The organism is Morganella sp. EGD-HP17 (assembly GCF_000512315.2).
Taxonomy (GTDB): Bacteria; Pseudomonadota; Gammaproteobacteria; order Enterobacterales; family Enterobacteriaceae; genus Morganella; species Morganella morganii.
Window position 1 is genome coordinate 1 of sequence record NZ_AZRH01000009.1, and the last position, 57,671, is coordinate 57,671.

Consider the following 57,671-nt stretch of genomic DNA (forward strand, 5'->3'; position numbering starts at 1 on the left):
AAAAATGATTTCAAGAGAATATTGATTATATTTACCGCATTGATATCTGCTGTAAACCAGACCTCCCTGAAAGCAAAAAAAGACGAAGATCCCTCTTCGTCTTTTTACTTACAGCATCTCACAGATTAAAAGCTGAAACGGTATCCGCCGTTAATCTGGTACTGATCAAACCGGTTGCCGGTTGAGCTGTCAGCTTCTGCATACAGGGTATGTTTTTTGCTGATATTGGCGCTGATGCCCAGTCCGTTGTTCCACCAGTTTCCTTTGAAGCTGTGTGCTTCGCGGGAGCCGTTCAGTTTATAGTCGGTGTTGCCCTGAAACTCTCTGACAAAACCGGTTTTCAGGTAAACGTTGATCTGGCTGTCACCGGTGGTGGTTTCATAGCCGATCAGTGTACCGGCGCGTCCGATGGTGGAATCATAGCTGCCGAGGTCGATTTTCAGGCCGTTGCTGGCGTGAATACCGGTTGAGTCCTGATGGCTGTAGGTCAGCTGTGCCTGCGGTTCGATATAGAATCCATTACCGGTCTGGTTCAGGCTGAACTTCCGGCCTGCTTCTGCTGATAAACTGACCCCCGTTGAGCTGCCGTTGCCGCTGACATTATTGTTCTGGCTGTCCGACACGCTGAATTTATTTTTCAGGCAGGAAACCTTGGCAATACCGTCAACATAGAAACCGTTATCCGCCATATAGGTGGTGTAAAGTCCCAGATGGTATGAACGGACAGTGCCGTCCCCGCCGCGATAGTCCGGTGAGCCCTGCGTTAAGCCCGCAAAGGTACCGATATACAGCGGTGTGTCCGGTGAGATACGTTTATCAAAGCCCAGCTGTGTACCGCCGTAGGTCATGTCAAATCCGCTCATTTTGCCGCCGGCAAAGGAGTTGAATTTACCGCCGAAGCCTCTCAGCCATGCATTATTATCCCCGCCGTTCTGACGCAGATCACCCATGCGCTGCATCAGTGTCTGGGTCTCTGCGTAGTTAATCAGATAGCCCACGTTCAGGAAGTTACCGCCTGCATCCGCTGTGGTGGTGATCGGTGGTTTTGGTTTTTCCGGTTCCGGCTCTGGTTCCGGATCAGGATCCGGGACTACCGGCGGCGGAATATAGGCACCTGATGAGTACAGTTCCCAGTTATTGCCGTTCTTGCGCACGTCATACAGATAGCCGCCTAATTCGACTTCAGACGTTGAAGTAAAGCTGGCTGCGCCGTCTGCGGTTTCCACAACGGTCAGAATTTCATTCCCGGTTGTGGCCAGGCTGCCGCGGTTTAAGACTGTTAATGAATAATCACCGGCGCTGGTACCGGTTACCACCAGTTTGTCACCGGCGTTGTTGACACCATCACCGTCACCGACAATATCAGTCCGCAGCGTGAATGCGCCGTTGCCGCTGAGGTTGGCGATACTCAGCGTTGAGTAACCGGTGTCGGATAATCTGTGCGATAAATCGACGGTGGTATTATTCAGTACCAGATTATCGAGGTTGGAATCATCCGTGACATTCCAGCGGCTGTTGTCCATGGTGACATTCAGCAGGCCGCCGTTGACGTTATCGCTGTAAGCGTTCCCGGTCCACTGTGAGCCGGAAGCCATATCCACATTGATCAGGCCGCCCCGTGACTGAATACCGCCGTTGATCAGCATTTTGCCCGTTGCATTAATCCGGCTGGCGGCATAGCCGTCATTGTGCTGGGTGGCAATGGCTATCTGATCTGCGGTTGCCATATTAATGGTCAGGTCGCCGGTCAGATCAATCTGGCTGTTGGTCATGGCATAGACACCACGGGTGCCTGCGGCACCTGTTACCGAGATATTATCACCGGTCATGACACCGCCGCCCAGCGCCCACAGTCCCAGACCCAGGCTTCCGTTGCGGTCAATCGTAATATCGGTGTTTGCCAGGTTGATTTTAGCACCGGAAAACTGAGCAGACGCACCGTAAGAACCACCGGAGAAAATAGTATTACGGTTATCCGCCGTACCGGTAAAGTTAATGGTCGTACCTGAGCCGTTGGTGACCAGACCACCGCCCAGTTCAGAATACATATGGCTGCCGGCACCGATATTGGCGGTTCCGCCGCGAACTTCCAGCGCGTTGGCATTGCTTCCGCGGGCGATAATTGTCAGGGCATCTGCTTTGATGTCACCAAAGCTCCAGATACCGTGGGCGTTATCGCCGTTGGTCATAATTTTGCTGTCAGTACCCAGATCAACAATGGAGTTTCTCTGGATATTCATGCCGTATGCACTTGAACCCTGTGCATCGATAGTCAGATTAGTGGCAGTAAAATAGGCGGGGCCATTGGATGCGGTGCCGTTCAGGCCGTCGATACGGATACCATAGCTTCCGGTACCGTTGGTTTTAATCGTACTGCCGGTTCCCAGATTGGCCTCTGCTTTTTTACCGGACAGGTCAACACCGATAGCACTTTTACCGGTTACGTTCACGGATAAGCCATTGGCGTTTAATACACTGTTATTTCCCTGAATAACCACGCCTTTGGCGTATTTGTCCGTATCTGTCACATTCACAGTCACGTTATTGCCGAGATTGATGGTTCCGGCACCGTTGTTATAGGAGTTCAGGACACCATAGCGGTTTCCGGATGCATCGCCGGTATCGCCGGTGATCCGGTCACCGTCGTTAACCGTAATATTGGTACCGCTCTGGCTGCCGATATCCGCAGCTTGTGCTGTCTGTAAACAGACCGCAGTACTCAGGCTGAGAAGCCCGGCCGCTGCTAACGAGCCACGCAGTGAGAGGGCGGTATAGCCAGAATTAGGGGATCGCTGATATCCCCTGATAAACAGGTTAATATTCATAACATTCCTTTTCATAATTTTTATTTTCCAAAAGCACATAAAAATTATGTAAATAAGATATTTTTATTATCATTATTATTGATGTGAGGCAGGAAACAGGATGTATCTTCCTGATGCATAACAACAATAATTAACGGACTAATTGGCTGGTATTTACCAGTTCCCGGTGGTGTATTTGCTGAAAAAATCATGTTTCGTATCAGAGATACGGGTAAAAAATTCAGCGGGTGTTATATTAAATACAGCAAGTATATTAATGAGTGTTGAGACTGATATTTCACTCGTGGCATTTTCATAGCGGGAGATCTGTTGCTGGCTGATTCCCAGTTCCGCGCCAAGATCAACGCCGCTCATTCTTTTTTCTTTACGTAACTTTCGGATCAGTGCGCCTACATCATGCAGTAATATCTGATTATTTTTCATAATAGATTCCACTCCCCGGGCCATAACAGGATTCAGGTGTGATGTGTTTACTTATATGACAGCGGTGCTGATTCAGCAGGGAGAAATATTAATTAACGCAAAAACAAAAATCGTAATATCCTGTAATAAATTATTACAAATCCGGATGTAATAATATTAATTGCAGTTACCCGTCTGCTGCGTATAAATAATTACCATCTGGTAATGAAATATACAAGACATGTGAAAACATAAAAAATTGTTATTAACGATCGATATTTCACTTATGATAGGTAAAAACTATCATCAATTGATTATTGATCGGTTTTAGCGATCTTTTACATATTGGCTGAGTAAGTAAAAATCCTTGTATTGCGTTTATTGTTTTCTATCTTTTGCATATTATTCAATTTGTTATATTGTAACCCGTCATTTTGGCTGAAATGAAAAGAAGGGAAAATCATGGCTCGGGTTTTCCGGATCGCGCTCGTAAAAGTGTGATACTTTTCACACAAATACTTACACTTTTCTTTTCAGATTTGGCAGATCATTTGTCTGATGTTTACCGTATGACGTGTTTTTCCCGGCGTTATTGGCTTTTTATATAGCGTTCAGCAACATTCCTTACTGTGGCGGAGCGGAATCCGGTTTCTTATGCTTTTCAGGGCCTGAAGTCCGTATTTATCGCTGTATTTATTCCCCGGGGAAATTTTGTTTTTACCGGCAGATTAATAACAATGAAATGCGGGTTTTATTGTATTTTTTGACGTGGTTTAAAATACGTATTTTTGAAGGGAATAATGAAGTGGTGATGTGATAGCAGTAAGCATTGCAATGCATCTGTTTAACGATTTTTTATCTTTACTGCTATTTTTATTTATTTAACGGGGATGCAGCGCATCTGTCACAGTTACATCCTGAAAGGATATTTACCGGTATATTTATTTTTCTGTCAGCCAGTGGTTACGGGTATTCTCCGTTTGTGGTAACGCATTATTCTGAGTTTGGTTTTCGTCAGGTGAAATATTGCGTGTATTTTCCGGTAATGGTGTCAGTGTGGCTGTAACATAAGTAACCCAGCCGACTCTGGCGCTGGTTATCTGATATCCGCTACCGGCTTTTTCTGCCTGGCGGGCTATTTTGGCTTCTGCGTCAGATAATGTATCCCCCCAGGCAGTAACTGTTTGTGCAAAACCGGAAGCCGAAATAAAAAGCAGAACCGGGAATGCAATTATTTTCAGGGTATTCATTATCATTATTTCCTCTGCCGGTGAGTTACCGTAAAGATATTAATAAGGAAACTGTACTGCGGATAAATGGTAAAAGAAAGTGCATAAATGGCGGATGCTGTATTTTTGCATCCGCCTTATGGCAGGGAGGGTTGCTGTTATTCTCCGGAGAAGGCCGCGGCAAATGCCGGGTTTAACGTCAGGCTGTCTAAATACGCTTTCATGGCCGGAGAGATAGCAATTAAGTCATGTTTGGCCAGGAACATCAGGAAATAGCCGATGTAAACATCAACGGCGGTCATGGTTTTACCGCATAAATACGGTGCTGCATCAGCTAATCCGGTTTCCAGGCAGGCCATTACGCGGTCAAAGGAGCCGAACCCTGACATTTTCTGTTCTTCTTCTGTCAGAACCAGACCCATTTCTTTGGCGGTGAAAGCGGCTTCAACCGGACCGGCGGTGAACAGGAACCAGCGGTAATAGGTGCCGCGTTCCGGAGCATCAACCGCCGGTGCAAAGCCTTTTTCAATGAATTTATCGGCAAGATACATGCAGATGGCGGCTGTTTCAGTGATAACACGGTCGCCGTCGGTTAATGCCGGCACTTTACCCATCGGGTTGATAGCCAGATATTCCGGGGTATGCATATCCGCACCATAATCCAGTTCCACGCGCTGATACGGTACATCCAGAATTTTCAGAAATAAATCAACGGTATTCCCGCGTGACATTGCATTGGTATAAAGTGTCAGTCCGCTCATGATGCTCTCCTGTTTAGTGTGTTGAGGCACCATCATAGGTGAGGGGAGTGTCAGAATCTGTCAGGAGGGATGCAGAGGACTTCTTTACGCCAGCGGTCGAGCAGGTATTTTTTCGGGTACGGCAGTTTATCGGTTAATATTTTACAGGATTGAATTCTGTCGAGCCGGAAGTGCCGGTAGCTCTGACGTAATTCACACCAGGCGGCCAGCACCTGCACCTCTTTCATATAACCGATGGCAATCGGCCAGATAATCCGGTTGCTGGTCTGGGCCTCTTTATCCTGATAACACAGTTTGATTTTCAGCTCTTCCCGCAGACTGCGGCGCAATTCCCCGGCAATGATATTATCGACCTGTGTCAGCTGTGAGGCGGGCACAAATAATGTGCTGTCACTGAATACGGCGCGGGATTCATGTTCCACCACAGCGTTGATTTTATTTGCCGCGCGGGCAGCGGAGGCTTTCAGCTCATCATCCGCATTACTCTGTACCCAGCGTAACCCGAGAATTAAGGCTTCCAGTTCATTGACATCAAATATCATCGGCGGCAGCAGTAATCCGGATTTCATCTGATAACCGAGACCGGCTTCACCGGTAATTTCAGCACCCTGGCAGCGCAGGGTTTCAATATCCCGGTAAACGGAACGCACACTGATTTGTAATTGCGAGGCGAGGGAATCCGCCGTGACCGGATAACGGTTCTCTTTCAGGATCTGTAATAAGGTGAGTAAGCGCTGGGTGCGTGTCATAAGGTATCAGCCTGGCGTGATAGTTAATCCGGAGTCCGTAATACTGCCTGAAACAGCACTGCTTATCAGCCAGGTTTTTATTAATGTCAGCAGCATCGGGTCAGATAATTTTGTTTTCCCGGTCAGGGCACATTCCCAGATGATTAATGTGCGTAACCCCATGCGGTGCAGTTCTGCGATATATTTTTCATCGCGGATTTTATTCTCTGATAATTTTTTTTGCCAGAATGCGGTCCGTGTGGCGGGAAGCCGGAATTTGTCACAATCGTGCATGTGCCAGAAACAGCCGTGAATAAAGATAGCCGTCCGCCATTTTGCCATCCATATATCGGGTTTGCCGGGCAAATCTGCCGGATATAACCGGAAACGGAAGCCGTTATGATGCAACAGCTTTCTGACATGATGCTCCGGTCTGGTGTCCCGGTTGCGGATGGCGCGCATATTCCGGGAGCGGGTTTCTTTGTCATGTACATCCATCGGATTTTCAGCCGCTGATTTCAGGAATAAGCCCAGATTACCCTATTTCGCCGGGAAAATATGCGCCGCGCCGCCGGAAGATTATTTTACCGGCGGTATTGCACCGGCCCGGACTAATGCCGCCGTGAGTTGTTCAGCTATGGCTTCGACAACAGTCATACAGACGGAGTTGCCGAATTGTTTATAAATCTGCCCCTGGGAAACAGAATCGGTAATATAGTTTTCCGGAAATCCCTGGAGGTTCGCACATTCACGCGGGGTGAGTTTGCGCGGGTTTTTACCGTCCCGCGACTGGTCAATCAGGATCTCAGAACCGTCTTTATAATAGCGGGCGCTCAGGGTATTGGTATATTCGCTGTTTTTATTAAACAGGCAATATCCGAAGCCGTTACCTCTGGCTTTATGTTCTCTTTTGCGTTTCTGATGGCCGGCCCATAATTTATCGGAGATGGTAAAACGATCTTTTTTATAGCGCACCGCATCTTCCGCCAGCGCTTTTTTGCTCTGGAGAATATCACCGAGACAGGTAGGCTGATGAGTCGGTTCCGGCCAGGAAAATAAGGTGTCAAAGTCCGCATCCGGAAACTGGTCGCGGTCAAAACCGATAATAAAAATACGCTCGCGGTTCTGCGGAATACCAAAATCGGCAGCACGCAGCACGCGGAAATCAACCCAATAGTTCAGTTTTTGCGACAGCGCGCTGCGGGTCTCTTCACTCAGCGGAATATTATCCGGCACAGTCTGTTCATACTGTCCGCGCAGAATATCGAGGATAGTCTGTAATGTCCGGCCGCCGTCGTGGCCACGCAGCTGTTTGACGTTCTCCAGCAGAAACGCCTTCGGCCGTTTCTCTGTCATGATGCGCTGGACTTCAAAGAACATGGTACCGCGGGTGTCGTTAAACCCCTGACGCGCACCCGCCTGTGAAAATGCCTGGCACGGAAAACCGCCGAGAAGAATATCGTGATCCGGAATATCTTTTGCCGCGATCCTGGTGATGTCGCCGTCAGGCATCTCACCGAAATTGGCAAAATAGGTGCGCTGGGCGAATTTATCCCACTCAGAGGTAAACACACAACGACCGCCCTGTTGCTGAAAGGGCAGGCGGATCCCGCCGATGCCGGCAAAAAGATCGATAAAAGTGAATCTGCAATTATCCTCGGGTGACTGCCGGAAAGGGGCGTCCTCTGGGTGTTTTTTCAAAATCATCTCCGGTTCGGGAAACAGCCGCCGGGCAGTGCGCCGGTTTTATCCCGGCACTATATCACTGCCCGGGGCTCCGGGAAACAGGAAGGCCGGAAAAACAGGTATGTCCGGCGGGCGCGGAAACTGGTATATGTTGTCTCTCTGTATTAATTTGTTCTTAGCGTAACTATTTCAGGGGGAATGAAAATGCCTGTAACCAATCCGGATGTTCTGAAGCTCCGTTTATTAGGCGATATGTATGATGACAGCTATTTCCCGGACCATCTGGTGAAGCAGGGAGAGGAGATTCTTCTGCGTCTGTGTGAGGTGCTGGAAAACAATCCGCCGGACGACCTGGCGGCGCTGTATGTGCTGACACAGCAGGCGACAGAGGAATTTAATGATTTGCAGGATGCGTTTGATGAAGCAGGCAGTGAGATTGAAACCGTTGCCCGGGATTCTATCGGCGAATCCTTTTACCTGATTGCCCGTGCATACGGCTTTGAGGATGCGGACCCGGAGGAGCTTATCGCAACGCGGGACTGGTAATTCAATAACAATAATGAGGTGATCATGAATCACAAATCCGGTGGGCTGAAGATAGACGGAAAGACCTTACTGAATCATTTGCAGGAACTGGGAAATGCCGGGGCGGATCCGGTAAAAGGCGGGCGGACGCGGACAGCGCTGACCGATGCGGAAAAGCAGGGGCGTGACCTGGTGGTCAGCTGGATGAAAGCGCTGGATCTGGTGATCCGTATTGATCAGATCGGAAACATTTTCGGCACACTGCCGTCAGTTTCCGGAAACAGCGATACCGCGCCGCTGATGATAGGGTCACATATCGATACGGTGATTAACGCCGGGGCACTGGATGGCTGCTACGGCGTGCTCAGCGGCCTGGCGGTAGTCCGGGCCTTCCGGGAAGCCGGTGTGCTGCCGTCCCGTCCGATCACGGTGGCGGCATTCACTAACGAAGAAGGTGTGCGTTTTCATCCGGATATGATGGGCTCGCTGGTGTATGCGGGCGGTTATCCGCTGGAAGATGCTCTGAATGCGGTGGCCACTGACGGTGCAGTGCTGCGTGATGAGCTGGAACGCGCCGGTTATGCGGGCAGTATGGTGCCGGGCAGCATTGTGCCGCACGAGTATCTGGAACTGCATATTGAGCAGGGACCGGTGCTGGAGGCGGAAGGATTACAGATCGGGGTGGTGGAGAGCTTACAGGGTATCTCGTGGCAGAAAATCACCATCACCGGCACGGCAAACCATGCCGGAACCACGCCGACACGGCTGCGTCATGATGCCGGATATGCGGCAGCGAAGCTGATCACCTTTCTGCGCGAAGGCATTTCTCAGAAAAACGGGGCCACATTAACCACGGTGGGGACGATTGCTTTTGAGCCGAATGCGGTTAACGTGATCCCGGGCTCGGCAACGTTCACCATTGATATGCGGGACCCGGACGAAGAGCGCCTGCAATGGGCGGAAGGGCAGATCCGCGATTATCTGGCGGTGTTATCAGAGCAGGAAGGGGTTACGGTCTCAGCCCGTCAGTTGGCGCGTTTTCAGCCGGTGGTGTTTGATAAAACCCTGGTCAGCTGTGTGGAGAATGCGGCCAGAGCCGCCGGGAGTGCATACCGTCGTATGCCGTCTGGTGCCGGACATGATGCGCAGATGATTGCGCGGATAGCGCCGGCAGCGATGATTTTTGTGCCGAGTAAGAACGGAATCAGCCATAACCCGGCTGAATATACCGAAGATGCTGATCTGATACGCGGCGCACAGGTACTGCTGGATACGGTGATACTGAGACTGGCAGAGCCGGTGTAAGTTATCCCGGCAAAACGGCGGCATCCGGGCGGATGCCGCCCGGTGAATTATTTTACCGCTGCGGGCTGTTTGCCCCGGCTGACCAGCAGCCAGACTGCCACACAGACAATCAGCGCACCGAGGAAGAAATTCGGGCTGAGTGTCTCATCAAGCACAAGATAACCCCACAAAATACCGAACGGCGGGATCAGAAAGGTCACTGTCAGTGAGCGCATCGGGCCGATATCCGCAATCAGGCGGAAATAGAGAATATACGCCACTGCCGTACAGAGCAGCCCCACCGCAATCACACTGCCCCAGACCATCGGCTGTGCCCAGTTAACCGCCGGGCCGGTCGTGACACTGAAACCGAAAAACGGCAGCAGGAACAGCGTGGCACCGAGCTGGCTGCCGAACGCAACCAGACGGGCATCCAGACCGCCTTTTTCACTGATCCAGCGCCGCGTCAGGAATCCCGCCAGCCCGTAACAGGCGGTGGCAAGCAGACAGGCGGCCACGCCCCATAATAAATGGGCGGAAGACTGACTTTCCCCGACCGTGGTGATCACCACAATCCCGGCCAGTCCCATCATCACCCCCAGCCATTTGCGGGCGGTCAGGGTTTCGGCAAAGAAAGCAAAGCCGATCAGCGCCCCCATCAGCGGCGTGGTGGCGTTGAGAATGGCGGAGTAACCGGCCGGCAGCCACTGCGCGGCCAGACAGTACATAAAAAAGGGAATGCCGGAGTTAATCACGCCCAGTAATAATGCCGGTTTTAATTTTCCGTCAAACCGGAAGGTGCGGCGCATGATAAGGAGGATCACCAGAAGTCCGGCACAGCCGAAAAAGACACGCAGAAAGGCCGTGTTAACCGCGCCGAACTGCGGGGAGGCCACCCGCATAAAAAGAAAGCTGGCACCCCAGATGGCCGCCAGCAGGGTAAGCCGCAGATAGTCCGCAGGTCGCATGGGATTCCTTATCTGAAAATCAGTGAGTTAAGAGGGAAGTATCCGGTTCCGATTATACCACAGTGAATAGTCACCCCCTGAAAATCAAATATAAAAAGCAAGCGGGGAATATTTCTTCTTGTGATAATCATTCTCAGTCAATATTATCAGCAGCCTGATAATGAACTTTTTTGATCTCCACAGGAAAGATACCAATGCGCATCCGCTCTCTCTGTCTTCTGACACCCTGCCTGACCCTGTTAATCACACCGGATGTCCTGGCGGCAACTTCTGCCGATTCCGGCGAACCGATTGTGGTCTCTGCTTCGCGCAGCTACCGGACAGTTTCTGAAATGGCCCAGACCACCTGGGTCATTGATAATGCGGATATCGCGCAGCAGGCGGAAGGCGGCAAAGAGCTGAAAGATATCCTGGCGCAGCTGATCCCGGGGATGAGTGTCAGCGGCCAGGGGCGGACAAACTACGGCATGAATATGCGCGGGCGCTCTATGATTGTGATGGTGGACGGTGTGCGCCTGAATTCATCACGCAGTGACAGCCGTCAGCTGGATTCGATTGATCCGTTCAATATCAATCATATTGAAGTGATTTCCGGTGCGACCTCCCTGTACGGTGGCGGCAGCAGCGGTGGTCTGATTAATATCGTGACCAAAAAAGGTCAGGAAGAAAAACAGGTTGAGGTTCAGATCGGCGGCAAAAGCGGGTTCCGCAACGGTTCGGATCATGATGAAAACGTGGCTGCCGCAGTCAGCGGTGGTAATGATCAGGCTTACGGACGCTTATCTGTGGCTTATCAGCGTTACGGCGGCTGGTATGACGGCAAAGGCCGCGAAATCCTGATCGATAACACCCAGACCGGGCTTCAGTATTCTGACCGCCTGGATGTGATGGGCTCCGGAACTCTGACGATTGATGACCATCAGTCACTGGAACTGATGGCGCAGTATTACAACAGTGAATCTGACGGCAAACACGGGATCGATCTGGGCAAAGATTTTGCGGCGGTACTGGGAAAAGACACTGCGCATAACAGCGACAAACTGGATTCTGACCGGATCCCCGGCACCAAACGCCATATGGTGAACCTGCAGTACAGCAACAGTGACCTGCTGGGACAGGATCTGGTGGCGCAGGCGTATTACCGTGATGAAACCCAGACCTTCTATCCGTTCCCGGCGCTGGGCGGTAAAAAGCCGGATTATGTGGTCAGCAGCATCAGCGCATCAGAGCAGAAAACTGATTTCTACGGCGGTAAAGTCACCTTTAACAGCAAGCCGCTGGATAACCTGACACTGACGTACGGCGCGGATGCCGAGCATGAAAAATTCAGTGCCAACCAGAAGTTCTTTAATCTGCAGAAAGCGAAGGAAAGTAACGGACTGACCCTGGATTCCGCCTACAATACCGGGCGTTATCCGGGCTATACCACCACCACGATGGCGGCGTTTCTGCAAAGCAGTTATGACATCAACCCGCTGGTGACCCTGAGCGGCGGTATGCGTTATCAGTACACGAAAAACAAAGTGGATGATTTCACCGGGTATCAGCAGCAACAGCTGATTGCGGAAGGTAAAGCCACTTCAGCGGATGCGGTACCGGGCGGGGAAACGGATTACAACAACCTGTTATTTAATGCCGGGGTGCTGCTCAACCTGACCGACACACAACAGACCTGGTTTAATTTCTCCCAGGGCTTTGAAATCCCGGATATCGCCAAATTCTACGGCACCGGCACTTACGGTTCGCCGGTCAGTGGTCATTATCCGCTGCTCAACAGTGTGAACATCAATGATACGCGGGTCAAAGGTATCAAAGTCAACTCCTTCGAACTGGGCTGGCGTTACACCGGGGACAGCCTGCAAACCCAGCTGGCGGCGTACTATTCACTGTCTGACAGCAGTTACGACATCAATAAGAAAGATATGACTATCTTCCTGAAAGATGACAAACGCCGGATCTACGGTGTGGAAGGGGCGGCGGATTACGCGATCGCAGATACTGACTGGCGTGTCGGGACTAATTTCAACCTGATCAAATCCGAGACCAAAGCGGGCGATCAGTGGGAAAAATGGAGCGTGAAGTTTGCCAGTCCGTCAAAAGTCACCGCGTATGTGGCCTGGGAGCCGTCAGACTGGACACTGCGTCTGCAAAGCCAGCAATCCTTCAGCCTGACCGATGCGGACGGGGAGAAACTGGACGGATATAACACCGTCGATTTCCTCGGCAGCTATCAGTTACCGGTCGGTAAAGTCAGCTTTGCGGTCGAAAATCTGCTGGATAAAGATTACACCACCGTGTGGGGACAGCGCGCACCTATCCTGTACAGCCCGGCGTACGGCGCACCGGACTTATACAGCTATAAAGGTCGCGGCCGCACATTTGCACTGAATTACCTGGTGACATTCTGAGACCCGTTTTATGCGTATATTCATAGTAATGATGACGCTGCTGCTGAGCATGGGAGCCCGTGCTCAGACGCAAATTGTCACCGATTTACAGGGACGGTCCGTAGCGGTGAATACGCCGGTCAAGCGGCTGTTTCTTGCGGATGCCCGTGACATTCTGGCGGTGGATATTGCGGCGGGGAAAACCCATTTTTCCTCTCTCAGCGGATGGAGTGATACCCTGGCGCATTATGCGCCGGATCTGGAAGCAGCATATCTGGAGGCCGCGCCGGAACTGGCGCGGTTACCGGTTTTGCCGAAAAGCAAAGACGGTACTTTTACAACGGAAAACCTGTTGGCACTGTCGCCGGATGCGGTACTGATGCACAAATCCTCCTACGGGCTGATGAAAAGTACGAACCTGCTGCCGCAACTGGAAGCGGCGGGTATTCCGGTGATTTTTATCGATTTCCGCAGTGACATGACAGAAAACACCCCGAAAAGTATTCAGCTTATCGGCACACTGTTTGAAACCGAAGGGCGCGCCGCGGAGTTCTCGGAATACTACCGGCTTAAACTGGCCGCACTGCGTCAGCGTCTGCCGGAGCAAAAACCGTCCGTGCTGATTGAAAGCAATGCCGGGTTATTCGGCAATGACTGCTGCCGTTTATACGGACGTACCGGATTCGGCGAACTGGCGGAGATTGCGGGTGGTGATAACCTGGTGCGCGACACGATGCCGGCAAACGGCGCGGAAAGCAGCATTGAAAATATTCTGCATCTCAACCCGCAGTTCTATGTGCTGACCGGTGCGGACTGGAAACAGTATAACCGCCGTTCAGAGGCGGTCACGCTCGGGTACGGCGCACCGGCAGAACCGGCGCAAAAAGTGATGAATGCGCTGATGAACCGCCAGGGATTAGCCTCACTGGAGGCGGTGAAATCACAGCACGTGATGGCGGTTTACCATAATTTCTACAACAGCCCGCTGAATATTTTTGCCGCCGAAGCACTGGCTGCATTTTTCCATCCGCAGGCATTCAGTGACCTGAATCCGCAGGCGGAAATGGTGTCATTCCATCAGCGGTTTACGGCGATCAGCGGTGCCGGGACGTTCTGGGTGACGATGCAGTAATTATCCGTTTATCAGCAAAAACAGCACAAAAGCCCGGCACAGAAAACAGTGTTGCCGGGCTTCTTTTTTTATCACCGGTTAAAAATAAATCAATTTTGCCCCTCAATTTGATCCGCCCCGCAAAGTGACGACTCAACACCCTCAAAAATGTGATGAACATCTTATTTTCACCAGTGAAAATATGACTCAGGCCACATATTCAGCCCGGAAAATAAAAACAGCGAAATTATCAGTAAAAAGTAATTATATGAATTAACTGGATTATTTTTTGCTTTACACGATAAAGCGTTATTTCAGGCAAACGAGATCGGCTTCACATTCTTAAAACCGGAATGTGATCTTCGTCGCTATTTATTTAGGCGTAAATAAGCCATCTTTAAAATAAGAAAAAATCACATCAGGAGTTCGGTTTTGGATATTCATTTTGAGAGCGGGCTGTTATCCCTGAATCAGAATTTTGCATCTCCGGAAGAGGGCATCCGCTATGCCGGTGAGTTGCTGCAAAAATCAGGCGCATGTACCCCTGATTATATTGAGGAAATGATCCGCGTATATCATGAGTTCGGCCCGGTGATTGTGCTGGATACCGGGGTGGCGATGCCCCATGCGAGACCGGAAAAAGGGGCATTAAAAACCGCGTTCTCCGTGGTGGTGACCGGCACACCGCTGGTATTTCATCATGAGGAGTTTGATCCGGTCAATGTCATTATTGCTATCAGCGCGACAGATTCAGATACCCATATTCATCTGATTCAGACCGTGGCTGATCTGATTGAAAATAATATTACTGAGTTTGTAAAAGAGAATAACAAAGAACAGATTTTACAGTTTATCCGGACGTCGATAGAGAGGACAGCATGATTAAAATAAGAACAGTGTGCGGCAATGGTATCGGCAGCTCATTAATGGCCGCCAATAACGTGAAGAAAATTTGTGAGGAGATGGGCATAAAAGCCGATGTGGCTTCAGTGGATTTTGCGAATGCCGTGGGTGAGAAAGCGGATCTGTATGTCACGATTAAAGAGCTGGCATCACAATTTCCGCCGCAGTGTGAAGTTGCCGTGATCCGCAGTTATGTGCATAAAGCCAAAATTGCGGAAGATATTAAAGACGCTTTACTGAAACTGAGTCAATCCTGATAGTTCATTCTTTTTACAGGAATTAAATTATGGCTTATATTCTCTCATTCCTGACTGAGATATTCAGTCAGCCTGCCTTTCTTATGGGGATTATCTCCCTGGTGGGGTTACTGGCATTACGGTCACCGGTCAATAAATTATTAACCGGGACATTAAAACCGATCCTCGGTTATTTAATGCTGAGTGCAGGTGCCGGTGTTATCGTGGCAAACCTGAATCCGCTTGGTGGTATTATTGAAGCCGGTTTTAATATCCGGGGGGTTATTCCGAATAACGAAGCGATTGTTTCTGTTGCCCAGAAATTACTGGGTGTGGAGACAATGAGTATTTTATTACTCGGCTTTATTTTCAACCTGGCGATTGCCCGTTTCACCAAATATAAATATATCTTTTTAACCGGCCACCACTCTTTCTTTTTAGCCTGTTTATTCTCGGCAGTATTACAGGCCGCGAATTTCAAAGGCTGGGAAATGGTTATTATCGGCGGTTTCCTGCTGGGTGCCTGGTCAGCTATTTCACCGGCAATCGGACAGCGTTATACCAAGCGCGTTACTGAAGACGGCGGTATTGCCATGGGGCACTTTGGTTCCCTCGGTTATTACCTGTCTGCCTGGATTGCGGCGAAAGTCGGTAAAGCAGAAAACTCATTTGCGGATACTGAGATCTCCGAAAAATGGGGCTTCCTGCGCGATACCACAGTAACAACCGGTATTGTGATGGTCGTGATTTATCTGGTGTGCAGCATCGTTGCCGGTTCCGCTTATATCAGCACCATCACTGAGCAGAATATGGTGATCTTCTCCATCCTGACCGGTCTGCAGTTCGCGGTGGGTGTGGCGATTGTCTACAGCGGTGTGCGTTTAATCCTGGGTGACCTGGTACCTGCGTTCCAGGGTATCAGCCAGAAACTGATCCCGAACTCGATTCCGGCGGTTGACTGTGCTGTCTTCTTTACCTTCAGCCCGACTGCGGTGGTAATCGGTTTTATCAGCTCCTTTATCGGCGGCCTTGTCGGCATGCTGATGCTGGGTGGTCTGGGTATGGCGCTGATTATCCCGGGCATGGTGCCGCACTTCTTCTGCGGCGGTACATCCGGTGTATTTGCGGACAAACTGGGCGGCAAAAAGGGCTGTATTATCGCCTCCTTTATCGGCGGTATTTTCCTCGCATTCTTACCGGCCATGCTGTTACCGGCGCTGGGCAACCTGGGCTTTGAAAACAGTACCTTTGCAGACTTTGACTTCGCGGTGTGGGGCATTGTTATCGGTGAAGCCTTTACCCACTTCGGTCAGATTGCGATTTACCTGATTTGTTTTGTTCTGGTTCTGGCATTACTGGCGCCGTTTGCCTTTAAATCAGTCAAAGTGGTGGGGGATACCCTGAGCTATGACGAATTAATGGAAAAAGACCGCGCACATAAGTAAATATGATACTGACGAAAGGTTTTAAGGAGTTGTTATGGCAGTAATTTCTGTCGGTTTATCCTGCTTCGACCAGTTCTTCTTTCTTAACCGCTGGCCGGAGGAGAATACCAAAAATTTCTCCGGTGATTTTATTGAAAGCGGCGGCGGACCCTGTGCCAATGCGGCATGGTTACTGGGATTGTGGGGAGAGGATATTTATTTTACCGGACACCTCAACCACGATATCTACGGTCAGAAAATTATTGATGAGTTTCATGATGTGGGTGTGAATACCGATTACGTTATTTTTAACGATGAAATGATCACACCGCTGGCATCTGTATTAGTTAATCAGTTAAATGGTTCCCGGACAATTATTACGCGCAAGCTGGTCTCTCCGCCGCGTATGACATTTGAAGAGAAACTGAAAATTGATGAGCTGATTACCCGCCTGACACAGGAGGATAAAGGGGAAGTCATCACGGTATTAATTGATGGTCATGAACCGGAGCTGAGTGAATATATTCTGACCCGTCTGCCTGATGCCCGCGTCGTGATGGACGCGGGGTCACTGCGGGAAAGCAATTTAAATCTGGCGAAATATACCGATTATCTGGTCGCCAGTGAAAACTTTGCCCGTGATCTGATTGAGATTGATAAATTCACCACCGATATTCAGTTAAAAACGGCATTAACGGAACTGAATAAACTGGCCCGGGGTGAGGCATTTATTACGCTGGGTGAGAAAGGCTGTGCGTATCTGCAAAACGGAATGCTGACAATATCACCGGCATTTATCTGTAATGCGATTGATACAACAGGAGCCGGTGATATATTCCACGGCGCATTTACGTACGGAGTTCATTATAACTGGCATATTGAGAATATTATTTTATTTGCCAGTCTGTCAGCAGCCATCTCAATTGAGAAAAAAGGGGTGCGCGAATCAATGCCGGATTTGGCGGATGTCCATAATGCGGTGAATAAATACGAAAGAAATCTGAAACACTATTTTGATTAAATTCTGATTTTGATTAATTCTGGTTTTTGATTAAATTACAGTTATACGCCAACAAGGGGAAATCCGATGTTAGTTTCGATGGAGAATATGCTCAATCGTGCATTTGCACGCCAGTACGCCGTCGGCCAGTTTAATATTAATAACCTGGAGTGGACCGGAACGGTATTAAAAGTTGCACAGCAACTGCGTTCCCCGGTTATTTTAGGTGTCTCCGGCGGAACCATAAAACATATGCTCGGGCTGAAATGTATTCACGATATTGTGGTGAATGCGATGGAGTTTCTGGAAATAGATGTGCCGGTGGCACTGCATCTGGATCACGGCCAGTCTTATGAAGCCTGTGAAGCGGCAATTAAAGCCGGTTTCAGTTCTGTGATGTTCGACGGTTCACAGATGCCGTTTGCCGAAAACCTGGCAATCACCAAACGCCTGGTGACTTACGCGCACCGCCGTGGTGTGTCTGTGGAAGCCGAGCTGGGCACCATCGCGGGCAGCGAGGACGGTATTGTGAATTCTCACGTCATTTATGCGGACCCGGCAGAGTGTCAGAAGCTGGTGGAAGAAACCGGGGTGGATTGCCTGGCGGCGGCGCTCGGCTCGACTCACGGGCTGTATAAAGGCAAGGCGAAGCTCGGTTTTGCGGAAATGCAGCATATCGCGCAGCTGGTGAAAGTACCGCTGGTACTGCACGGCGGAACCGGTATTTCAGACGAGGACATGAAGAAAGCCATTTCACTCGGTACGGCGAAGATCAACGTTAATACGGAAAATATGTATGCGTGGTGCCTGTCCGTGAAAGAGCAGTTTGAACAGCAGGGCGCGCATGATATCAACGATCCGCGCAAAGTGATTATGAAAGGATTGCAGCCGGTCGCGGAGCGGGTGGAAGAACGGATGCGTCTGTTCGGCTCAGCCGGGCAGTCTCTGTAACCCCGTCAGATCCTGTGGTGGCCGCCGCTCAGGCGGTCACCGGGGATTGGGTCAGATAATCTTTGGCATTATTAATAATCGCCTCTGAAATCCGCTGTAATGTGCCGGATTCCGGCTGGTAACGATGCCAGTAAAGCTGTTTTTGCTGCACCAGTTCCGGTACCAGATTGATCATCCGTCCGGATTCAAGCTCATGTTTAATCTGATGTTCCGCAATCATACAGCAGGCGGAGTTTTGCAGTACCAGCTGAATATAGGCCTCTGATGACGGCACTATATGGCTGTTCAGGCTTCCCGGCGTTAAACGGAAATACTCCTGTAAAAAGATATGGTGCATATCTGACGAATGGTTAAATGACACCACCGGCGCCCGCAGCAGGGTCTCTTTGGTCACTCCTTTGCTGAAATATTTTTCCGCAAAGGCCGGGCTCGAGACAAAAATATAATCCATCGCCCCCAGATAATCACAGGTTCCGCCGACAGCAGGCAGCGGCTGCATACTGATTGCCCCGACCGCTTCCCCTTTGAGCAGATAGTCGAGTGTCCGGCTCTCATCATCCACCTTAATATCCAGACGAATGGCGCGGTCATCCAGGATCGGCTTGATAGCGGATAAAAACCAGGTCGCGAGGGAGTCGGCGTTAATGGAGATAGGGATGGTGACCACATGGTTGCCGCTTTCATTATCAAAGGCATCATGCTCAATTAAATCAACATGATAAAGCAGACCCAGCAGCTTTTGCCCGAGTTCGGTCGGTTTCGGCGGCACGGTGCGTGTCAGCAGCAGGGAACCGACCTGATTTTCCAGCTGTTTTACCCGCTGGGAAACTGCCGATTGTGTAATAAAGAGTTTCGCTGAGGCTTTCTCGAATCCCTGTTCTTTGATAATAAGATCGAGCAATCTCAGTGATTTATAATCGACATTCTTCATGGAAGCCCTGCGGTGGTGGTGAAAAGTACGGCTATTCTACACGAAAAGGGCGGCAGGAGGAAAAGCGCCGGTACGGGAATACCGGCGTGTAAAGACGATCAGTCAATGGTCATAACAATGGATATATTACCGATAAAAGGCCCGGCTTCCACCGGCCCGGTGGTTTCCAGTGTGCTTTTCAGCAGTGCGTTTGCTTCATAATCCCCGCGTACATAAACCGGTACACCACCGCCGGATGAGTTCAGCGGATAGCCGTTCAGTGTCAGTCTGCTGTAGAGATTGTTTTTTAGTCTCAGCCGGGATTCCGTATCACTCACGGAGTAGATCCGGACAGTGGCATCTTTGCTGCATTTCATTCTCAGATACTGACTGGCCTGATTGCCGTTAATTTCATTATCCGGTATCCGGCCATGATCGAGAATGGCGCTCGGATAGTCAGCCGTAAAACTGCAAATTCCGCCCGGCGGGGGAGCTACGCCACAGACAGAATCCGGATACATATAACCGTTACCACCGGTCGGGCTGCTGGTTAAAAAGAGGGTCACACATTCGTTACGGATAGCGTCACCTTTGTGATTGGTCTGCCCCTCAAACGGCAGTCCGCCGAAACAGTTATTATAAATATAGTTATAAACAGCTGTGGCATCCGGCAGTGTCATCAGGTTCATATTCCGGCAGCGCCCCTCAAATTCGCTGTTATTACGGGAGGATACCCCACCCCGGTCTGCGTTTGTGTGGCGGTGATTAATATTGGCGTAGCATTTTTTTGTCAGACCGACTTTCACACAAGGATGCACGCTGCCCGCCGGCGGCGGAGTCCAGGCAGTAATCCGGTAGTAATAATCGATATCTGCCGGTTTACCTTCAGAGCGGGTAATATAGCTGTACAGTGTTGCCTGTGCAGGCAGCACAAATAAAAGGAGAGTGGTCAGCACAGTGAGATAACGGAGGATCTTGGTCATACCGACCTCAGAAATAGTCGATAGTCAGAAACGCGGTGGAATTAAACGCGCCGTACTTAATGGTTTTACCGGTTTTTGCTTTCGGATCAACCTGCAAAAAAGCGGTAAAACGGATGTTGTTCTCACCGTTTCCGGCAATGGTAATGGTGTTGGAAAACTGATTCAGCGGGATCAGCGGAATATTATCTATCCGCACGCCGATGGCAAACCCGCCTGCGTCACTGGACGGATCCAGCGCCAGATAGGACGGCATATCCGGGGTCCCGGTGAATTTAATCTTAAACCGGTTCATATCCGTGATATCGCAGTCAGACAGGATCAGGGAGAATGATTTGCGGACCTCAACCCCCTCATACAAATCCGGCAGTGAAACATCACTGAAATCCACCACCAGATCTTTATTTTCCGGTAACAGCGTGCAGGGGTCATTGTACAGCTCGCCGATCACTCGCAGGTTATCGGCGGCGTGCCCCGCCGGAATAAAGACGGCAGAGAATGTCAGTGCGGCGCTGAATAACAGACTGAGAGCAGCAGGGCGGTTCATCAGAAATACTCCATCGTTACAGTGCCGGTGCCGCTGAAGGAGCCGGGCGTGACGTCCCCGTTAGGGTTTTTGGTCAGCACAATGGTTAATGTCAGATGGCGGCTGCTCACCAGCTGCGCTTTGCCCAAATCCAGTTTCACCCCGGCGAGTTCAATATTAAAGCCCACGTTATTCTGGTTGGTTTTCACCAGTTTGTTATTGAACTGTGCCCGCGGCCCGTCAACGGTGAGGAAATATTTGAAATTCTCTGAGTCCTGCTCACAGACAAAGGGGATATCCACATCTTTGCGGATATCTGACTTTTCCAGCATTTTTATCTGGATGCGCTGAAAATCGACCAGGATTTCCTCGTTGTTATTCACTTTACAGGGCGGCGGCGGCTGAAGACTTCCGGTGATCCGGATATTGGCGGAACTGTGTGCTACTCCTGTACCGGCATACACCGGCAGAGCAAGACAGGACAGCATCAGAGCTGTGATTAAATGTCGCATCACAATTCCTTATTCATAATCGATATGGATGGTGGCCGTGGCATTGAATTCACCGGCAGGCAGTTTTACCGCCGGTTTTTTTGCCAGAATCACCATGATTTCGGGTTGTACCGGATACTGAATGGTCATCTTTTCATTCAGCGGCATCAGTTTGTTATCCGCCAGGAATTTCACCGCAAGGTCACTGACGCTGGTGGAAAGATAACGCGAATCGACGGAGGAAGGGGTGCCGGTAATATACAGCTTCATGGCACGGGCGCGGTTATCCTGACACTCGATCCGGTAATCCAGTTTTTCACGGTAATTATCATTGTCTATCCGGGTGGTGGTGACATCTTTGAAATCAATCAGGATATTATTGCCCTGATTAATTTTGCAGGGCGCGATAAATATCTCCCCCCGGACATACACATCGATATAGGTGTAAGAACCGCCGGAGACCATCAGCGGCAGGCACAACAGTGCCGCGCAGCCGGTACGGAAAAGCATGGTCAGTGTCATCGGCGGTTCCTCCTGTTAATTATTTACTGTCTGACTGCACGGTACAGCTGCTGCCGGCACAGCTGAATTTCAGTGGTTTGGTATCACCGTAGTCATTGACGTAATAAACAACCGGCGCATTACCCAGCGCCGGAGCACTGAAGGACGCGGAGGCTTTTGGTGATACCATCACCGGCTCAAATTTCACTTCTTTTCCGCCGGTGGCATCCAGACGAGTGACTGAAAGATGGTACGGCGTGGTGTTTTCAATGGTGTACTGCCCGCCATTCTGTGACAGACGGATGCCATCCGCACCGGCGATTTTTTCCATCCGCTCCTGAACCTGAATCGCTTTCGGGCGGTAGAACAGTTTGATCTTGGTTTGCAGGGCAATTTGCAGCACGTTGCTTTTCTCAACGGCCGGCGGAATTTCACGGACGTTCAGATAAAAGACCGATTCGCGGTCAGCCGGTAATGAGGCGGCTTCCGGAGAGAGCTGCACTTTAATCTGGCTTTTGCGGTCAGGCTCAATCCGCTGCACCGGCGGAGTGACAAATACCGGTGATGTAATTTTCTGTCCGGTGCTGTTCTCAATCCAGGACTGCGCCAGATACGGTTTGCTGAGGTGCTCATTGGTGACCGTCAGCGGCACAGCTTTATCACCTTCGTTATAAATAACACGGGTTCTGTCGAGTGCGATGGCGGCTCCCGCGGTTACCGGAATGGCGGCCAGGGTGGTCAGTGCGGCGCAGAATAAGGTGGTCACTTTTCTCATGTTAAGGTTCCTTACGGATTCATCTGTTAATTCTGTAAAATACATACCGGTGCCGCCGGATTTACCGGCATGGCAGCAGCATATTAAACTGAACGTTATCATCCTTTATTTCCGGGATCCGGACAGTACATTGTGTCTGTCCGTTCCAGGCTACAGTCAGCTTCTGGCCCGGTTGTATCCCGGTCAGATAAGCCGATCCGTTATCGGCCACAATGCCGATCTCCGCATTTTTGTCATTCATGACAGAGGCGCCGAATGGCGGATGAGTATTATCATTCATAGCAATAATACCCATGATTTTATAGCCTTCGACAACATTAAATTTCCGGTAACCGATCGCACCGGAGGTCAGTGTTGCCTGCTGCACGGATGTCAGGGCTTCGGCATTATCCGGCATGGCATCGAGATCAAGAGACAGCTGGCCGCGTGAGTAGGCCGTCGCGGTCGGGATAATCGCTTTCCCGAAGGCGTTGGTCCGTACTGCTTTGCCGGTACCGCGCACATCAATATCTGATGTTCCGCTGGTATCCACCAGAATGCGCGGTGCCATACTGTTGCCGCTGCGGTGGAATGCCGCACCTTCACGGGTCAGGGTAAAGCCGCCGTGTGACTGACCGGATACCGTAAGAACGTTGTCCTGAATATAGGTTCCGCTCAGTGAAAGGTAGTTATTCCCCCCTTCATTGGTATAGAAACCGGCGAGGTTGACTTTGCCGTCGCCTTCACCGGCAGACAGTGAATAGTTACTCGAATTATCAATATCAGTGTAATAGTTAACGTTATTACTGTGAGAGTTCTTATTGTAACTGCCGCTGTAGCTGAACATGCCTTTATTATCATCAAGCGGAACAGAGAGGCTGGCGTAGACGCCGTTATCTTTTGTTGAATCCGATTCTGTCCGGTAGGCTGACATACTCATGCTGAGGTTCTTTTTCTCTCCCCGGTCAAAGTTGCGGGAGAGGGTCATGCTGTAGTTATTGATGCTCGCTTTATTCCAGAATGTCTGATGACTGTAGTTCAGATAGACGTTCATGCGCAGAGACGGGAACACCTTGTTAAAGATGATGTTATACATCTCTTTGCTGTTGTCGGTATTACCGCCGCGGTAACGCAGATCGACAAACTGGTTCATGGTCATGTAATCCCGCTCCGAGAAGCGGTAACCGGCGAAGGTCAGCTGACTGTTAATGGCATCGAATTCTTTGGAATAGGTGATGCTGTAAGAGCCGCCGGTTTTATTTTGTTTATCTGCAAAATCACCCATGTTTGCCCGGGAATAGGAGACTTTCGCGGAAAATACCCCGAATGGTGCGATATCTCGGCCTATCCCGAAAGACACGTTCTGGTAATCCGTCGCCGCCAGTACGCCGCCGAACAGCGTGGTGTTGTTGCTCATCCCCCGGGAAAAACTCCCTGTACCGAATTCCGGGCCTTCGGTTTTGTGATCGTCTGACAGCGGTTTACCGGCCGCCAGTTTAAACAGGAACTGGCCGGGACGGGTCAGCATCGACAGGCGGGATGTTTCGATGGTGAAATGCTGTTCGCTGCCATCCTGCTCTTTAATGGTGACATTCAGTGTACCGTCACCGATGTAGTTCATATCACGGATACGGAACGGTCCTTTACTGACCTGCTCCTGATAAATGATACGTTCACCCCGGCGGATGATTACGGTGGCGTTGGTGCGGGCAACCCCGGCAACTTCCGGCGCATAACCGCGCAGCAGCGGCGGGAACATATTTTCATCGGTTTCCATGCTCATGCCGATGTAGCGGAAGCTTTCAAACAGTTCTGAGGTCAGATACTGTTCACCGAATATCAGACGGGCGCTGAGATCCCGGAGTGCCCGGTAAGCGTAGATCTGGTTCCAGCGCCAGCGTTTTGAGTGCTCCACTCTGTCGCCGCCGGTCGCCTGCCATTCCGCATGCACACGCCATGCACCGAGGTTGACGCCGGTATCACCGTAGCTGACTACATCCGTCTTGCTGCTTTTATCGTTATCACTGCCCGGCTGGTATTTGCTGTGCGTGGCGGTGGCGTTATAGTCGAATAAAAATCCGGCGATACCGTCATCCCAGCGCTCCGGCGGATCCCATGACGGATCGCTGTAGGCCATATAGGCCTGGGGGATCCGGATATTGAGTTTATTATCCGCGATATCACCCGTTGCCTGCATATCAGGAATGGTACGGATATCAAGGCACTGCAATTTATCCTGCGCTGTCCAGCTGACTTTATTCTGCCACTCTTCTTTCATGGCAAGTTGTGCAAATAATTCAGGGGTAATACAGGGGACTGTTATTTCAGGATCATATTCCGGGATATAAAAAAGGATATTCTCATCACTGGTAATAACATTATTATTGAGTTTAGTTGCCAGAAGATAAGTACCCGGCATAACATAATTAGCCAGGCTGAATTTTGAAAAATCAATTTCCTGACTGTCTGAGTCTAAAAATGATGTATTAAAGTTAATGGCTTCTTCAGCAAATGCGGTATTTATCTGAATAGCTGCAACCACAGAAGCTGTAAATATTTTAATTGTTGTTCTGAGCTTCATGAGATATGCCAGCCACCGCTAATCTATTATGCAGTGGCGGGAGCTGTCCTTGCAGACCACTGCATATATTAAAAAGAACTATTCAGTAACTATCCTGTTATTGATAGAAAATCTGGAAGTTAACCGGGGTATCGAAGTGACCGGTAGTAGCCTGTTCACCGGCAACTGCAGACTGGTTACCTTTTACATACGCTGCAAAGTTCAGCGGAGTGATTTGATCACGGCCACCGTTTAGGGTGTATTTTTCAGCAGGGAAACGTGAACCCAGTTCGATAGCTTTACCGCCGCTGTCTGTCAGTGCGATACCGGCATTCTGGATTGAACCCAGACCAACATATTTAGATGTTGCAGTACCGTCTTTCAGTTCAACTGTTGGTACAGTGAATTGAATCTGCGCAGTTTTATACGTGGTGGTATCACAGTTTTTCAGTTCGATATTGAATGTTTTGCTATCTGTACGGTAAGTACCGGTAGTCAGTTCGTTACGGCTGATTTCACCGAAATCCACTGTCTGATCCAGGAATTTACTGTCGATAGAGCAAGGCACGTTATTAATGAAGCCTTTAAAATGCACGGTACCGAGACCGCTTTTTACTTCTGGTGGTTGCACAGGATCTTCTGCCATAGCAGTACCCGCAGCAAATAAAGATCCCAGAACTACTGAGAGTAATACTTTCTGAAGTTTCATGTTATTTCCTTTATCAGGGATATTCGTCAATATTTAATAATAATCTGTTTTATTTATATTATTAAATAAATAATCCCGTGAGGCTCAAGCTGGGATAATTTAATAATAATTCTGAGCAATATTCTTTGAATACCGCAGTATTATCATAATTGTTTATTAGAGTGTCAATTGTCATGCAAATACTGCTATTTTTTATATTGCGATAACATTTAAATTTAAATATTATTACCCGGGTAAGAAATGAAATTATATATTGCATATGAACAAAACTCTTTCACGGAAACTGACTAAAAAATAGCGGATTGTTTGGTGTCATTTCCTGTTTGCTTTTTTCATATGTCACATTAAGTCATATTTATAGTGATTAAATGTAATTAGTTAACTAATGGTCATGCATTTAACCACTAATCCCAATCTTAATATGCTCATCACAGGACATAATCACTATTTACAAAAAGTGTTTGATTTTAATCATATACAAAAGTGATTAGTTTTATTGTTTAGTTTTATCGCAATAATTAATCAGGGAGAAAAATGGATTACAGCCGAAAATAAATAATGCAATTTTATTTATAATTATAGCAACGGTGATGTCAGTCACACGGCATACTCATCTTAAGATGTAAGGCGTTATCCGTGATTTAGGATATTGCAGCCTGCATCACAGTTAAGAAAAATTTATTTATTATCCGTGGTGTTTACATGAGGGTATACTCTGATACCGATGTGTTTTTTAAGTAATTATGCGTGAGCAAATGCAAAATATTTCTGAGACCTGATGAAACAGATTTACGGACAGAAAAAGAAACCCACAATCCGGTAACAATTAAGCAACGCAATTAGGCACTCAGCGATCAATTCTGCTGTGTTTACCCGGGTTTTCTGCGTTTGTGTGAAAAACAGCCTGCCGGAGGAATACCAGCGGATGAAACCCGTTCAGTACAACGCGGTTTTCCGGATTTCTGTGCTGAGGGCCGGGTTAATAGTCAATATTGTGACCTGTGTCCATATTGATAAAATAATGTGATCTACATCTGATTTATTCATGTTATCCGTTACAATGGTGATTTTTTACTGCCAGTCAAATATTTTGCCATAACGGTGATTGGAAGGTGTAATAAGATGTTCATCCCGGTACCTCCTGAATAAATTCAGTATTAAAACGGGGTTTTCATCATTATATAAAATCATTCTCATTAAAATCAGCGGACCGGAAAATTAAAAAAACAGGAGCCGCTTCACATTATTGTCTTATTTGAATATTTCTCTTTTTATTTTAATCAAAACCAATATCACTTATCGAATAATGTTTTTCACAAAATTATAGCATTTTATATCACATTGAAATTTAACGAATTATCTATTAATTAGTAACCCGAAATAAGTAGTCAGGACAGGGTTAATCAATAAATATTAATTTATTAATTTATGGCATGCCCAAAAGGCATGGCTGAGGAATTTTCGGAATATTGTCAGGAAAACAGTCCCGCGGGTAGTATGAATATGGAAAGGGTACGTTTTTTATATAAATACACACGAGTAATTCTCAATAACAATTCCTATAAAGGTAACACTATGGATATATTAAAAGATAGTAAGTTGCTTTTGGTTAGCTTATTTATCATTCTTCTTGCGGAAGCGATAGGGCAAATTAAAATCAGTCTGGTGATGGTTTTTCCGATGCTCTACTCCATGCTGATGGGTGGTATTATCAGCTTTCCGAAATTTAAAATCCTCAACGAAAAGAACATGGCGCATGCGACCTCTATCATGAGTGTGGCACTGGTGATCCTGATCGCCAAGCTGAGTACTTCCGTCGGGGCCTCCTGGGAAAAAATCATTCAGGCCGGTGGTGCGCTGGTTCTGCAGGAAGTGGGCCACTTTATCGGTACCATTATGCTGGGTCTGCCGCTGGCGATTATGTTAGGTATGGGCCGTGAAGCGGTCGGTGCCACCTATTCTGTCGGCCGTGAGCCGAACATCGCCATCATCGAAGCCAAATACGGCTTAAGTTCGCCGGAAGGCCGCGGTGTCATGGCAATGTATATCTGCGGTACGCTGTACGGTGCTGTCTGGATGGGGATCCTCGCGAGTGTGATCGCCGGTCTGGACATTCTCAGTCCGCTTGCTCTGGCAATGGGTGCGGGTGTCGGCAGCGGCTCGATGCTGGCGGCGGCGGTTGCCCCTCTGCTGGAACTCTATCCTGACCAGGCTGCGGATATTCAGGCGTTCTCGTCTTCCGCGAACCTGATGTCTTCTGTGTTAGGTCTGTACATCTATATTTTCTTCTCCTTACCGTTTGCGTCTTATCTGTACAACAAACTGAAAAGAAAACGTGCAACGGCGTCTGCGGATACTGAATAAGGATAACTAATCATGAAAAAGATGACAGAAATAGCCATAATCCTGGTTCTGGTGGTGTTCTTTACCGCGCTCGGCGATGCAGTCGGCGGGTCAATGTACGGCCGTGGTGAGTTCGGGCAGGTGTTCAGCGATACACTGCTGGCGATGACACTGCTGGGCGGTATGTCCTTCGCGGCATACCTGATCGCGATGATCCCGCCGTTAGGCAAACTGCCGGTGATCTTCTGGGTTTCCCTGATCGCCGCCGGTCTGTGTTCACCGCTGTTCCCGTATGACAAAGAAATGATTGCCATGACCGGTAAAGTCTCTATCGCGGTTATCAGTACCACAGTACTGGCCTTCGCGGGTCTTTCACTGGGTAAAGATATCGATAAATTCAAAGCGATTTCATGGCGCATTATCCCGGTGTCACTGGCGGTATTCTCCGGGACATTCTTATTTGCCGCACTTATCGGCCAACTGACGCTCACATGGAGTGGCGTTATCTGATCAGAGGGGAATATTCAGCATGACAATGACCAAAGAACAACTGAAAGCCAAAGTCTGCGAAGCGATTGCCGCCCGCAAGGGTGACATTAAAAAACTGGCAGAGAATATCTGGGCAGAGCCGGAGCTGGGTTATAAAGAGACCCGCACAGCGAAGAAGGTCGAAGCGGCATTTGATTCTCTGGGTGTCAGCTACCGTAATCAGCTGGCGCTCACCGGGGTCAAAGCCCGCCTGAAAGGCGGAAAAGGCAGTAAACGCAGTGTCGCGGTGATCGGTGAGCTGGATGCCATTATCTGTGCTGAACACCCTGATGCGGATGACCAGACCGGCGCGGCACACTGCTGTGGTCACAATGCGCAGATCGCCAATATGATGGCGGTCACTATGGGGCTGGTGGATTCCGGGGCGATGGAATATCTGGCGGGGGATGTAGTGCCCTTCGCCGTTCCGGCTGAGGAATATGTGGAACTCGCGTACCGCAACAAGCTTATCGAACAGGGCAAAATAAGTTATATCGGCGGTAAGCCGGAGCTGATTTCCCTCGGTGAGTTTGATGATGTGGATATGGCGATGCAGATCCACCTGACCAGCGTCAAACCTGAGCGTGACAACGGATTTATTGAAATCTCCACCACCACCAACGGCTTTATCGGCAAGCTGATTAATTACAAAGGCAAACCGGCACATGCTGCGGCGGCACCGCATATGGGGATTAACGCCCTGAATGCGGCAATGATGGGTATCATGGGTGTGAATGCTATCCGTGAAACCTTTCAGGAGAAGGATTATATCCGTTTCCACCCGATCATCACCCAGGGCGGTGATCTGGTGAACGTGACCCCGAGTGATGTGCGCATGGAAAGTTATGTCCGTGCCTCAAACGTGCCGGCAATGATCGATGCCAACGAGCGTATTACCCGTGCGCTGGTGGCTGGTGCCATGTCTGTCGGTGCCGAAGTGGAAGTGAAAGATTTACCGGGCTATCTGCCGCTGTACAACAATGACGTACTGAATGATCTGTTACAGCAGAATGCGGAAGGTCTGATTGGTGATGAAAATGTCTGGGTTGCCGAGCATATGACCGGCAGTACTGACACCGGGGATCTGTCCCATATCATGCCGGTCAGTCATCCGTGGATTGGTTCAGTGCGCGGCGGGCTGCACGGCAAAGATTATGTCGTTTTTGATGACGATATGGCCTATATCCGTCCGGCTCAGATGATGGCAATGACAATTATTGATTTGCTGTTTGATGATGCCGCCGGTGCGGAAGCCCTGATGGCGGAATATAAGCCGCTGATGAGTAAAGAAGAGTACCTCTCGTTTATCAGTTCCTTTAAGAACTGATCATCCCCCTGAAGGCCCGGAAACGGGCCTTTTTTATAGGATATTACTGCCATTACTTCAGCGGCATAATATATTCGATAGCACCGGATTTATTTGCCACCCAGTCATACAGACGCTGGCCACGGGTATTATCTTTATGGGTGTGCCAGTAGAGACGGCCGCACGGACGTGCCAGCGCCTGCTGCTGTACAAACTCAATCAGCTGTTTGCCGATATGCTGGCCGCGCACAGACGGATCCACATACAGGTCTTCCAGGTAACAAAACTCTTTTTCCGCCCAGGTGGAGCGGTGATAGAGATAATGCACGAACCCTATGACTTTGCCGTTCATCCGCGCCACGGCGCAGAACATCGGTTCTTTTTCATCAAAGAAACGTGACCAGCTGGTCAGTGTGACTTCTTCCGGAAAGCTGACTTTATAAAATTCCTGATAGGCCAGCCAATGCGACAGCCAGCCCGCATAATCATTCTGTGTGGCAGGCGCCACTGTCACCAGATCCGGTACGGATGATGTCATTGTATTATTCATGGTGTTTCCCTCATTATTCTGCATTCTGCTGTTGTGAAGAAAACGCGCGTTTTCCGTGATGTGAAGAGTACGTGTTATTTTGGTTCTTTATAAGATACACTTTTTATATTTTTAACAGATCCACTTCAGGTCACTATGCGAAAATCCGGCGCGGCAGCGTTCCCCGAATTACTGACAGGTAACGGGATCATCAAAGATCAGGTGTATCACGCTCTGCGTGAGGCGATCCTCAGCGGCCGCCTGCATGCGGGCAGCAAAGTGCCGTCCGGGCGGGCGCTGGCGGAGATGATGGGTATCTCCCGTAACTCGGTGATTGCCGGGTTTGAGCGGTTGCAGGATGAGGGTTATCTCATCACCCGGCGCGGCGCGGGTACCTTTGTGGCGGATAATCTGCCGGATCACGCCATCAGCGGACCGGTGGCATCCCCGGCGGATGAAACCGGGGAACTGGTAACCGCCAATATCAGCCCGCTGGCAGAAACATTGCTGTCGCAGCGTGTTGCATCCGGTGCGCCGTCCGATGCACTGTTTATGGTCGGTACCGGATGTGTGGATCTGTTTCCGCATGATGTCTGGGGGCGGCTGCTCGGCCGTGTCTGGCGTCAGTCCCGCTATGCGCTGCATACGCACAGTGAGCCGCACGGCTACCCGCCGCTGCGCCGGGCAATCTGTCATTATGTCCGTGCCACCCGCGGATTGCAGTGCGATGAGGACCAGATCCTGATTGTCAACGGCACCCAGCAGGCGATTAACCTGACAGTGCAGACGCTGTTACAGCCCGGGGATGAAGTCTGGCTGGATGACCCCGGCTATGATGGTGCGCGCGGGGCGTTTTTATCACAGCGGCTGACAGTACGTCCGGTACGCGCGGATGAAGAGGGCATGGATGTGTATGACGGCCTGCGCCGCTGGCCGGACGCGAAACTGGTGTTCACCGCACCGTCACATCAGTTTCCCGGCGGCGGCACACTCAGCCTGGCCCGGCGATCGGCGCTGCTCTCCTGGGCGGCAAAACACCATGTCTGGATCCTGGAGGATGATTATAACGGTGAGTTCCGTTATGCCGATCGTCCGCTTCAGGCATTGCAGGGGCTGGACAGGCATCAGCGGGTGATTTATGCGGGAACGTTTTCCAAAATGCTCTATCCCGCCTTCCGGCTGGGATTTCTCGTCGTACCGAAAGCGCTGATCCCGGCCTTTGAGGTGACAAAATATTATGCCGATACCGGCTGCGGCTATCTGGAGCAGGCCACGCTGACCCGGTTTATTAATGAAGGTCACTATGCACGGCATGTCCGCCGGGTGCGCAAAGCCTGTTATGAGCGGCGGCAGGCGGTGACGGATGCCATTAATCAATACCTTCCTGAACTGCTGGATATTGTGCCGAGTGACTCGGGGATCCACCTGTTATGCAGGATGAAAAACGGTGTTCCGGCACAGACGGTGATTCAGGCAGGACGGCAGTGCGGCATGGGCATGCAGCCGCTGGCCCGTTACTGCCGTCCGGATGCACCGCAGGAAGGGGTATTATTCGGGTTTGCCGCCTATCCGGCGGAGAAACTCACCGATGGCATCCGCCGTCTGGCGGAGGCGTTACAGGCTCAGGGTGTGGTGACGGTTTAGAACAGATTCAGTGTCATCATCACTGCGCTGCACAGGATAAGGATCAGCGTGGCGTACTGAAAAGCGCGATCCGGCATCCGCGTGAGCAGAATTTTGGTCAGCGGCATACTGAGCAGGGACCCGGCAAACAGCCACAACGCGAGACGGACATCCGTGTGTCCGTCCTGCATATAGGCAATAGCAGAAGAGCCGGAGAGCAGGGTGGTGACAAAAATAGAGGTGCCGATAGCCTGACGGATATCCATCTTTGCATAGCGCAGCAGCATCGGCAGCACCACAATCCCGCCGCCGACCCCCGTTGCCCCCAGTACCACACCGGCGGTGATCCCCGGCAGCAAAAGCTCCCGTACTGACATGGGGGTTTCAGCCGTATTCGCCGGTAACGGAGGCGGGAAAAACATCCGCTGAATAAACAGCCACAGTGAAAACAGGATCGCCGCCACGACCAGCAGATTAATACTCTTTTCTGTGATCGCCTGCCAGGCCGGTACCGAGGCAAGCCATGTCACCAGCAGACTGGCACCGAAGGTGGCGGGCAGCATAATCCCCAGCACAATCATGGCGCGCCGGAGCGGAATATTGCCGAGTTTGTAGTGCAGCCAGGAGGAGGCGACCTTCATCAGCATGGAGAGAAGATTGGCGGTGGCGACGGCCATCAGGGCATTCATGCCGTAGAGATACGTCAGGATTGGCAGCACTATCACTCCGCCGCCGACACCGGTGGTGCTGATAATCAGCCCGGTTAAGGCGCCTGTGATCAGTGTTGTGATAATGGCCATTGTCCTTTCCCCGGGCCGGAACAAACAGGGGAGTTATCATACCCCATGGCGGACAGATAAATACACTTAAGGATAATTCCGGTCAGGATTTCTCATTCTTTGCGCTATGATCACAACGGGTTTCCGGTGATTAAATAAAGGATGAGTCATGAAAAGGGGCGTATTTTTATCTGTGGTGATTGCATTGCTGGCCGGATGTAAGGAAACCCCGCCGCCTGCACCGGACGGATATTATGTGATTGATGATATTACCGTCACGTATGATAACCCGGCGGATAATGCGCCGGAGAACAGTGATCCGGAAAAAAATGTCAAAGCCGCAATCCGCGACACCATGGTCAGCCTGAAAGACTCCACATTCTTCTGGTTTGAGCCGGGCAGAGTCACGGTGGATAACAGCGGTAACCGTTTTGACAGTGATATTCATGGCGATACCTTTGATCTGAATAATATACAGACGACCTGGACATCACCGGACAGCGGACAAACCGTCTATCTGACCACGGAAAAAGAGGGCGCGTGCGGCTTCTTTAACTGTACCCTGAAAATGACCCTTTCCCGTGCCGATCATACCTCCGAAAAACTGGCCGGAATGAAAGCGGTATCTGATGTCAGAGCCGCCTCCTATGAAGCTTATCTGGAAACGCAGCGTCAGTATTACAAAGAGAACGGCTTCCCGCCGGTTCCCGGTGACACCATCAGAATGACAGAAAATATCTCAGTCACGCTGCCGGAAACAATGGCCATCGACCTGAAAAAACAGGAGGGCGGCGATTATGTCCGCGATATCGGCGGCCTTCATATTGAAAGCGATGATGATAATACGGAGATTTACCGCTTCCGTGATCCGCTCAGTGACGCGGAAGGTATTATTCATCTGGTGAAAGTCCCGAAATACCGCTGGCGTTTTGATGAATGGCTGAATCAGCAGAAAGGCATTATCTATCAGGAAGAGAACGGCGCGATCTATTACAACCGCTGGGGTAAGCCGGAATGCACCTATTTCCGCTATGACCAGAAAGAGCGGCGCTATGTGATTATTGTGGCGGAAACTGCGGATCAGATGATGATGCAGCAGATGTACAGTATTGCGCGATCTGCCGGGAAAAACCCGCCACCTGAAGCGAAAAGCAATAAATAAGTAAAAAAATGCCCGGCGTCGCCGGGCATTTACGTTAATTATGACTCTTTGGTGCTGATATAGATGTTTTTCACTTCGGTATAGGCATCCAGCATCATTTTATGGGTTTCCCGTCCCAGCCCGGAGTTTTTATAACCGCCGAACGGGGCATGAGCCGGCAGCTCATGATAGGTATTCACCCACATACGGCCGGTTCTGACCGCTTTCGCCACACGCAGTGCGCGGTTGATATCCTGTGTCCAGACCGCACCACCCAGCCCGTACTCGGAATCATTTGCCATCGCGACAACTTCATCTTCATCACTGAACGGGATCACCACCAGTACTGGTCCGAAAATTTCTTCGCGGGCAACCCGCATCTGATTGGGGACATTGGTGATAATCGTCGGCTTCATAAAGAACCCGGCATCCAGCCCGTCACTGGTCAGGCGTTCGCCGCCGGTGAGGATGGTGGCACCCTCTTTTTTCGCCAGTTCCACATAGCTGAGGATGGTATCAAGCTGTCCCTGACTGACCTGGCTGCCCATCTGAGTGTCTTTCGCCATCGGATCGCCGACTTTGACAGATTCAAAACGGGCTTTCAGTTTTTTCAGGAACTCATCGTGAATATCTTTGTGCAGGAACAGGCGTGAACCGGATTCACAGGCCTGACCCTGGTTCATCAGGATCGCGATAGCTGCATATTTGACGGCTTTTTCCATATTGGCATCCGGGAACACGATATTCGCCGATTTACCGCCCAGTTCCAGAGTGGCCGGGATCAGTTTTTTCGCGGCGGCAGCAGCAACAGTGTAACCAACACTGGTGGAGCCGGTGAACGCCACTTTGTCCACATCCGGATGGTCAAGAATCGCCTGGCCGACCACAGAGCCGCGACCGGTAACAATATTAATCACCCCGGCAGGCAGCACATCATTCAGGATGCGGCCCAGTTCCAGCAGGGTCAGCGGGGTCAGGCTGGCCGGGTTTATCACCACGGTATCTCCGGCGGCAATGACCGGCGCCAGTTTCCAGGCAGCCATCAGCAGCGGGAAGTTCCACGGGATAATCTGACCGACAACGCCGAGCGGTTCGCGGATCACCAGACTCAGGGTGTTTTCATCCAGCACATCGGCCTGGTCGGAATGGGCGCGGATAGCTCCTGCAAAGTAGCGGAAATGGTCAATCGCGGCCGGTAAATCGATGGAAATAGCCTCATTATACGGCTTACCGTTGTCGAGGGATTCCAGGGTGGCGAAGCGCTCTTTTTCGGCTTCCAGGCGGTCGGCAATTTTCAGTAACAGCTGCTGACGTTCCGCAGGAGAGGTATGGCGCCAGGTTTCAAAGGTCTTTTTGGCGGCGGCAACCGCTGTGTTGACATCCTGCGCGGTACCGGCCGGATAATCTGCCAGTAATTCACCGGTTGCGGGATTAAATGTCTGGCTTTTGGCGTGATCACTGCTTTCGACCCACTGGCCGTTAATCAGCATTTTGTAGGATGGCTGAGGACGCAAAGCCTGTTCTATATCTTTCAGTTTAATCATTATTTTCTCCGTTCTGTCCGGGTGACTGATGAGCGCCGGAACGGCCTCATCGGGACAACAAGGCGTAAATACATGAGAACGTAACTGCACGTATTTATTAACGTCCTTAAACATTACCATATCAAACTATTAACGTGGCAATGAATTTGGCTATAACTGCAAAAGGCAGCATTAATTACCAAATTTATTTTTTTGCCATATTGAATAGAGTTATGGTATACAGTAATCATATTTGATTACATTTGGTGCGGACGATAAACTGAAAAGAAAACATTGGGATGAAGGATGTTTGAACTTTCAGTGATTAAAGCAGCAGAAAAAGAGATCATGAAGCTACCCGCAGGACTTAAAGCTGAGATGCTGACCGGGCTTGAAACCCTGCGTAAATACGGTGCATTTCTAAAAGAACCGGTTGTCCGTGACCTTCATCGTGACGGGCTGAAGGAGCTGAGGATCCGTTCTCATGAAGGGTGTGCCAGAGGGGTTTTCTTTTTTTACCGGGGAAACCATATAATTATTGTGCATGTCTTTCAGAAAAAAACGCAGAAAACACCAAAGCAGGTGCTAGAGTTAGCACATGAGAGAATGAAAGAAGTGATAAGGAGGCTGAAATGAGTCGTAATGATGATTATGATTTAGTCCCTTTTGAAGAGCTGAAAAATACATTACTTAAAGATCCTGAAGTCATTGATGCACTGGATGAAATTCAGGCACGAAAAGTATTGCTGGATACATTAAAAGCAGCGAGAAAAGCCCGGAAAATTACCCAGGCTGAAGTGGCTGAAAAAATGGCGACGCAAAAACAGAATATTTCCCGCCTGGAAAAAGGGGACTATGACCCGCAACTGGGAACATTGATTCGTTATGCAGACGCCATTGGCGGACGATTATCTTTTGATTTTCTGCCTGTAATTTCGGAGTCTGTCTGATAATACCGGCGGTTACCTTGCCGTTATACAGCCAGCAAAAGCCGCCCGGCAAACAGCAGCAGGACAGTGCCGATGACATTGTCGAACAACCGGCTGTGTGCGAGGAACCGCTCACGGATACGCTGGTGTGAGAACAGAACGGAGACGGCCATAAACCAGGCCGCATTTACGCCGCACATCCACACGCCGTAGAACAGTTTCACCGTCACCGGCGTGGACGGACTGACCAGCGTGGTAAACATGGCCAGGAAAAACAGCATCGCTTTCGGGTTGGTGGCGTTGGTCAGAAATCCCATCCAAAATGCCTTGCCGGCCGTTTGTACCGGGGCGCTATCCGGGCTCTCCGGGGCGATAGCGGCACTTGCGCCTTTACTGCGCAGAAACTGAATGCCCAGCCAGATAAGATAAGCCGCACCAATGTATTTCGCGGTATCCATCAGCCACGGTGTGGCCTGCATCAGGGCTGTCACACCAGCCAGTGTGTACACCACATGCACGGAAATCCCGGCACCGATGCCGAGTGCTGTCATCAGCCCGGCTTTGCGTCCGTGATAAATACTCTGGCGCAGCGTCACGGCAAAGTCCGGCCCCGGCGAGACAACAATGAAAAAATGGACGAGCGCAAGCGCCAGAAATTCACTCTGGTTGAACAGATTCATCATAACCTCAGCAGATTAACAGGGGCGGCGGGAGTGCCGCCGCAGAGAGACAGGCTCCGTCAGATGACGTCGTACTGAACGGACAGAACGCCCTTTTTGGTTTTCACGGATTTCAGCACCAGTGTGCCGATCTCGCCGAGTGACTGCACATGCGTGCCGCCGCAGGAGTAAGGTTCAAAATCCGCAAAACGGATCTGAAACATGCCGTCCTCATCCTGATAGTGATGACAGGAGTGATCCGCGTCGATCAGCGCCTGACAGTGGCGGCGGACATCTTCCGGATCCACGATCACCGGGGAACCGGCAGGAATATATTGGATCCGTCCTTCATCCGGCCAGTGATGTCCTTTGGTCGGTTTCCAGCCGAAAGTTTCCATCACATGAGAGAGCAGGTGCCCGCCGGTATGCAGCCTCGAGTGCAGCTGACGTTTCTCCGCATCGACATTCATCTGAACTTCACCGGGGGCGACCGGTATATCGGTGTAATGAATGATACCTTCCGGCATAAAAGCGGTGTGAAGAACAGTGGCGTCACCGAGTGTGCCGGTGTCTCCCGGTTGCCCGCCACCCTGCGGATGGAACAGGGTTTTATCGAGGATAACCGCATAGCGCCCGTCCTCTGCCGGACGGCATTCCAGGACAGTGGCGGTGCCCTGTAAGGCGCGGCTGGTCAGATAGCATTTTTCTGTCATGGTGATGTGTGCCTCATTATTATTGTGTCGTGTTGTCTGACATTGTATTGCAGGCACTGTCATATGATAATACGGCAAAAATGCAAAGGATTTATTCCCTGTGATCACAAATGAAACCCTCGCATTACTCGAGGAAATGGCGGTATTTGCCAAAGTGGTGGAAACCGGCAGTTTCTCGGAAGCTGCCCGGCAGCTCGGCGCGACACCGTCTGCGATCAGCCGTGCGGTCTCGCGGCTGGAGCGCGCACTCAATACCCGGTTATTGCAGCGCACGACCCGCAAGCTGCGTCTGAATGAGAGTGGCAAGGCGGTATATCAGCACTGTCAGGCGCTGGTGAATTCTGCGGGAGCGGTGATGAGTGCCTGCGGGCAGTTCAGTGAAACACCTTCCGGGCTGGTGCGTCTGGGCGCCCCGAAAGCACTGGGCTATTTTATGGTGCATCCGCTTATCAATGAATTCCTCGCAACGAATTCCGGTGTGAATGTGATGCTGCGTCTGGAAGATCGCTATATGGATCTGATTGATGAGGAAATCGATCTTGCCATCCGTATTACCAATGAACCGCCGCCGGGGCTTATCGGCAAGCGGCTGTTTACGGTCAGTCATATTTTATGTGCCACGCCGCAGTATCTGGCGGAATATGGCACTCCGTCTCATCCGCAGGAGCTGAAGGATCACAGCTGCCTGTTCCTCAGTGAGGAAGCGGCAGATACCCGCTGGCGTTTTCAGCAGGGGAATAAAGTGGTGTCTGTGAATGTGCACGGGCGTTATTCATCAAACCACAGCGGGGTGCGGCTCGGCGGGGTGAAATCACATCTCGGGATCGGCGGGCTGCCGGTATTTACGGCGCGTAAATCGCTGGAGAGCGGGGAGATTGTGCAGGTTCTGCCGGACTGGACGTTTAAAACCCGTTACAGCGGGGATGCCTGGCTGCTTTATCCGCCGTCGCGTTATCAGCCGCCGCATATGATGGTGTTTATTGATTATCTGGTGAAAAAACTGCGGACATAAAAAAAGCGCCTTAAAGGCGCTTTTTTTGTATCTGTCTGATTAATCAGAATGCTTTGCTGTATTTTGCAATGATAGCAGCAGCACGGGTCAGATTAGAGAAGAAAGTTTTGATACTTTTCATAATGAACTCCTGCTTTGAATTAGTTGAGTAAGCGTGTTTTGCTTCGATGGGGGTATGATACCAGTTTTGTGATGTGGGTCAACATTAAATTCAACTATTTTTTAATGATTACAAAATCATTTTAATAACAAAAAAGCAGTGAAAAATAGCAAAAGTGAATATCATAACCGGGATAAAACAGTGTGTTTCTGCTGGCTATGATTTACTGAATTGATTTAGCAGGATTTTTTAATCAGTAACAAGATGTTGAAGATGTTAGCGGCACGTTACTGCAGCAGGAAAAGCGGAGAGTGCGTCGTTGTGCCGGTCAGTCGCTTCAACTTTTGTTGCAGGCCGGATCGCAGGCAATAAAAAAGCGCCCTGAGGGCGCTTTTCTTATATCTGTCTGATTTAATCAGAATGCTTTGCTGTATTTTGCAATGATAGCAGCAGCACGGGTCAGATTAGAGAAGAAAGTTTTGATACTTTTCATAATGAACTCCTGCTTTGAATTAGTTGAGTAAGCGTGTTTTGCTTCGATGGAGGTATCATACCAGTTTTGTGACGTGGGTCAACATTAAATTCAACTATTTTTTAATGATTACAAAATCATTTTAATAACAAAAAAGCAGTGAAAAATAGCAGAAGTGAACATCAGAACCGAGATAAAACAGTGTGTTTCTGCTGGTTGTGATTTACTGAATTGATTTAGCAGGTTTTTTTAATCAGCGGAAAGATATTGAAAATGTTAGTGATACGTTACAGCGGCAGAGAAACCGGTTGTTTTGCCTCTGAAGCGGTTATCTGTTTCAACTTTTTTTGAAAGAATAACACGGTGATAAAAAAAGAGGTGGCCGGAGCCACCCAAAACTGTGCATTTAAAGGATGAGACTGTTGTTGTTAATTAATGGCGGTTGCGCACTAACTGGTAGCGGCGCGTAATGTATTCAACCGGCGCACTCCAGATATGCACCAGACGGCAGAACGGGAAGATCAGGAACAGTGTCATACCCAGCACCAGGTGCATGCGGAAGATAAAGGCAACCCCTTCCAGATGCTCTGATGCACCCCCCTGAAATGTCACGACAGACTGTGCCCAGCCGACCAGCTTCATCATCTCGCTGCCGTCAGTGTGCTGTGCGGAGAACGGAATGGTGCCCAGTCCCAGAATTACCTGGATCACCAGCAGGGTGATGATCAGGATATCGCCCGCAGATGATGTCGCACGGACGCGCGGGTTGGTCAGACGGCGTTTGAGCAGCAGACCGCCGCCGATCAGCGTCATCACCCCGCAGGTGCCGCCCGCCACCATCGCCAGCATCTGTTTCTGCGCCACAGTGATAAACGGCTCATACATCCAGTGCGGCGTCAGCATGCCGACGAAATGCCCGAAGAAGATACCGAGGATCCCGACGTGGAACAGGTTGGAAGCCAGACGCATCCCTTTTTTATCCAGCATCTGACTGGAACCGGCACGCCAGGTGTATTGTCCGTAGTCATAACGCAGCCAGCTGCCGATGATAAACACCGCGCCCGCGATATACGGATAGATATCAAAGAAAAACGTATTCAGGAAATTCATGGAGTTACTCCTTTCGCCGCAGGGGGAACCGGCGCGTCACCCACCTGAATGTAATTCGGGGCGACACTCTGTGAAAAACGACGCTCATGCTGTGTCAGAACAGAATTGTCACAGCCTTTATCGGCCAGGAATGTCACCTGTTCTTCTTCCCAGACCGCATCCAGTGCAGCCGGGGTGTCATCACGGGCTTCACCGTCCACCTGACGGGTCAGTGAGCTGAGTGTCAGGTCGCTGTCCGCCATGGCCAGCAGCAGGCTGAACAGTTCATGGTAATGACTTTCGCGCTGACGCAGCCGCTCACCGAGCAGGGCGAGGATCGGCGCGATGTCTTTCAGCCCCTGACAGGCCTGTTCCGGCGGCATAACAGAGAGATATTCCAGATAAACCGGCAGGTAATCCGGCAGTTCGCGGCTGCTGAGGGTGATCCCGGCCTGCTCATACTGCTCCAGCAGGGACACCATTGCCTGGCCGCGATCGCGTGACTCACCGTAAACGTGTTCAAACAGCAGCAGAGAGGTGGCCCTGCCGCGATCAAACAGTTCACTGTAGCGTGCCTGGCTGTCGAGCAGCGGCTCAGCGGTCAGTTCAGCGACGAAGTACATCAGTGCGGCGGCCTGAGTCAGGCGCAGCTCGTGCGCCTGTTCAATCTCTGCAATCAGTTCGTCGCGGTGTCCCCAGAGCTCCTCATTCGGGTAATCCAGCAGGCAGCCGATAATTTTTAAGCTGATCATGATGAATGCCTCTCTGAGATTGGTGCATCTGCCGGTGTTTTCTGCGTGATATCAATGGCATCGATACGGCGGCTGTTAAACAGGTTAAATTTGGTATCGCTGCCGTGGCAGCCGTCACCGAAGCTGAATCCGCAGCCGTTGCGCTCAGGGAATGCCTCGCGGGCCAGTTCACGGTGTGATGACGGGATCACAAAGCGATCTTCATAGTTGGCGATAGCCAGATAGCGGTACATTTCCTGTGCCTGGGCTTCTGTCAGACCCACTTCTTCCAGCGCACTGATATCGCGGGTTTTATCCACGGTTTCCGCGCGTTTGTAGTGACGCATGGCCAGCATCCGTTTCAGGGCACGCAGTACCGGCGCGGTATCCCCGGCGGTCAGCAGGTTGGCGAGGTACTGAACCGGGATGCGCAGACTTTCCACATCCGGCAGTACGCCGCTGTGCGGCAGCATACCCGCATCGCTGACAGACTGAATCGGTGACAGAGGCGGCACATACCAGACCATAGGCAGGGTGCGGTATTCCGGGTGCAGCGGCAGAGCAAGTTTCCACTCCATTGCCATTTTGTAGACCGGCGATTTCTGTGCCGCGTCAATCACACTCAGCGGAATGCCGTCTTTCTGCGCCTGGCGGATCACTTCAGGGTCGTTCGGGTCGAGGAAGATCCCGAGCTGACGCTCATACAGATCTTTTTCGTTATCCGCACTGGCCGCTTCTTCAATGCGATCCGCATCATAGAGCAGCACACCGAGGTAACGGATACGGCCCACACAGGTTTCCGAACAGACGGTCGGCTGACCGGCTTCGATACGCGGATAGCAGAAAATACATTTCTCGGATTTGCCACTTTTCCAGTTGAAGTAGATTTTTTTGTACGGACAGCCGGTCAGGCACATACGCCAGCCGCGGCATTTGTCCTGATCGATAAGGACGATGCCGTCTTCCGCACGTTTGTAGATAGCGCCGCTCGGACAGGTCGCGACACAGGCCGGGTTCAGACAGTGTTCACACAGACGCGGCAGATACATCATAAAAGTCTGCTCAAACTGGCCGTACATCTCTTTCTGCATGTCGGCGAAGTTTTTGTCCGCGCTGCGGCGGCTGAACTCACCGCCGAGGTCATCTTCCCAGTTCGGGCCGTTTTCGATTTTTGTCATGCGCTGACCGGTGATCAGTGAGCGCGGACGGGCGGTCGGCAGATTGCCTTCCGGGGCGTTTTTCAGATGATCATAGTCGTAAGTGAACGGCTCATAATAATCATCCAGCTCCGGCTGGTCGGGGTTGGCGAAGATTTTTGACAGCAGGCCGATTTTGTTACCCATACGCGGCACCAGTTTGCCGCGGATGTTTTTGATCCAGCCGCCTTTCCATTTTTCCTGGTCTTCCCAGTTATGCGGGTAGCCCAGGCCGGGTTTGGTTTCGACGTTGTTGAACCACGCGTATTCCACACCTTCGCGGCTGGTCCAGACGTTTTTACAGGTGACAGAGCAGGTATGGCAACCGATACATTTATCCAGGTTCAATACCATGCCGACTTGGGAACGTATCTTCATTATGCTTTCTCCTGCCCGCTCAGGGTCTGTTGATAACCATCCTGCTCACCGTCGAGCCAGTCCACATTTTTCATTTTGCGGACTACCACAAACTCGTCGCGGTTGGAGCCGACAGTGCCGTAATAGTTAAAGCTGTATGCCAGGTGGCTGTAGCCGCCGATCATATGAGTCGGTTTCGGGCAGACACGGGTGACGGAGTTATGAATACCGCCGCGCATACCGGTCACTTCCGATCCCGGCAGGTTAATCTGACGCTCCTGGGCGTGATACATAAAGATCATGCCGTCCGGGATACGCTGGCTGACAATCGCACGGGCAGTCAGTGCGCCGTTGCTGTTGAAAGCTTCGATCCAGTCGTTATCCTCAATGCCCAGCGAGCGGGCATCGTCCTCACTCAGCCATACCACCGGGCCACCACGGCCGAGGGTCAGCATCAGCTGGTTGTCGCTGTAGGTGGAGTGAATACCCCATTTCTGGTGCGGGGTCAGGAAGTTCAGGGCTTTCTCCGGATAACCGTTCGGTTTTGCGCCTAGCAGCGGTTGTGCCGCACGGGTATCCACCGGCGGACGGTACACCACCAGAGACTCACCAAATGCACGCATCCATTCATGATCCTGATACAACTGCTGACGGCCGCTCAGGGTACGCCACGGGATCATCTCGTGAACGTTGGTGTAACCCGCATTATAAGAGACATGCTCATCTTCGAGGCCGGACCAGGTCGGGCTGGAGATGATTTTGCGCGGCTGCGCCACGATGTCGCGGAAGCGGATTTTTTCATCTTCTTTATGGATGGCAAGATGCGTATGGTCGCGGCCGGTCACTTTACCGAGCGCATCCCAGGCTTTCACCGCCACATGGCCGTTGGTTTCCGGTGCCAGTGACAGCACGACTTCTGCCGCATCAATCGCGGTTTCAATTGCCGGGCGACCTTCCGCTGCGCCCTCAGTGCGGGTGCGGTTGAGTTTTTTCAGGAAATCGACTTCTTCCTGAGTATTCCAGCTGATACCTTTCCCGCCGTTGCCGAGTTTATCCATCAGCGGCCCCAGCGAGGTAAAGCGGGCATAGGTGTTCGGATAATCGCGCTCCACCACCATCAGGTGCGGTGCGGTTTTCCCCGGGATCAGGTCACATTCGCCTTTTTTCCAGTCCTTCACATCAAACGGCTGCGCCATTTCGGCAGCGGAGTCATGCTGGATTGGCAGCGTAACAATATCCGTCTCTTTACCCAGGTGGCCCGGGCAGAGTTCAGAGAAGGATTTGGCGATCCCTTTGTAGATTTCCCAGTCGGTTTTGGATTCCCAGGCCGGATCGACCGCAGCGGTCAGCGGATGAATGAACGGATGCATATCCGAGGTGTTCATATCATCTTTTTCATACCAGGTGGCGGTCGGCAGCACGATATCGGAGAACAGACAGGTGCTGGACATGCGGAAATCGAGTGTCACCACCAGATCCACTTTTCCTTCCGGGGCATTATCCACCCATTCCGCTTCTTCCGGTTTCACGCTGCCCTGTTCGCCGAGATCTTTACCCAGCAGACCGTTTTCGGTGCCGAGCAGGTATTTCAGCAGATACTCATGGCCTTTACCGGCGGAACCGAGCAGGTTGGAGCGCCAGATAAACAGGTTACGCGGGAAGTTCTGCGGATTATCCGGCTGTTCCGCCGCAAAGCGGATAGTGCCGCTCTTCAGTGCTTCTGCGGTGTAAGCCTGCGGATCCTGACCGGCTTCTTTTGCTCTCGCCGCGATAGTCAGCGGGTTCACGTTCAGCTGCGGTGCGGACGGCAGCCAGCCCATGCGCTCAGCGCGGATGTTGAAGTCCAGCAGGCTGCCGCTGAAGCGGGATTTATCCGCCAGCGGGGAGAGAAGCTCCTGCGGCTGAACAGTTTCATAACGCCACTGGCTTGAGTGGTTATAGAAGAAAGAGGTGCTGTTCATATGACGCGGTGGGCGTGACCAGTCCAGCCCGAACGCCAGCGGTAACCAGCCGGTCTGCGGACGCAGTTTTTCCTGACCCACATAGTGTGACCAGCCGCCGCCGCTCTGGCCGACGCAGCCGCAGAACACCAGCATATTGATGATGCCGCGGTAGGTCATATCCATGTGATACCAGTGGTTGATACCGGCACCGACGATCACCATTGAACGGCCGTGGGTTTTCTCGGCGTTATCGGCAAACTCACGGGCAATGCGGGAGATGTGATGCTGGCTGACGCCGGTCACTTTCTCTGCCCAGGCTGGGGTATAGGCCTTGATTTCACTGTAATCCGCCGCGCAGTTCACATCGTCCAGGCCGCGATCGATACCGTAGTTGGCGAGGGTTAAATCGAAAACACTCGCCACACGGACTTCACTGCCGTCTGCCAGACGTACCACTTTCACCGGCAGTTTGTGCATCAGCACTTCATCCAGTGCCACACCTTCAAAGAACTCATTTTCAATGCCGCCGAAATACGGAAAAGCGACATCAGCAACTTCATCGTGCTTATCCAGCAGGCTCAGCTGCATGGTGATCTCATCACCGCTCTTGCCGTCACGCGGCTCCAGGTTCCATTTACGGGATTTGTCCCAGCGGAACCCGATAGAGCCCTGTGGTGCCACCAGTTGCTGACTGTTCTCATCAATGGCAATAGTTTTCCACTCAGCATTTTCTTTCTCGCCGAGAGAATCCACCAGATCAGATGCCCGCAGCATACGGCCCGGCACATAGCCGCCTTCCGCACGCGGATCCAGCATCACCAGCATCGGCATATCGCTGTAAGTGCGGACATAACTGGTGAAGTATTCCGCCTGACGCTTCGCGTGGAACTCATTGAGGATCACATGACCCATCGCCAGTGCAACGGCACTGTCTGTACCCTGTTTCGGGTTCAGCCACTGGTCACACAGTTTGGCGATTTCAGCATAATCGGGCGTGATCGCGACAGTTTTGGTACCTTTATAACGAACTTCGGTGAAGAAGTGCGCATCCGGGGTACGGGTCTGCGGGACGTTGGAACCCCAGGCAATCAGATAAGAGGAGTTATACCAGTCTGCTGATTCCGGCACGTCAGTCTGCTCACCCCAGGTTTGCGGGGAGGCCGGCGGTAAGTCGCAGTACCAGTCATAGAAACTCAGGCAGGCACCGCCGATCAGGGATAAATAACGGGCACCGGAAGCATAGGAGACCATCGACATCGCCGGGATCGGCGAGAAGCCGATAATACGGTCAGGGCCGAACTGTTTGGCAGTCACAATATTGGCTGCCGCAATCATTTCATTCACTTCCTGCCAGTCGGAGCGGACAAAACCGCCGCGGCCGCGTGCCTGTTTGTAGCTTTTGGCTTTTGCCTCATCATTAATAATGGATGCCCACGCATCGACCGGATCCGCGTGCTGTGCTTTGGCCTCACGCCACAGTTTGATCAGGCGTTTGCGCACCATCGGATACTTCACGCGGTTTGCGCTGTACAGATACCAGGAATAGCTGGCACCGCGCGGACAGCCGCGCGGCTCATGATCCGGCAGATCAGGACGGGTACGCGGGTAGTCCGTCTGCTGTGTCTCCCAGGTTACCAGCCCGTTTTTCACGTAGATTTTCCAGCTGCATGAACCGGTACAGTTCACGCCGTGGGTGGAACGGACAACTTTGTCATGCTGCCAGCGGCTGCGGTAACCATCTTCCCAGTCGCGGTTGACATTCAGCTCTTGTCCGTGGTCGCCGGAGAAGGTTTCCCCGCGCTGCTTAAAATAACGGAATCTGTCTAAAAACTTGCTCATTCGGTAATCCCCCGATAAGCGCCGGGCGCTCACATTGCTCTGATTATCAGAATTGAATTAATTATTTTTTACGGCCGTATACCAGCCATGTGGTCAGAATGCAGACCACATAAAAGACAACGAACACTTTCATTGCACCGGCAGGTGAGCCGGTCAGTGTCAGTGAAATACCAAAGGCATTCGGGATAAAGAACCCGCCGATAGCGCCGATGGCAGAGATAAAACCGAGTGCGGCAGCACTTTCGGTGATGGCTTCATGCTGGGCTTCTTTTTCGGTACCGCCCTGTGCCAGTACGCGCTCAGTGGTGATTTTGCGGAACACCACCGCAATCATCTGGAAAGTAGAGCCGCTGCCGAGACCGGCAGTGAAAAACAGCACCATAAAGACGCCGAAGAAGGCGGCAAATGAACCGGCATCATTTTTGCCCGGCAGTGTGAAGAACAGCAGGAAGGCAAATACCGCCATCACCACGAAGTTAATAAAGGTTACGCGGATACCGCCGAATTTATCGGAGAGGAAGCCGCCCAGCGGACGGGCCAGCGCACCCAGTAACGGGCCGAAGAAGGCGAATTTCAGGATAACGATATCCGGGAACTGGGTTTTCGACAGCATGGCAAACCCGGCGGAAAATCCGATAAATGAGCCGAACGTGGAGAGATAGAGGAAGCTCAGGATCCACAGATGTTTGCGTTTCAGAACCGGTAGCTGCTCTTTTAACGAGGCTTTGTTGGCAGAGAGGTCGTTCATCCCCAGCCAGGCTGCGGTGGTAAACAGCAGCAGGAACGGCACCCAGATCCACGCGGCATTCTGTAACCACAGCTCAGAGCCGTCCGGCTGGGTCACGCCGGTGCCGCCCATAAAGCTGAACACACCGAATGTCACAATAAATGGTGCGACCAGCTGCATCACACTCACGCCGAGGTTACCCAGCCCGCCGTTGATACCCAGAGCTCCGCCCTGTTTCGCTTTCGGGAAGAAGAAGCTGATATTCCCCATACTGGAGGCAAAGTTTGCCCCGGCGAAGCCGCACAGCAGGGCGATAATCACAAACACCGCATACGGCGTTGACGGGTTCTGCACCGCGAATCCGAGCCACACACACGGCACAATCAGGATCAGGGTACTGAATGCAGTCCAGCGGCGGCCGCCGAAAATCGGAATCACAAAGGAGTAAGGAACGCGCAGGAGTGCCCCGGAAACAGACGGCAGCGCGGTCAGCATAAACAGCTGATCGGTGGTAAAGTTAAAGCCGACTTTCGGGAGATTGACGGCAACGGCGCTGAACAGCATCCACACACAGAATGCCAGTAACAGGCAGGGAACGGAGATCCACAGGTTGCGTGATGCAACCCGGTGCCCGCTCTCTGTCCAGAATTTTTCATCTTCCGGGCGCCAGTCGGTAATGACGCCCGCTGATGCCTTGCCTTCGGAGATCTGAGCCATAATACACCTCAAAATTATGCTGAAATTAAAGGCGTTTTACGTGGGTTATAAGGTGCTGATACTGATCTTAATCAAAGGGTGAACCGATTGATTTTTAAGCGCAAAACCGTCATTCTACTTTAGGGGTACGGTTGTTAATCTGATGAAAATACGTAAAATCAAACGGTTAGTATCATTATGATTAGTGTGGGTTATAACAGCTAATCCCTCAAGGTTTTAAGGGGTACTACTTTGGTGGTAAGTGTTTTTTCGGAGAAATCGGAGAGAATAACCGGTCAGTTCAGAGGAGCATCAGTGCATGCTGAAACACACATCTATTCTTACCCAAATCACCGGTTTTATGGTGCTGCTTACCGTCTTTGCTGTGATTGGCATGGGGCTGACCAATCAGATCACGGAAAGTGTGCAGGGCAATGCGCACGCGATTAATAAATCCGGCACATTGCGGATGCAGAGTTACCGTTTCCTGTCTGAAATCCCCCTGACCGCGCATTCACAGCAGTATCTTGATGATTTCGAATCCGATTTAACCCTGCTGGCCGGAATGAAAGCAGTGAGTCCGGCCAAAATACAGCAGCAGTTTCTCTCTGTGGAACAGACCTGGCGGCAAAAGCTGCGTCCGGCACTGGAAGCGGCGAAACAGCCGGAAGACGCCCGTGCGCTGGTGGCCGCGTTTGTCAGTCAGATTGACAGCCTGGTGTCTGCCATTGACCACCAGACTGAATCCACCATCCGGCTGGTGGCGGCTATCCAGCTGGTCTTTATCGCGCTGATGATTTTACTGCTGCTGTTATCGGCGCGGCATTTCCGCCGCCGGATCCTCCATCCGTGGCAGCGGCTGCTGGCGCAGGCAGATGCGATGGGGCAGGGGAATTTTCAGCCGCGCTTTGCGGATTATGACCACCGCGATGAAATCACCATGATCGGCAATACCCTCAACCGTACGGCAGAGGAACTGTCTGCGCTCTACGGGGAGCTGGAATCTCGGGTGGCGGTCAAAACACAGGATTTACAGGAAAAAAACCAGATGCTGGCCTTCTTATATAAGAGCGGGCAGCGGCTGAATAACACCAATGACCTGACCACTCAGCTGACGGATATTCTGCGTGATCTGCATCAAATCATGCCGGAAGGCGCACTGTGCCTGCGGATTTTTGAGGATAATAACGCCACCCGTTTTACAGAAATCGGTGACTGCGGCTGCGTGCCGTCACAGACACAGGAACAGCTGACCTGGAATCTGAGCGGGCCGATTAACCGTTACGGGGTATTGACGCTTCTGTTACCGGCCGGACAGCAGCTGAACAGTGAGCAGCAGAATATGATGCAGATGCTGAGCAAACAAATTATTTCAGCCTTTGCACTGGCTTATCAGCATGAGCAGCAGCAACAGCTGATTCTGATGGATGAGCGCTCAGTGATTGCCCGCGAACTTCACGATTCTATCGCGCAGTCGTTATCCTGTCTGAAAATTCAGATAAGCTATCTACAGATGCATTCCGCGCAGATCCCGGAAAATTGTGAGACACTGCTGATCGAAATGCGCCAGGAAGTAAACGGTGCTTATCATCAGCTGCGTGAGCTTCTGACCACTTTCCGCCTGAAACTGACTGAGCCCGGGCTGCTTGCCGCGCTACAGAGCACGCTGGAGGAGTTTGAGCAGCGGATGGGTTACCGCATCGGTTTTGATTTTCAGCTCTCCGGGCGCCAGGTCTCCGCGCACCAGACCATTCATGTGGTGCAGATTGTCCGCGAGGCGCTGAGCAACATCCTCCAGCATGCCAATGCGTCGAGGGCGCAGGTAATATGCCGGTCAGAAGACCAGATGATTTATATCAGCGTGGAAGATAACGGGGAAGGGATCCCGGAACATCCGGAAAAAAATAACCATTACGGGTTATCCATCATGCGGGAACGGGCAGCCACACTGCACGGAACCTGCCGGATAACCACACGGGAACAGGGCGGCACTCAGGTGCTGATAAGCTTTCCCGCCAATACAACTATAAGAATAAATGAAGACGATTCAGGAGCAAGGTAAACAATGACGAACAGAATACTTTCGGCCGGAGAGATTATACTCAGTGATCCGGATGAAGCCGCTGACCCGGCCTCTCCCTCCACGATCCTGCTGATAGACGATCACCCGATGCTGCGTAACGGCGTCAGGCAATTAATCAGCATGGAGCCGTCACTGACTGTGGCCGGTGAAGCCGGGAATGGCCGCGACGGCATTGCGCTGGCGGAATCACTCGATCCGGATCTGATTCTGCTGGATCTGAATATGCCGGAAATGAACGGCTTTGAAACCCTGGATATTCTGCGGCGCAAACCGCTCTCCGGCCGGGTGGTGGTGTTCAGTGTGTCCAACTACCGGGAAGATCTGATTACGGCACTGCGCCGCGGGGCGGACGGCTATCTGCTCAAGGATATGGAGCCGGAAGAGCTGCTGGTGGCACTGCGTCAGGCGGCCGCCGGTAAAATGGTGGTCTCCCCGGCACTGACCGAAGTGCTGGCAGGCGCGCTGCGTGAGGTGCGCAGTGATGATGAGCCGGATATCAACAGCCTTACCCCGCGTGAGCGCGATATACTGAAACTGATTGCTCAGGGGCAGCCGAATAAAATGATCGCCCGTAAACTGGATATCACGGAAAGCACGGTAAAAGTGCATGTAAAAAACCTGATGAAAAAAATGAAGGTAAAATCACGGGTGGAAGCAGCGGTATGGGTGTTGCAGAACAAATAGTACCGGTATCTATCCGGCCTCTCTGTATAAAGGAACAGATTATGATTATTGCAGCACACCGCGGCTTTGCCGCCCGTGCACCGGAAAACACGATGGCGGCATTCCGGCAGGCTGCGGAGTTTGGCTGTCTGTGGATTGAAACCGATGTTCAGCTCAGCGCTGACGGCGTTCCGGTGCTGATCCACGATGAAACTGTGAACCGCACCACCAACGGCAGCGGGAAAGTGACGGATCTGACCTTACGCGAACTGCGGGCACTGGATGCCGGGTTATGGGCGGGGGAGGTATACCGGGGGGAAAAAATTCCGCTGCTGACCGACCTGCTGGTGCTGGCGGAAGAATCCGGATTGCATCTGAACCTGGAACTGAAAACCGAGCTGACAGACAGCGACCACGCAATTGCCCGGTTGTGTGAAGCCACCGCAGCAGTACTTGAAATGCAGAATTTCCCGGCAGAGCGGATTCTGTTTTCCGGCTTTGATACCCGCACACTGCGCCATATGCACAAACGGATGCCGCACATCCGGCGCGGACAGCTCTGGGAAAAAATTCCGCCGCAGCCTCTGGCACTGCTTCAGGAGATTGACGCGTTCAGTGTGCATTGCGACTGGCTGTTTCTGCGGGAAGAAACGGCGAAATCGCTGAGAAAGGCCGGTTATCAGATCTTTTGCTATACACCGAATTATCCGGAGCTGGTCGCGCATTATGCGGACTGGGGAGTGGGAATGCTGATAACGGATAACCCTGCAATATACAGGGACGAAAATCGTTTTTCTTAATGCTATATTGCATCAGTATTACACCGGCCTCTTCCGACAGGCCGGTGTTTTTATTTTGACTGGCGAAAATACAAGTTATTGGAGTTATATTTAATAAATCATAATAAAATTCTTTTTATTATTATCAGATGAACAAAAAGAGGATAAAAACTGTAACAAAGTGATACAGGTTTAATCATACAGGGAGTTATCTCAAATATCCTTTTTCTGACACCATCATTACCCATCCTGTTTGTTTTTATATAATGAACTGAAATTACATGACTATTTTCCCTGTTATTACTATTTGTGGTTACTCACAGATAGATTTCACCAATTGTTCTTAAGGCAACGAAAGAGGAATGATTATTTGCATGACTGCTCCGGATTCACTTATTCTTTACCCGATCTGATAGTGATGATTTATCGGTATTATTTTGTTATCAGTGATTTTATTGCTGCTGAATAACCGGGATTAAACTCACTTAATTTGTATTTGGCTGAATAATATCAACTGAAAATAAAAGGCAGTGGCTGGCTTCTTTTCCGATAAAGGATGCAGTAATTAACAGGGATCGTTACCTTTCCGGTCTGATTCTCCGGTGGATATAGTGTGTAATAACGGGATTTTTATGTTTATTACTATCGTTAATTATTCCGGATAAACCTAAAAGGAGTTAAATATCCCGGGTAAATCAGGTTTTGCTATGTGTGATAATAATATATCTCTATTGAAAGAAGTTGGTTTTTTCTTAAAAAGAAGGCGAAAAAGTCAGGGATTAACAGGTTCGGAAGTGGCTGAGAAACTGAATATCAGTCAGCAGCAGATATCCCGCTATGAACGCGGGCTGTCGGTGCTCAGTCCGGATGTCATGCTCAGGTATTGTGCGGCGCTGGGAATGACGGAGCGTGAGATCAGCGAACTTTTCTCCATTATCAGCACCCATTATCAGTCTGTTATTTCCGGACCGGAAGATACAGATGACACTGATAACCCGTAATGCTGACTATCCAACTGTTATGACTCTCCCTTTACGCGTGTATTTAATATCACCAACCTTTTTCTGTCTGATGACATCTGAATGCTGTTAATAATATGTTGCATTAACTTCATATCATCAGCAGGCAGGTGTTTTTATTAAACCTGTAATTTCTCTCTGTAAGAGTTAATTTTATAAATAGGAATGAATGAAAATGATGATTAACAAAAAAGCACTCGTTGTAGCCGGGCTTTCACTGGTTATTTCTGCCTGCTCAACATCACCGGTAAAGAAAAACACGGCAGCAGTTAAAAACCCGCCGGTAAAACAGCAAACCCGTTCCGCGACACCTAATGTGACCGGTAATAACGCGGCACAGGCGTATGTGGGAAGTAAACAAATGGCATCTCAGGGGATTGTTATTGCATCCACCAATAACGCCTGTGTGGACGGATTTAATTTTCTTAAAGGCGTAAATCAGGCTGAATTTAATGATTTCTCATCAAGCTACGGACGTATTAATCAGAACTATACCTTCTTAAACGTCAATAAAGAGATTATGGATAAAGACTCCCGTGAAGTGTTATCCATGACACTGAATAAAAAACTGGACACCTTATGTACCAAAGTTCAGTACGCAGGTTTCATTGGTGTGAAGGATAAAATAAAAGCACTTTCTGATATTTAATTTTTTTTTGGATTTTTAATCTTATTTCGGGGATGTATTCATGCCTGTGACTTCGTATTACTCAAAAACAAAGAGGGTAACAGCCTATCTGTTACTCTTTTTGCAGTTATTTTTTCCGGTGTCGACGGCAACATTATCTGTTGCCTACGCGGCAGAACATGACAATGAATTAATCATGTCAGAAACATTTGACGGACTTAATGCATTGATGGATACATCTCCGAGTCCGGCTCCGCCTCCGAAACCACAGGGCGGAAAAACCGCTTCCGGCAGCACTCTGAGCGGTGAGGGATTTACCGTTGAGATGCCGTCCGGCAGTGAATACGGCGTGATGCCGGCTGGTTCGGACAGTGGCTTTATCTCCGGACAGAACGGCATGCCGTTCCCGATGAGTGTCAGCACGCTGCCTGACCCGGCGAACCCGGCACCGCGCGATAATACCGTGCGGACCGATGATATCTTCAGTGCCTTGCCGACCCTCGGTCTGCCGGATATTTCTCCGGAAGATGAAGCGGCACAGAATGAAGCCCGTCTGGCGGGTAACGCCTCACAGGCCGGGCAGATCCTCTCCAGTGAGGATGCGGTGGATGCATCTCTCGGCTATGTGCGCGGTATCGGTGAAAACCTGCTTAACCAGCAGGTGAATGACTGGCTGAACCAGGTGGGCCACGCCCGTATTCAGTTCGGCAGCAATAAAACCGGTGATGCGGATGTACTGGTCCCGTTAGTTGATAATCCGAACAGCCTGTTCTTCTCACAGATCGGGCTTCGCGCTAATGAAGAACGTACTACCACCAACCTCGGTCTGGGTTACCGTCAGTATGAAGACGGCTGGATGTGGGGGGTTAACAGCTTTTATGACTACGATATCACCGGCAGTAACTCGCGGGTTGGTGTCGGCGGTGAGTTATGGGCCAATTACCTGAAGTTTGCGGCTAACGGCTACTTCAGGGTAACAGACTGGCACCAGTCAAAACTGCACGAAATGCGCGATTACGATGAACGCCCGGCTAACGGGTTTGATATCCGTGCGGAGGGCTATCTGCCTGATTATCCGCAGTTAGGTGCATTTGCAAAATATGAACAGTACTTCGGTGACGGCGTCAGCCTGGCCAGTACCACCTCTTCCGGTGAGCTGAAAAGTAACCCGTCGGTCTCCACTATCGGGCTCAGTTACACCCCGTTCCCGCTGATCACGTTTAAAGGTCAGACATCCCGTGGTGATTCCAACGACAGCCAGATTGGTATGGAGCTTTCCTACCGTTTCGGCGTACCTCTGTCACAGCAGCTGGATACCGACAATGTTGATCTGATGCGTAACCTGGCGGGTAACCGTTACGACTTCGTCGACAGAAACTACAACATCGTGATGCAGTACCGTAAGCAGGAACTGCTGCGGATTGCCCTGCCGCCGACACTCAACGGTGAAGCGGCACAGACACTGCCGGTGACGGTCAGTGTGCTGAAAGCCAAATACGGTCTGAAATCTCTGCGCTGGTCAGCGCCTGAACTGCTGGCAAACGGCGGTGAAATCAAACAGACCGGGCTGACCACAGCAGATATTACGCTGCCGGAATATATTTTTATGGATCGTAACGGCGGGCCGCAGGGCTACCGTGTGACCGCTGTCGGTGAAGATAACGAGGGTAACCCGTCCAACACCGCAGAAATGTGGGTGAATGTTATTCCGTCAGTGGAAACCATCACCAAACTGACCGTCACGCCGAACCAATCCTTAATCGCCAACAACAGTGACCAGTTTACCGCTGTGGCGCTGTTACAGAATGACAAGGGCGAAGTGCTGCCGAATAAAGCAGTGACTTTCAGCGTTTCCGGTCTGAAAAATCCGGAAGGCGTGACCATTTATGATGCGGACGGCAACAGCGGCCAGACACTGACCGTGATCTCCGGGCCGGACGGCACGGCAACCGTGAAAATTATCAGTAAATCCGCCGGTAAAGGATTGCTGAAAGCCAAAATGCGTAACGGTAACAGCCGTACCGAAGCAATCACCTATATTGCTGATATCAATACAGCAAAAATTAAAACCCTTGAATTAACCAATAACAAAGCAGTGGCTGACGGCCAGGCGAAAAACATCGCTGTGGCAACGGTGACTGACCAGTTCGATAACCTGGTGGAAAACTTCCCGTTAACGTCCAGAGCGGATAACGGTGCGACAGTCGCGGATCCGAACCAGCAGACTGACAGCAACGGCCAGGTCACTATCCGGTTCAGCAGTGAAACGGCCGGGGATTCCAAACTGGTGGTTGAGGGAACAGGTACCTCGAAGAGTGTGACAGCACAGTTTATCGCGGATATCAGTACCGCGAAGATTCAGAGTGTTGTGGTAACTCAGGATAATTCGGCGGCGGATGGTAAAGCGAAGAACAGTGTTCTGGTAACCGTCACTGATAACCGCAACAACCCGATCGCCGGTGCACCGGTGACAATCAAAGTACCGGGAACTGCCGGTTATCTGACTCAGCCTGCCGGTGGTCTGACAGACAGTAATGGTCAGTTGCGGGTGAATATCACCAATACCAAAGCGGGTCAGGATAACTATACCTTCAGTATCAATGACAGCCGTGAAACTGCGGTTCTGACCTTTGTTCCGGATCTGTCCACCGCAACCATCACGTCCCTGATCAGTGACAAGAAAGCCATTATTGCTGACGGTACTGAGCAGGCGATGCTGACCGTGACGGTGAAAGATGCCTTTAATAACGTGATCCCGGGTAATACCGTTAACCTGACAACCACACTCGGCCAGCTTAGTGATCAGAATGTCGTTACCGGCAGCAACGGTGAGGCAACCTTTACACTGACCGGTACCCGTGTGGGTGATGCGACTGTCCGTGCGATCAACGCCACAGACGCAGCCGGTAAAACCACCGTTGTCCGTATCACACCTGATAACAGCTCGATGGCTGTCCGCAGTGTGCTGTTAAACGGTGATCAGACAACCAAAGTTGCCAACGGTACAGATAACTTCACCTATACCGTCCTGGTTCAGGATAATAATGGTAACCCGATCCAGGGTGTCCCGGTTACTGCATCCGCAGATAATCCGGCAGCAGTTGTACTGGTAACAGGCACTACCAATGCGGAAGGTAAAATCACCATTACCTTAGCCGGTACCAATAAAGCGATGGACAATGTTCTTGTCAGCGCGGCGCTGGACGGCGGGGTAAGTGTGGATGCGGATAAGAGTGTTAACTTTATCTATAACATCGACACCGCGAAGGTCAGTAAAGTCACGCTGAACGGCGATGTCACTCAGAAAGTGGCTGATGGTCTCAGCAGCTTTACCTATACCGCGCAGTTGGTGGATGGTAATGGTAACCCGATCCGTCAGGCAGATCTGGATGTGAAGTGGACGCAGAACAAAGGCAGCGATGTGGTGCTGTCGGCGGAAACCAGCAAAACCAACGCAGACGGTGTGGCGACTATCACTCTGATCTCCACCACCAAAGTGGCGGATAACATCCGTGTCAGTGCGCAGTATGCCGGTACGCCGGTTATTCAGGCGGATAAAGCCGTCAGCTTTATTTATAACGTTGCCTCAGCCAGAGTCAGCAAGGTGGAACTGAACGGCAGTGTGACTGAAAAAGTCGCCGATGGCCTCAGCAGCTTTACCTACACGGCACAACTGGTGGATGAGAACAACAACCCGATCCGTCAGGCGGATCTGGATGTGAAATGGACGCAGGACAAAGGCAGTGATGTGGTGCTGTCAGCCGCAACCAGTAAAACGGATGCGGACGGTAAAGCCGTGATTACTCTGACGTCGACCAAAAAAGCAGCGGAGAATATCCGTGTCAGTGCACAGTACGCAGAAACGGCTGTGGTACCGGCAAACAAAACTGTCAGCTTTATCTTCAACATTAATATGGCCAAAGTCGGCACTGTGGAGCTGAATGGCGCTGTCACGGAGAAAGTGGCAGACGGCACCAGCAGCTTTACCTATACCGCACAGTTGGTGGACAGCAACGGTAACCCTGTCCGCAAAGCAAACCTGGATGTGAAATGGACCCAGGATAAAGGTGCGGCGGTAAAACTGTCCTCCGTTGTCAGTAAAACTGATGCCGATGGTAAAGCGACTATCACGCTGATTTCGACCACCACGGCGGTGGACGATGTCCGTGTCAGCGCGCAGTACCAGGAAACGGCAGTCGTGCCGGCGGATAAAACCGTCAGCTTTATCTATAACATTGCCTCAGCCAAAGTCGGTTCCGTGACTCTGGAAGGCGATGTGGTACAGAAAGTGGCGGATGGTGTCAGCTTCTTTACCTATACCGCGCAACTGGTGGACGGCAACGGGAACCCGGTTCGTCAGGCCGATCTGGTGGTGAACTGGAGCCAGGATAAAGGGACGGATGTTGCTCTGTC

49 protein-coding genes (1 of these 49 running past the window's edge) are annotated in these 57,671 nt (G+C 50.8%); 23 read left to right on the forward strand and 26 right to left on the reverse strand.

The window, feature by feature from the left end:
* Nucleotides 1–125: 125 nt before the first annotated feature.
* From X965_RS10720 to X965_RS10755, 7 genes are all read right to left on the reverse strand, one after another.
* Nucleotides 126–2,825: an autotransporter outer membrane beta-barrel domain-containing protein gene (locus X965_RS10720; protein WP_036418054.1), complete on the reverse strand. Its 2,700-nt coding sequence runs from the start codon at nt 2,823–2,825 to the stop codon at nt 126–128.
* A gap of 153 nt (nt 2,826–2,978) precedes the next feature.
* On the reverse strand, nt 2,979–3,248 hold the full coding sequence (locus tag X965_RS10725) for a helix-turn-helix domain-containing protein (RefSeq protein WP_004234664.1): 270 nt from the start codon (nt 3,246–3,248) through the stop codon (nt 2,979–2,981).
* Nucleotides 3,249–4,168: 920 nt separating this feature from the next.
* Nucleotides 4,169–4,477 (reverse strand): DUF1471 domain-containing protein, encoded by a 309-nt coding sequence (locus X965_RS10735; protein ID WP_036418057.1) that lies wholly within the window; start codon nt 4,475–4,477, stop codon nt 4,169–4,171.
* 137 nt (nt 4,478–4,614) lie between these two features.
* Complete coding sequence (locus X965_RS10740) at nt 4,615–5,217, reverse strand: glutathione S-transferase family protein (RefSeq protein WP_032098165.1); 603 nt, start codon at nt 5,215–5,217, stop codon at nt 4,615–4,617.
* 50 nt (nt 5,218–5,267) lie between these two features.
* Nucleotides 5,268–5,966 carry a YafY family protein gene (locus X965_RS10745; protein ID WP_036418059.1) on the reverse strand — a complete coding sequence of 233 codons (699 nt, stop codon included), beginning with the start codon at nt 5,964–5,966 and terminating at the stop codon, nt 5,268–5,270.
* 6 nt (nt 5,967–5,972) lie between these two features.
* Entirely contained in the window at nt 5,973–6,443 is a 471-nt protein-coding gene (locus X965_RS10750; protein ID WP_004234669.1) for a very short patch repair endonuclease, read from the reverse strand.
* Nucleotides 6,444–6,524: 81 nt separating this feature from the next.
* A complete protein-coding gene (locus tag X965_RS10755) occupies nt 6,525–7,646 on the reverse strand; it encodes a DNA cytosine methyltransferase (protein WP_036418061.1) in 1,122 nt (373 codons plus the stop codon).
* Nucleotides 7,647–7,835: 189 nt separating this feature from the next.
* Here X965_RS10755 and X965_RS10760 point away from each other — a divergent pair, with 189 nt between their 5' ends.
* Both X965_RS10760 and X965_RS10765 read left to right on the forward strand, forming a co-directional pair.
* The gene (locus X965_RS10760; protein WP_015422291.1) at nt 7,836–8,177 is read left to right on the forward strand and encodes a DUF5713 family protein; all 342 of its coding nucleotides are present in this window, start codon (nt 7,836–7,838) and stop codon (nt 8,175–8,177) included.
* A 24-nt stretch (nt 8,178–8,201) separates the two neighbouring features.
* Nucleotides 8,202–9,461: a Zn-dependent hydrolase gene (locus tag X965_RS10765; protein WP_004234678.1), complete on the forward strand. Its 1,260-nt coding sequence runs from the start codon at nt 8,202–8,204 to the stop codon at nt 9,459–9,461.
* Nucleotides 9,462–9,508: 47 nt separating this feature from the next.
* Here the strand turns inward: X965_RS10765 and X965_RS10770 are convergent, their stop codons facing one another.
* Nucleotides 9,509–10,408, reverse strand: a complete 900-nt coding sequence (locus X965_RS10770; protein WP_004234679.1) for a DMT family transporter — start codon at nt 10,406–10,408, stop codon at nt 9,509–9,511.
* Nucleotides 10,409–10,602: 194 nt separating this feature from the next.
* Here X965_RS10770 and X965_RS10775 point away from each other — a divergent pair, with 194 nt between their 5' ends.
* The 7 genes from X965_RS10775 to fba all read left to right on the forward strand — a co-directional run bounded on the left by X965_RS10775 (nt 10,603) and on the right by fba (nt 18,420).
* Complete coding sequence (locus tag X965_RS10775) at nt 10,603–12,816, forward strand: TonB-dependent siderophore receptor (RefSeq protein WP_036418063.1); 2,214 nt, start codon at nt 10,603–10,605, stop codon at nt 12,814–12,816.
* Between the two features lie 10 nt (nt 12,817–12,826).
* Nucleotides 12,827–13,927: an ABC transporter substrate-binding protein gene (locus tag X965_RS10780; protein ID WP_015422290.1), complete on the forward strand. Its 1,101-nt coding sequence runs from the start codon at nt 12,827–12,829 to the stop codon at nt 13,925–13,927.
* A gap of 411 nt (nt 13,928–14,338) precedes the next feature.
* Complete coding sequence (locus X965_RS10785) at nt 14,339–14,788, forward strand: PTS sugar transporter subunit IIA (RefSeq protein WP_004234684.1); 450 nt, start codon at nt 14,339–14,341, stop codon at nt 14,786–14,788.
* Nucleotides 14,785–15,066, forward strand: coding sequence for a PTS sugar transporter subunit IIB (locus tag X965_RS10790; RefSeq protein ID WP_004234686.1), 282 nt, complete (start codon nt 14,785–14,787; stop codon nt 15,064–15,066). The genes X965_RS10785 and X965_RS10790 overlap by 4 nt, the downstream gene beginning before the upstream one ends.
* Nucleotides 15,067–15,095: 29 nt before the next feature.
* A complete protein-coding gene (locus X965_RS10795; RefSeq protein ID WP_004234688.1) occupies nt 15,096–16,490 on the forward strand; it encodes a PTS ascorbate transporter subunit IIC in 1,395 nt (464 codons plus the stop codon).
* 34 nt (nt 16,491–16,524) lie between these two features.
* The gene (locus X965_RS10800) at nt 16,525–17,490 is read left to right on the forward strand and encodes a carbohydrate kinase family protein (RefSeq protein WP_004234690.1); all 966 of its coding nucleotides are present in this window, start codon (nt 16,525–16,527) and stop codon (nt 17,488–17,490) included.
* 66 nt (nt 17,491–17,556) lie between these two features.
* Entirely contained in the window at nt 17,557–18,420 is an 864-nt protein-coding gene (gene fba / locus X965_RS10805; RefSeq protein WP_015422289.1) for a class II fructose-1,6-bisphosphate aldolase, read from the forward strand.
* A gap of 28 nt (nt 18,421–18,448) precedes the next feature.
* Here the strand turns inward: fba and X965_RS10810 are convergent, their stop codons facing one another.
* The 8 genes from X965_RS10810 to X965_RS10845 all read right to left on the reverse strand — a co-directional run bounded on the left by X965_RS10810 (nt 18,449) and on the right by X965_RS10845 (nt 25,851).
* Nucleotides 18,449–19,351 (reverse strand): LysR family transcriptional regulator ArgP, encoded by a 903-nt coding sequence (locus X965_RS10810; RefSeq protein ID WP_004234693.1) that lies wholly within the window; start codon nt 19,349–19,351, stop codon nt 18,449–18,451.
* A 98-nt stretch (nt 19,352–19,449) separates the two neighbouring features.
* Nucleotides 19,450–20,313, reverse strand: a complete 864-nt coding sequence (locus X965_RS10815) for a hypothetical protein (protein WP_036418065.1) — start codon at nt 20,311–20,313, stop codon at nt 19,450–19,452.
* A gap of 7 nt (nt 20,314–20,320) precedes the next feature.
* Nucleotides 20,321–20,857 carry a fimbrial protein gene (locus tag X965_RS10820; RefSeq protein WP_036418067.1) on the reverse strand — a complete coding sequence of 179 codons (537 nt, stop codon included), beginning with the start codon at nt 20,855–20,857 and terminating at the stop codon, nt 20,321–20,323.
* The gene (locus X965_RS10825; RefSeq protein WP_015422288.1) at nt 20,857–21,348 is read right to left on the reverse strand and encodes a fimbrial protein; all 492 of its coding nucleotides are present in this window, start codon (nt 21,346–21,348) and stop codon (nt 20,857–20,859) included. The genes X965_RS10820 and X965_RS10825 overlap by 1 nt, the downstream gene beginning before the upstream one ends.
* A gap of 9 nt (nt 21,349–21,357) precedes the next feature.
* Complete coding sequence (locus X965_RS10830) at nt 21,358–21,849, reverse strand: fimbrial protein (RefSeq protein ID WP_004234700.1); 492 nt, start codon at nt 21,847–21,849, stop codon at nt 21,358–21,360.
* 19 nt (nt 21,850–21,868) lie between these two features.
* Nucleotides 21,869–22,603 carry a molecular chaperone gene (locus tag X965_RS10835; RefSeq protein ID WP_004234702.1) on the reverse strand — a complete coding sequence of 245 codons (735 nt, stop codon included), beginning with the start codon at nt 22,601–22,603 and terminating at the stop codon, nt 21,869–21,871.
* A gap of 61 nt (nt 22,604–22,664) precedes the next feature.
* A complete protein-coding gene (locus X965_RS10840) occupies nt 22,665–25,163 on the reverse strand; it encodes a fimbria/pilus outer membrane usher protein (RefSeq protein ID WP_036418068.1) in 2,499 nt (832 codons plus the stop codon).
* 97 nt (nt 25,164–25,260) lie between these two features.
* Nucleotides 25,261–25,851, reverse strand: coding sequence for a fimbrial protein (locus tag X965_RS10845; RefSeq protein WP_036418070.1), 591 nt, complete (start codon nt 25,849–25,851; stop codon nt 25,261–25,263).
* 1,575 nt (nt 25,852–27,426) lie between these two features.
* Between X965_RS10845 and X965_RS10850 the strand changes: the two genes are divergently transcribed.
* From X965_RS10850 to X965_RS10860, 3 genes are read left to right on the forward strand one after another with little or no spacing between them, the layout of a single operon-like run.
* Nucleotides 27,427–28,215 carry a DUF3100 domain-containing protein gene (locus X965_RS10850; RefSeq protein WP_004241147.1) on the forward strand — a complete coding sequence of 263 codons (789 nt, stop codon included), beginning with the start codon at nt 27,427–27,429 and terminating at the stop codon, nt 28,213–28,215.
* A 12-nt stretch (nt 28,216–28,227) separates the two neighbouring features.
* Nucleotides 28,228–28,704, forward strand: coding sequence for a hypothetical protein (locus tag X965_RS10855; RefSeq protein WP_004234713.1), 477 nt, complete (start codon nt 28,228–28,230; stop codon nt 28,702–28,704).
* 19 nt (nt 28,705–28,723) lie between these two features.
* On the forward strand, nt 28,724–30,049 hold the full coding sequence (locus X965_RS10860; RefSeq protein ID WP_072144573.1) for an amidohydrolase: 1,326 nt from the start codon (nt 28,724–28,726) through the stop codon (nt 30,047–30,049).
* Between the two features lie 52 nt (nt 30,050–30,101).
* Here the strand turns inward: X965_RS10860 and X965_RS10865 are convergent, their stop codons facing one another.
* Nucleotides 30,102–30,578: a GNAT family N-acetyltransferase gene (locus X965_RS10865; protein ID WP_036418151.1), complete on the reverse strand. Its 477-nt coding sequence runs from the start codon at nt 30,576–30,578 to the stop codon at nt 30,102–30,104.
* Between the two features lie 135 nt (nt 30,579–30,713).
* Here X965_RS10865 and X965_RS10870 point away from each other — a divergent pair, with 135 nt between their 5' ends.
* The gene (locus tag X965_RS10870; protein ID WP_036418072.1) at nt 30,714–32,201 is read left to right on the forward strand and encodes a PLP-dependent aminotransferase family protein; all 1,488 of its coding nucleotides are present in this window, start codon (nt 30,714–30,716) and stop codon (nt 32,199–32,201) included.
* Here the strand turns inward: X965_RS10870 and X965_RS10875 are convergent.
* The gene (locus X965_RS10875; protein WP_004234718.1) at nt 32,198–32,980 is read right to left on the reverse strand and encodes a sulfite exporter TauE/SafE family protein; all 783 of its coding nucleotides are present in this window, start codon (nt 32,978–32,980) and stop codon (nt 32,198–32,200) included. The two genes, X965_RS10870 and X965_RS10875, sit on opposite strands and share 4 nt — an antisense overlap.
* A 148-nt stretch (nt 32,981–33,128) precedes the next feature.
* On the opposite strand from X965_RS10875, the gene X965_RS10880 reads away from it, so the two are divergent.
* Entirely contained in the window at nt 33,129–34,121 is a 993-nt protein-coding gene (locus tag X965_RS10880) for a hypothetical protein (protein WP_004234719.1), read from the forward strand.
* A 38-nt stretch (nt 34,122–34,159) separates the two neighbouring features.
* On the opposite strand, the gene X965_RS10885 is transcribed toward X965_RS10880, so the two are convergent.
* Nucleotides 34,160–35,644: an aldehyde dehydrogenase family protein gene (locus X965_RS10885; protein WP_036418073.1), complete on the reverse strand. Its 1,485-nt coding sequence runs from the start codon at nt 35,642–35,644 to the stop codon at nt 34,160–34,162.
* Between the two features lie 285 nt (nt 35,645–35,929).
* On the opposite strand from X965_RS10885, the gene X965_RS10890 reads away from it, so the two are divergent.
* Both X965_RS10890 and X965_RS10895 read left to right on the forward strand, forming a co-directional pair.
* Complete coding sequence (locus X965_RS10890; protein WP_036418075.1) at nt 35,930–36,259, forward strand: type II toxin-antitoxin system RelE/ParE family toxin; 330 nt, start codon at nt 35,930–35,932, stop codon at nt 36,257–36,259.
* Nucleotides 36,256–36,573 (forward strand): helix-turn-helix transcriptional regulator, encoded by a 318-nt coding sequence (locus X965_RS10895; RefSeq protein WP_004234724.1) that lies wholly within the window; start codon nt 36,256–36,258, stop codon nt 36,571–36,573. Before X965_RS10890 ends, X965_RS10895 begins: the two co-directional genes overlap by 4 nt.
* A gap of 23 nt (nt 36,574–36,596) precedes the next feature.
* Here the strand turns inward: X965_RS10895 and X965_RS10900 are convergent, their stop codons facing one another.
* Both X965_RS10900 and X965_RS10905 read right to left on the reverse strand, forming a co-directional pair.
* On the reverse strand, nt 36,597–37,232 hold the full coding sequence (locus tag X965_RS10900) for a LysE family translocator (RefSeq protein WP_036418077.1): 636 nt from the start codon (nt 37,230–37,232) through the stop codon (nt 36,597–36,599).
* 59 nt (nt 37,233–37,291) lie between these two features.
* Nucleotides 37,292–37,924: a metal-dependent hydrolase gene (locus X965_RS10905; protein WP_036418079.1), complete on the reverse strand. Its 633-nt coding sequence runs from the start codon at nt 37,922–37,924 to the stop codon at nt 37,292–37,294.
* Nucleotides 37,925–38,024: 100 nt separating this feature from the next.
* On the opposite strand from X965_RS10905, the gene X965_RS10910 reads away from it, so the two are divergent.
* Entirely contained in the window at nt 38,025–38,936 is a 912-nt protein-coding gene (locus tag X965_RS10910; protein ID WP_036418081.1) for a LysR family transcriptional regulator, read from the forward strand.
* A gap of 1,004 nt (nt 38,937–39,940) precedes the next feature.
* On the opposite strand, the gene narI is transcribed toward X965_RS10910, so the two are convergent.
* The 5 genes from narI to X965_RS10935 form a co-directional block, all read right to left on the reverse strand.
* On the reverse strand, nt 39,941–40,618 hold the full coding sequence (gene narI, locus X965_RS10915) for a respiratory nitrate reductase subunit gamma (protein WP_004234733.1): 678 nt from the start codon (nt 40,616–40,618) through the stop codon (nt 39,941–39,943).
* Complete coding sequence (gene narJ / locus X965_RS10920) at nt 40,615–41,349, reverse strand: nitrate reductase molybdenum cofactor assembly chaperone (RefSeq protein WP_004241166.1); 735 nt, start codon at nt 41,347–41,349, stop codon at nt 40,615–40,617. The genes narI and narJ overlap by 4 nt, the downstream gene beginning before the upstream one ends.
* Nucleotides 41,346–42,902 (reverse strand): nitrate reductase subunit beta, encoded by a 1,557-nt coding sequence (gene narH / locus X965_RS10925; protein ID WP_004241167.1) that lies wholly within the window; start codon nt 42,900–42,902, stop codon nt 41,346–41,348. Before narH ends, narJ begins: the two co-directional genes overlap by 4 nt.
* Nucleotides 42,902–46,663 (reverse strand): nitrate reductase subunit alpha, encoded by a 3,762-nt coding sequence (locus X965_RS10930; protein ID WP_036418082.1) that lies wholly within the window; start codon nt 46,661–46,663, stop codon nt 42,902–42,904. Before X965_RS10930 ends, narH begins: the two co-directional genes overlap by 1 nt.
* Nucleotides 46,664–46,724: 61 nt before the next feature.
* Nucleotides 46,725–48,107 (reverse strand): NarK family nitrate/nitrite MFS transporter, encoded by a 1,383-nt coding sequence (locus X965_RS10935; protein WP_004234739.1) that lies wholly within the window; start codon nt 48,105–48,107, stop codon nt 46,725–46,727.
* Nucleotides 48,108–48,405: 298 nt separating this feature from the next.
* On the opposite strand from X965_RS10935, the gene narX reads away from it, so the two are divergent.
* From narX to X965_RS10965, 6 genes are all read left to right on the forward strand, one after another.
* On the forward strand, nt 48,406–50,148 hold the full coding sequence (gene narX / locus X965_RS10940) for a nitrate/nitrite two-component system sensor histidine kinase NarX (RefSeq protein ID WP_036418084.1): 1,743 nt from the start codon (nt 48,406–48,408) through the stop codon (nt 50,146–50,148).
* A 3-nt stretch (nt 50,149–50,151) separates the two neighbouring features.
* On the forward strand, nt 50,152–50,853 hold the full coding sequence (narL, locus tag X965_RS10945; RefSeq protein WP_004234744.1) for a two-component system response regulator NarL: 702 nt from the start codon (nt 50,152–50,154) through the stop codon (nt 50,851–50,853).
* A gap of 41 nt (nt 50,854–50,894) precedes the next feature.
* Nucleotides 50,895–51,632: a glycerophosphodiester phosphodiesterase family protein gene (locus X965_RS10950; protein ID WP_004234746.1), complete on the forward strand. Its 738-nt coding sequence runs from the start codon at nt 50,895–50,897 to the stop codon at nt 51,630–51,632.
* A gap of 773 nt (nt 51,633–52,405) precedes the next feature.
* Nucleotides 52,406–52,612, forward strand: a complete 207-nt coding sequence (locus X965_RS10955; RefSeq protein ID WP_051456253.1) for a helix-turn-helix transcriptional regulator — start codon at nt 52,406–52,408, stop codon at nt 52,610–52,612.
* 193 nt (nt 52,613–52,805) lie between these two features.
* Nucleotides 52,806–53,279 (forward strand): hypothetical protein, encoded by a 474-nt coding sequence (locus X965_RS10960; protein ID WP_015422280.1) that lies wholly within the window; start codon nt 52,806–52,808, stop codon nt 53,277–53,279.
* Nucleotides 53,280–53,454: 175 nt separating this feature from the next.
* Nucleotides 53,455–57,671 carry the beginning of an Ig-like domain-containing protein gene (locus tag X965_RS10965; RefSeq protein WP_172794091.1) on the forward strand. It continues 5,422 nt past the right edge of the window, so only the first 4,217 of its 9,639 coding nucleotides appear in the window; the start codon lies at nt 53,455–53,457; its stop codon lies off the right edge, out of view.

Excerpts from the sequence above, each read along its gene's own strand:
- X965_RS10720 (WP_036418054.1), bottom strand. The coding sequence starts at position 2,825 with ATGAATATTAACCTGTTTATCAGGGGATATCAGCGATCCCCTAATTCT.
- X965_RS10725 (WP_004234664.1), bottom strand. The coding sequence starts at position 3,248 with ATGAAAAATAATCAGATATTACTGCATGATGTAGGCGCACTGATCCGA.
- X965_RS10735 (WP_036418057.1), bottom strand. The coding sequence starts at position 4,477 with ATGAATACCCTGAAAATAATTGCATTCCCGGTTCTGCTTTTTATTTCG.
- X965_RS10740 (WP_032098165.1), bottom strand. The coding sequence starts at position 5,217 with ATGAGCGGACTGACACTTTATACCAATGCAATGTCACGCGGGAATACC.
- X965_RS10745 (WP_036418059.1), bottom strand. The coding sequence starts at position 5,966 with ATGACACGCACCCAGCGCTTACTCACCTTATTACAGATCCTGAAAGAG.
- X965_RS10750 (WP_004234669.1), bottom strand. The coding sequence starts at position 6,443 with ATGGATGTACATGACAAAGAAACCCGCTCCCGGAATATGCGCGCCATC.
- X965_RS10760 (WP_015422291.1), top strand. The coding sequence starts at position 7,836 with ATGCCTGTAACCAATCCGGATGTTCTGAAGCTCCGTTTATTAGGCGAT.
- X965_RS10765 (WP_004234678.1), top strand. The coding sequence starts at position 8,202 with ATGAATCACAAATCCGGTGGGCTGAAGATAGACGGAAAGACCTTACTG.
- X965_RS10770 (WP_004234679.1), bottom strand. The coding sequence starts at position 10,408 with ATGCGACCTGCGGACTATCTGCGGCTTACCCTGCTGGCGGCCATCTGG.
- X965_RS10775 (WP_036418063.1), top strand. The coding sequence starts at position 10,603 with ATGCGCATCCGCTCTCTCTGTCTTCTGACACCCTGCCTGACCCTGTTA.
- X965_RS10780 (WP_015422290.1), top strand. The coding sequence starts at position 12,827 with ATGCGTATATTCATAGTAATGATGACGCTGCTGCTGAGCATGGGAGCC.
- X965_RS10790 (WP_004234686.1), top strand. The coding sequence starts at position 14,785 with ATGATTAAAATAAGAACAGTGTGCGGCAATGGTATCGGCAGCTCATTA.
- X965_RS10795 (WP_004234688.1), top strand. The coding sequence starts at position 15,096 with ATGGCTTATATTCTCTCATTCCTGACTGAGATATTCAGTCAGCCTGCC.
- X965_RS10800 (WP_004234690.1), top strand. The coding sequence starts at position 16,525 with ATGGCAGTAATTTCTGTCGGTTTATCCTGCTTCGACCAGTTCTTCTTT.
- fba (WP_015422289.1), top strand. The coding sequence starts at position 17,557 with ATGTTAGTTTCGATGGAGAATATGCTCAATCGTGCATTTGCACGCCAG.
- X965_RS10810 (WP_004234693.1), bottom strand. The coding sequence starts at position 19,351 with ATGAAGAATGTCGATTATAAATCACTGAGATTGCTCGATCTTATTATC.
- X965_RS10815 (WP_036418065.1), bottom strand. The coding sequence starts at position 20,313 with ATGACCAAGATCCTCCGTTATCTCACTGTGCTGACCACTCTCCTTTTA.
- X965_RS10820 (WP_036418067.1), bottom strand. The coding sequence starts at position 20,857 with ATGAACCGCCCTGCTGCTCTCAGTCTGTTATTCAGCGCCGCACTGACA.
- X965_RS10825 (WP_015422288.1), bottom strand. The coding sequence starts at position 21,348 with ATGCGACATTTAATCACAGCTCTGATGCTGTCCTGTCTTGCTCTGCCG.
- X965_RS10830 (WP_004234700.1), bottom strand. The coding sequence starts at position 21,849 with ATGACACTGACCATGCTTTTCCGTACCGGCTGCGCGGCACTGTTGTGC.
- X965_RS10835 (WP_004234702.1), bottom strand. The coding sequence starts at position 22,603 with ATGAGAAAAGTGACCACCTTATTCTGCGCCGCACTGACCACCCTGGCC.
- X965_RS10840 (WP_036418068.1), bottom strand. The coding sequence starts at position 25,163 with ATGAAGCTCAGAACAACAATTAAAATATTTACAGCTTCTGTGGTTGCA.
- X965_RS10845 (WP_036418070.1), bottom strand. The coding sequence starts at position 25,851 with ATGAAACTTCAGAAAGTATTACTCTCAGTAGTTCTGGGATCTTTATTT.
- X965_RS10850 (WP_004241147.1), top strand. The coding sequence starts at position 27,427 with ATGGATATATTAAAAGATAGTAAGTTGCTTTTGGTTAGCTTATTTATC.
- X965_RS10855 (WP_004234713.1), top strand. The coding sequence starts at position 28,228 with ATGAAAAAGATGACAGAAATAGCCATAATCCTGGTTCTGGTGGTGTTC.
- X965_RS10860 (WP_072144573.1), top strand. The coding sequence starts at position 28,724 with ATGACAATGACCAAAGAACAACTGAAAGCCAAAGTCTGCGAAGCGATT.
- X965_RS10865 (WP_036418151.1), bottom strand. The coding sequence starts at position 30,578 with ATGAATAATACAATGACATCATCCGTACCGGATCTGGTGACAGTGGCG.
- X965_RS10870 (WP_036418072.1), top strand. The coding sequence starts at position 30,714 with ATGCGAAAATCCGGCGCGGCAGCGTTCCCCGAATTACTGACAGGTAAC.
- X965_RS10875 (WP_004234718.1), bottom strand. The coding sequence starts at position 32,980 with ATGGCCATTATCACAACACTGATCACAGGCGCCTTAACCGGGCTGATT.
- X965_RS10880 (WP_004234719.1), top strand. The coding sequence starts at position 33,129 with ATGAAAAGGGGCGTATTTTTATCTGTGGTGATTGCATTGCTGGCCGGA.
- X965_RS10885 (WP_036418073.1), bottom strand. The coding sequence starts at position 35,644 with ATGATTAAACTGAAAGATATAGAACAGGCTTTGCGTCCTCAGCCATCC.
- X965_RS10890 (WP_036418075.1), top strand. The coding sequence starts at position 35,930 with ATGTTTGAACTTTCAGTGATTAAAGCAGCAGAAAAAGAGATCATGAAG.
- X965_RS10895 (WP_004234724.1), top strand. The coding sequence starts at position 36,256 with ATGAGTCGTAATGATGATTATGATTTAGTCCCTTTTGAAGAGCTGAAA.
- X965_RS10900 (WP_036418077.1), bottom strand. The coding sequence starts at position 37,232 with ATGAATCTGTTCAACCAGAGTGAATTTCTGGCGCTTGCGCTCGTCCAT.
- X965_RS10905 (WP_036418079.1), bottom strand. The coding sequence starts at position 37,924 with ATGACAGAAAAATGCTATCTGACCAGCCGCGCCTTACAGGGCACCGCC.
- narI (WP_004234733.1), bottom strand. The coding sequence starts at position 40,618 with ATGAATTTCCTGAATACGTTTTTCTTTGATATCTATCCGTATATCGCG.
- narJ (WP_004241166.1), bottom strand. The coding sequence starts at position 41,349 with ATGATCAGCTTAAAAATTATCGGCTGCCTGCTGGATTACCCGAATGAG.
- narH (WP_004241167.1), bottom strand. The coding sequence starts at position 42,902 with ATGAAGATACGTTCCCAAGTCGGCATGGTATTGAACCTGGATAAATGT.
- X965_RS10930 (WP_036418082.1), bottom strand. The coding sequence starts at position 46,663 with ATGAGCAAGTTTTTAGACAGATTCCGTTATTTTAAGCAGCGCGGGGAA.
- X965_RS10935 (WP_004234739.1), bottom strand. The coding sequence starts at position 48,107 with ATGGCTCAGATCTCCGAAGGCAAGGCATCAGCGGGCGTCATTACCGAC.
- narX (WP_036418084.1), top strand. The coding sequence starts at position 48,406 with ATGCTGAAACACACATCTATTCTTACCCAAATCACCGGTTTTATGGTG.
- narL (WP_004234744.1), top strand. The coding sequence starts at position 50,152 with ATGACGAACAGAATACTTTCGGCCGGAGAGATTATACTCAGTGATCCG.
- X965_RS10950 (WP_004234746.1), top strand. The coding sequence starts at position 50,895 with ATGATTATTGCAGCACACCGCGGCTTTGCCGCCCGTGCACCGGAAAAC.
- X965_RS10960 (WP_015422280.1), top strand. The coding sequence starts at position 52,806 with ATGATGATTAACAAAAAAGCACTCGTTGTAGCCGGGCTTTCACTGGTT.